This window comes from Nitrospinota bacterium, assembly GCA_016235255.1.
In the GTDB taxonomy this organism is placed as follows: domain Bacteria; phylum Nitrospinota_A; class UBA7883; order UBA7883; family JACRLM01; genus JACRLM01.
Genome location: JACRLM010000085.1, coordinates 56,724 through 114,394 on the forward strand (window position 1 = coordinate 56,724; position 57,671 = coordinate 114,394).

Consider the following 57,671-nt stretch of genomic DNA (forward strand, 5'->3'; position numbering starts at 1 on the left):
TCACCGCCTCGCCGTTAAACCGGGTGGCAAGCTCCACGGCCCGCTCGTATGTGCGGTTGGACACCAGCACCGTCTCCACCCCCTGCGCCACAAGGTGCTTGCAGGCAAGCTCTATCATCTCCCCGGCGCCGATGAGAAGCGCCGTCTTGTTGGAAAGCCCCCCGAATATCTTGCGCGCCAGTTCCACCGCCGCGTACGACACCGACACCGCGTTCTCCGCGATGGCCGTCTCCGTGCGCACGCGCTTGGCCACAGAGAAGCTGCGCTCGAACAGGTTGTTCAAAATCGTCCCTGTGGCGGAAATATCCCTGGCCGCCTTGTACGCGCTTTTCACCTGGCCGAGTATCTGCGGCTCCCCCACCACCATCGAGTCCAGCGACGAGGCCACCTTGAAAAGATGCTCCACCGCCTCTTCGAGCACGAAAAGGTATGTGGACCGGTCCAGTTCGTCCGGAGAAATCTCGTGATAGTCGCTCAAGAACTTTTTAAGCGACGCCACCCCTTTTTTGATGTCCGACACCCGGGCGTATATCTCCACCCGGTTGCAGGTGGAAAGCACCACACCCTCCAGCACGTCCGGGGTGCGGTCTTTTATAAGCTGGATGTTCTCGGCCAGCTTGTGGTCGGGAATGGACAGCTTCTCCCGCACCTCCACAGGCGCCGTGTTGTGGTTTAATCCCAGTACGATAAGGTTCATCTGCTTCCTATGTGTATCAAAAGCGAGGTGACCACCACGCAGTAGCCCGCCACGCCTATAAGCGCCGCCCGCCGCCCGCGCCAGCCCATCGCCACCCTGCCCGCCAGCAGGGCGCCGTAAACGCCCCAGCCTGTAATCAATAGAATGGTGGACATGTTTATCACCATGTGGCCATAGCTCTGGTCGGCCCATACCCACGCCGCCAGCACGCCAACGGTCACCACGGGAAATCCGAACACTATGCCGATCCTGTTCGCGTCGTCCAGGGAATTGAGGGCTGGAAGGCGGTGATACCACCCGCCGAACTTCTTGTTCTTAAGCTGGCGCTCCTGGATAAGGTACATTATACCCGCCGCGAACACCAGCGAGAACGCCCCGAACGCAAGGAACGAAAGAGCCCTGTGCATTGTCAGCCAGTAAGCCTTCACCGGAAACGCCGACTGGCTTTCCGGCGAGAATGAAAATGATATGAGCATCAGGAAAAACCCGATGGGCGCCATGAACGCCCCCAGCGGCGCCATCCGGAAATACCCTTCCGCCACAAGGAACGCCGCGAACACCGTCCACGCCAGAAAAAGGCAATACTCGAACGCGTTGGTGTATGGCCCATGCCCCGTCGCCATGGAGCGCTGGATCAATCCGGCGGTCTCCACCGCGAAGCCGAGCGCAATCATGACCGTGGCCATTATGAAAAGCGCCCTGTTGCGCAATCCCAGGTGCAGAAGGTATTTGACCATCCCCAGGAAATAAAGGAACGTGGCCAGCACGAAAAGCGCCGTCATGGAATGATCTCCTCCACAAGCTTCTCCGCCCCCGCAATGTCCCCGCTTTTTATTTTTTCCAGAAGGTCCGAATCGGCCAGCTTGTTGAACAATGCCTCGCGGCCCGCCTGGTCCGGCACTTTTTCCAGAAGGGCCGCACGGGCCTTGCCCATCATCTCAAGATATACGGCCCATTCCTCGCCAAATTCCTTTTCAAGGGCCATCCGCACCCTTTTGGCCACAGCCGGGCTTTTGCCGGAGGTGGAGGTGGCGATCAAAAGGTCCCCGCGTTTGACCAGCGACGGCACTATGAACGTGCAAAGCTCCGGCTGGTCCACAACGTTCACCGGGATGTTGCGTTTTTTAGACTCCTCGTAAACGGAGCGGTTCACCGCCGCGTCGTCCGTGGCGGCGATCACCAGCGCCGCGCCTTCAAGATACTTCGGCTCGAACGCTCCGGGTATATGCTCAACATTGCCGGATTTCACCATCTCCTCCGTCCAGCCGAAAACTTTCGGCGACACCATCCGCACCTTCGCCCCGCATTCGAGCAGCGACTTGGCCTTGCGCCCGGCCACGCTCCCACCCCCGACGAGCAGGCATGTCCTGCCTTCAAGGTCGAGAAACACAGGGTAATAGCGGCTCATTTTCCGTTCTTTATAAGGTGGTTTAGCTCCTCGACGAACTGCCTTATGTCCCGAAACTCCCTGTACACCGACGCGAAGCGGACATACGCCACATCGTCGAGCTTTTGCAGTCCTTTCATCACCGCCTCGCCTATGAAACTGGCCGGTAATTCCTTTTCTCCGGAGGCCAGCGCCGCCCGCGCCACCTCTTCGACAAGCTCCTCCCTGTCCTCCGCGGCCACGGGGCGTTTGTGGCAGGCCTTTTCTATCCCGCGTAATATTTTCTCGCGGGAGAACGGCTGCCTGGCTCCGTTCTTTTTCACCACCAGCGGCAGGGTCTCCTCTATCCGCTCGTATGTGGTGAACCGCCGCTCGCACGCCACGCACTCCCGCCGCCTGCGGATCATGTCCCCCTCCTTGGTCAGGCGGGAGTCTATCACCTTGTTCTCCAGGTCTCCGCAGGAGGGGCATTTCATGGCGCCACCTTGTCAGTGACGGTTCTTGTAAAGCGGAAACCTCTCGCAAAGCTGGCGGACCCGCCCTTTTATGGCGGCAAGCCTGGCCTCGTCCTCAAGGTTGTCCAACGCTTCCACTATCCAGTCTCCGACAAGATCCATCTCCGTCTCTTTCAGGCCGCGTGTGGTGATGGCGGGGGTGCCGATCCGCACCCCGGATGTCACCATCGGCTTTTCCGGGTCGAACGGGATGGCGTTCTTGTTGACGGTGATGCCTGCCTTCTCAAGCCCCACTTCCGCCGCCTTGCCGGTCACCTTTTTGTTCCGAAGGTCCACGAGCATCAGGTGATTGTCCGACCCGCCGGAGACGAGCCGCAGCCCCCCGGCGATAAGCTTTTCGGCCAGCCGTTTGCAATTTTTCACTATCTGGCGCTGGTAATCCTTGAATTCGTCCTCCATCGCCTCTTTTAACGCCACGGCCTTGGCGGCGATCACGTGCATAAGCGGCCCCCCCTGGATTCCGGGGAACACAGACCTGTTCAGGTCCGCCGCCCACTTCTCCTTGCACAGCACCATCCCCGAACGCGGCCCGCGAAGGGTCTTGTGGGTGGTGGTGGTGACAAAATCGGCGTATGGCACCGGCGATGGATGCACTCCGGCGGCGACAAGGCCTGCGATATGCGCCATGTCCACCATGAACACCGCCCCCACCTCGTCGCATATCTGGCGGAACGGCTCCCACGGTATCTCGCGCGGATAGGCCGAGGCGCCCGCGATGATAAGTTTGGGCTTGTTGGCTTTGGCCAGAGCGCGCAGTTCGTCGAAATCTATCGTCTCCGTGTCCTTGCGCACGTTGTACGGCACCACTTTGAACCACTTTCCCGAAATCGAAAGAGGGTGCCCGTGGGTGAGATGCCCCCCGTGGGCCAGGTTTAATCCCATGATCGTGTCGCCGGGATTCAACACCGCGAAAAACACCGACTGGTTGGCCTGGGATCCGGAATGGGGCTGCACGTTGGCGTGATCGGCGCCGAAAAGCGACTTGGCCCGGTCTATGGCCAGTTGCTCCACCAGGTCCACTTTCCCGCATCCGCCGTAATAGCGCTTGCCGGGGTAGCCTTCGGCGTATTTATTGGTCATCACGGACCCTTGCGCCTCGAGCACCGCCTCGCTGACGAAGTTTTCCGATGCGATCAGTTCGAGCGTATAAAACTCCCTGTCCTCCTCGCCGTGGACGGCGTCCCACACTTCTGGGTCCTGGGTCTTCAGGGCGGACTCGCGGGTATCAGTGGTCATTTTTCTTTCTCCCGGTTGTTCTGTTCAAGTTCGGTGATCTTCTGGAGCCTGCGCTCGTGCCTTCCTCCCTCGTAAGGGGTGGTAAGCCAGGTCTCCACAATGTCAAAGGCGGTGGAAAGCCCCGTGGTGCGCCCGCCGATCACCAGTATGTTGGAGTTGTTGTGCAGCCTGCTCATCCGGGCGGTGTAGTTGTCATACACTAAAGACGCCCGCACACCGGGGAACTTGTTGGCGGTGATGGACATGCCTATGCCCGTGCCGCACAGGAGTATCCCCCGGTCAAACTCCCCGCCGCTCACGGCGCCGGCCACCTTCATACCGTAGTCCGGGTAGTCCACGGAGGTGGCGTCGTGCACCCCCACGTCCACCGGCTCGTAGCCGAGCTGTTTTAGATGGGCCACGATGTCCCGTTTGAGGTCGAACGCGGCGTGGTCGGACGCAATGACGATTTTCTTTGCCTTATCTTCCAATGTTTCACCGGAAATAATGTTAATTCAATCGAATTTACTATTATATTAAAGCTTTGGCGCGGGTGTCAAAAAGAGCGTGTGCGTCCCAGGGTGCGCGAGGCCCTACCAGATCACTTTGGCCCCATATTCCCGGAACATAGGATCGCTGGTGACCACGGGGCAATTGGTAATGATGGATTGCGCGATCAACATGCGGTCAAATGGATCGCGATGCGGGCCTGGCAATGCGCCTGCCGCAACGCCGTGCTCGACGGTGACGCCAAGTTCTAAAAAGCGGGCCTGGCGCAGGTAATACGATAGTTTTTGCGGCACGTCGCCTGCCTCGGGCAGTTTGCCCAGCCGGGCTTTGGTGGAGATTTCCCACGCCGAAGCGGCGCTCACCCAGATCACATGATCGGGATCGGCAATGGCGCCATGGGCTTTTTTTGAGAGCCGCTCGTCGCCGAACAGCCACCAGAGCAGGGCATGAGTGTCGAGTATAAGTCCGTTCACCGCTCCCAAGCCTTCAACTCCTTCTCCGGGAGCGGTTCGAAGAATTTGCCCGTGACCCTTCCTTTCGCCAGGCCGGACCGGCGCGGCTCGGGTTTTTCCAGAGGCGTCAGGCGCGCCACCGGCTTGCCCGACCTTGCGATAATGATCTCTTCTCCCGCCGAAGCGGCGTTCACCAGCTTTGAAAGATGAGTCTTGGCTTCGTGCAGATTCACCGACCGCATGACGATTCTCCCCCGTTAAACCAACTTGATGGACTTAGTTTACTATATGGGATGTTTTCCGTAAAGAAGGGCTCTCCTCCTGGCCGCTGTGTGATGGGGCGTTTGTTGAAAGCCGCTTACCCTCCATCCGGTCTTGCGCCCGCCAGGCCCAGTTGGACTTGCACCGCCCGCTCCACGCCGAGCATCCCGTCCGTGTCCAGCCGTCCTATACGGGTCTTTAACCGTGCTTTGCTAACGGTGGCTATCTGGTCACCCATAGCTTTGCGAGTTTCGCCGTTGAGGGTCACATACGCCTCGCATGGATAAAGGCGGTCTGTCTTGCTGGTAAGGGGGATCACCTGGACACGGTTCAACGCTTTGTTTGAAGCGTCGTTGCTGATGATGACGGCGGGGCGGGTCTTGCGGATCTCCCCGCCAATGGATGGATCAAAGTCCACCCACCAGACCTCACCGCGTTTCATCTTTCACATCTTCGACAAGCCCCTCGCTCCATTCCAGCGCCTCTTTTTCGCGCTCTTCGTCGGCGGCCATGCGGCGATACGCCGCGTCGAGATTTTCGCGGACAACGTGCGGGCGGGCCAAATCCTCCAGAAACCGGCTGACCCGGCGGTGGCCGATTACCTTATGCAGCCCCTCGTAAACCTTTTCGTCCACGGTGATGGTAAGTTTTTTTCTCATGACTCAGACCTTCCTGTACGTATTCTACACGTATTGAATAAACTTGCGCATAAAACAATATTGTCCCCCCTTTGACTTACCACTCCCCCAGTCCATACAATACCGGAAACTGACAAGGGGCTTTATAAAGCGCATGTCCACCCGGCCCGCTCTGACGATATATCCCACCCGGCGCAAGCTGGAGGAGGCGGTGGCGCGCCTTGTGGACGGGCCGGGTAACAGGGCGGCGGCCGGTTTCGGCATGATGACCCTGGGGGCGTTCGAGCAAAGGTTGTCCGCCCAGCTTCCCGGCCCGGTGGAGAGCGCCTCCCCTTTCGCCCAATCACTGATACTTGCAAAAGCGATGGACGCCCATTGCAGCGCCAGTCCGGGATGCGCCCTGGCCCGCGCCCGGGGGTTCAAGGGTTTCACCGGGGTGACCCTGTCGTTCTTCAACGAGCTGGCGGCGGGGCTTGTCACGCCGGAGGTCCTTGAACAAATCACAGGATACGCCCCCGAAAGCGAGCGGGACATCGCCGCAGTATATTCCCTTTTTCACAAGTCCCTGGCCGATCACCGCCTCTCCGCCTCCGGGCCTGAAAAAACGGCGGTAATCGCCGCGCTGGGCCGGGACGAGGCGTTCGATATCCCCATTCTAAGCCAGTACGGCGCAATAGTTTTGCGGGACATATATCAGTTCACCCCCTTCCGGTTCGAGCTTTTCAGGATAATCGCCCTAAGGATGCCGGTGCAGATCGTCGCCCCCGCCCCGGATGAGCGGCGCAAGGCCTTTGGATATATTGTTTCCAACATCGAGAAATTCGAAAACCTCGGCGAATTGGCCGGGGAGCTTGAAATCGCTTATGAAGAACCGGGCAAAGGGGCGCTCCAGCCGTTGCTGGCAAAACTGTTCGACATGGGCCGCCCCGGGCCATCGGAAGTGGACGGCGGGCTTTTGGAAAACGTGAAAATTCTGAAATGCGCCAGCCGGTACCGCGAAGTGGAGGAAATCGGCCTTTCCATATTGCGCATAAGGGAGAGGACCGGGCTCGATTGGAGCGAATTTGGCGTGGTCTTCCGCGACATAAATCCATACGCCGCCATCATCGAGGACGTTTTCGGCAGGTATGGTGTGCCGTTCTATTTCCGGCTCGGCTTAAAATTGTCCGTCAATCCGCTGGTCAAGGCTGTCCTGTCCATCTTCACCGCCATAGAGACCGGATTTGAGCGCAACGCGGTGATGCCGGTGATCTCCTCCGGCTATTTCGGCAGGTTTGCGGGGCTTGATCACGGCCTGGCGCGCAAGCTTTTCATAGTGTCCAAAATCATAGACGGGCCGGCCTCCGCCTGGAGGGCGAAGCTCGGCCGTGGCGTGGAGCAATTGACAAAAGATGAACGGGGCGCGGCTAAAATAATCGCCCGCGAAACATTGGCCCTGCTAAACCAGTTGGAGAAATTCGCCGGGCAGGCGCATCCGGAAAGTTTCTTCGAATCCTTCTCCGCGATTCTGGAGAGCTTGGCGATCAGCGCAGATCCGCCCGGAAAGCCCGCGATGCCACGGGCGCAAAAGGTCCGGTTCCGCGACAACAGCGCGCACGTCCAGCTGCTGGAGACCGTCGCCGAGGCGCGGGAGGCCGCGGAAAAGCTGCGGCTGGGGCGGTTTAACATGGGGTTTGACGCGCTGCGCGCCCTTTTCACAAGCCACCTGGACAACCGTTACATCCCCGAGCCGGGGACGGCGGACACGAACACGGTGGCGGCCATCGGGGCGCACGACGCGGCGGGGCTGTCGTTCGCGCATCTATGCGTGGGGGGGCTTGTGGAAGGGGAATTCCCGAAATTTCCAGAGGCAGGCTCCATATTGAACGAGCAGGAACGCGGCGAGTTCAACCGGTTGCATGGCGCCCACGTCCGCGCTAAAGCTCCCCACCTGTGCAAGGGATTGCGGGTGTTTGACAGGTGGACGGAGAAATGGCAGGAAGAGTCGCTCCTTTTTTTCCAGACGGTCAAGGCGGCGCGGGAAAGCGTCGTCCTCACTTATCCGGAGAAGGAGCTGGACGGCAGGCCCCTTATGCGGTCGCAGTTCGTGGACGACACGCTGGACGTGATCCTGCCCGGGGCGGCAGCGGCCCAGCGCGAGGAGCTTCTGGAAAAAGAGGCTCCGCCTCCTATCATCACCGAGCGGGCCATGGACGAACTTGCCGATGGCGACGAGAAAATGACCCGCGTGATAAAGGACATTTTCCGGGGGAATGCGCCCCAAAAGGGGGAAGCCGAAGCGGCGGCGTCTGAATTTGCCGGGCGCAAGTTGAAGTTCACCCGGCTATTGGACCTTTCGGCCATGGCCCGCAGGCGGGACAATTATTTTTTCGAGCAAGACCCCCATGCCAAGCTCGCCATGCTCGATTCCCACAGCGGGCTTGCCTCCGATGGACGTCAAAGGCTGCGCCAGACCTTCGCCAAACATCACAAAGGGAGCTACAGCCCCACAGGGCTGGAAAAGTACGGCCAGTGCCCTTTCAGCTTTTTCGCCGCCCGCGCGCTGGCCCTTGAGGAGGTGGAGGAGCCGGAACTTGAGATGGACGCAAAAGGGATGGGGACGCTTCTCCACGATATCGTGGAGAGGTTTTACAGGCGGATGATCGAAAATAACGGGCTCCCATTGAGCGGCGGCCCAGCGGAGGAGACCGCGCTTTTCGAGGCGGCGGAGAATTCTTTCGCGGCCATTGAAGCGATGGGGGGACAGGGGGACCCATCGGTTTTCCGGGTGGAGAAAAAAAGGATTCTGGGCCAGTTGAAGCTGTGGCTTTCGGTGGAGGCGGAAGAACAGGCGAAAAGCGGCTTTGTGCCGTGCGCGGTGGAAACTGCGTTCGGCCTTGGTCCGAAGGCCGAGCCCCCCATATCGGTGAATATTCCGGAGCTTGGCGAAAGGTTCCTGGGCGGCAAGATAGACAGGACAGACGTGGACCCGGGGAAACGGGCCGCGCGCATAGTGGACTACAAGAACAGCTCCTCGGCGCAAAAATACCGGGAGATGGTGAAGCGGGAAAACATGGGGCGGACCTCCTTCCAGCCCCCCATTTACATGATGCTCGCCCGGCGTTATGTGATGGACAAGGGCATCCTGCGCGAACCCGGCGCCCTGCGCGGCGGCTACCGGCTGCTCAAGGCCCGCAAGCCTTCGGATGCGTACATCATGACCGATTCAGGGAAAGGGGCGCAGACGCATGTGGACGACGGGGTGTTCCTTTCCATCGGACCACAAGCCGGCGGAGAGCGGTTTTTGGACAAGCTTGCCGCCACGGTGATCAATATAGAAAACGGCCTTTTCCCTGTGGAGCCGGTCAATTGCGATTACTGCTCCTTTTCCGCCCTGTGCGGCCATATAGAAACTTTCACGCCGTCAGGCGAGGCGGAATCATGAGCATGGACGCGGTGAAGATGATCCTGGAGGCCGATGGGAGCGTTGTGGCGCGGGCTGGGGCGGGATCGGGCAAGACCTATTCGCTCGTAGAAAAGTTCATCGATGAACTCAAGACTGAGACGGACAAAGGCTATGTGAAGGTGGACGAACTTGCCGCAATAACCTTCACGGATAAGGCGGCGGCGGAGATGAAGGAGCGTGTCCGCGAGAAGCTGACGGCGCAGCTTGAGGCCATGCGGGGACTGTTCCCTGTCTCCGGCTCGTCGGCGAACCTGGACGAAGGGGATGGCAAACCAGGGGGGAACGAGAAGCTTTATTATCACCTCGTCCGGCAACGCCAGTCCCTGGGGGGCGCCTATATCTCCACCATACACTCGTTCTGCGCAAGGCTTTTAAAAGAGAACCCGCTTTCCGCCGGGGTTGATCCGGCATTCGGCGTGATGGACGAGACGCAGGCGGCCACCGGACTGGAGGACGCGGCGCGGCGCGTGCTCCTTTCAAAACTGCGCGCCGGGGACAAGGAGGCCGAACGGCTGACGTTCATATTCGGCTTCGCCGCCAAAGCCGCCATGGGCGCGGGGCTCACCGACACCATCACACGTATGATCCCGCTTTTGCGCGCGGCGGACAAGCCGCCCAGCGCCCTCATAAACCTGTACAGGGAAAAGGCCGGGCCATATATCGCCGATGACGGCGCCATGATTGACAGGTTGATGGCCGTTGTCCCTCAGCTTGATGCCACGTCAAAGCTTCCGACCCTTAAGAAAGCGGCCGAGTGGATCGCCCGGAACGCCGGGGAACTATGCGGCGCCAAACCGTCCATCACTGCGGCGGTGGAAGGCATGGAGTGGGCAAAGAAGATGGAAGAGTCCGTGAACGAAAGCAAGTCCGCGATGCCGCAAACAGTTGAAACCGGCCATATGGCCGCAACGTTATTGCGCAAAGCCGCCGGAGCGGTGATCGAACGGGCCACCATGGGGGACATGGAGGCGTTTTTAAAGCTCTCCGGCGCCGTGATGGACGAATATGTGCGGGAGAAGGAGAGAAAATCGCTACTCGATTACGACGACCTGCAGGAGAAGGCCCTGGCCCTGCTCCGTTCGCGCGAATCAGTGGCGAGCCGCTACGCCGAAAAGTTCCGCAGGGTGATGGTGGACGAATTCCAGGACACCAACGAGCTTCAGCGCGAAATAATCACCACCATCGCCGATCCGGCGGACGGAAAGCTTTTCATCGTGGGCGATTTCAAGCAGTCCATCTACGGATTCCGGGGGGCCGATCCGGCCGTGTTCGAAAGCACCGCCGGGCGTATCGTGGAAACAGGCGGCCGGTCGGCGCCACTTACCGTGAACAGACGGAGCGTGGAGGAGCTTATAACCTTCACCAACGCCCTTTTCACCGAGCTTATGAACGGCGGAGAGGACGGGAGCGGACGGCGGTTTGATCCGGCGGAGGACGCGTTGACGGCCCATCGCGGGGCCTGCGGCCAGACGGCTGTGCGCAGGCTTTTCATTCCGGATGGAAACGGGGCGCGGGAAGCGAGGATGACAGAGGCGCGGGCCATAGCCGGGCTTGTGCGCAAGGAAGTGGAATCGGGCCAGACTATCATCGAATTGGACGGCAAACGGCGGCCGCTGAAGTTTGGCGGCGTGGCGCTGCTTATGCGCCGGTTCACCAACGTTTCGATGTATGAGAACGCATTCCGGCTTGCCGGAGTCCCATTCCAGGTGGTGCACGGCAAGGGATTTTACGGCGCGGGCGAAGTGGCCGGCCTTGTGAACCTGCTTTCGTGGCTGGACTGGCCGGACGACGCGCTGGCGCTGGCTGGAACGTTACGGTCGCCTTTTGTGGGGGTGAGCGACGTGACGCTGCTCCTGCTCCACCGGGACGAAAACGGCGCCCCGCGCCACACTCCCGGATTTTTCAGCGGAAATCCAAAACCGTTCCCAAAGGATATTTCCCGGGAAGACACCGTCAGGCTCAAACGGTTCGCCGCCGTCTCCGCAAGGTGGCGCGCCGGGAAAGGCCGCCTTGCCATCGCCGAGCTTTTGGAGACGATCCTTTCGGACACAGGTTATGGCGCGGTGATGATGAGCCGCTTCCACGGCGAACAGAAACTTGCGAACATTCTAAAGCTCATCGAACGGGCCAGGCTTTTCGACGCCGGTAACGGAGGCTTTTCCGCGTTCGTGCGGGACCTTCGGCTACGGAGCGATGAAGGGGCGGACAAGGAGGCGCAGGCGGACGTGGCCGGGGCGGACGCCGTGTCCATAATGACGGTGCACCAGAGCAAGGGGCTGGAGTTTCCCATGGTGATAATCGGGGACATGGGGGCGGCCTCGAACACGAACCTGGGGCGCGCTGTCTTCCATCCCCGCATGGGGGCGGCCATCAGCCATTGCGTGGCGGACGGCATGGAATGGGTGAAAGGCCCGGTGCGCCTTGCGGTGGAAGAGGAGTTGAAACGGGGCGCGCGCGAGGAGAGCAAACGCCTGCTGTATGTGGCCATGACACGGGCGCGGGACAGGCTTGTGTTAAGCGGCCCGCCGGGAAAGTCCGGGAAGGACACCTGGAGCGCGTGGGTGGACGGCATCGTGGAACGGGCCGGGCTTGCGGTGGAACCTGTGGACGCGGCGGGACTGGCCGCGCCGGTGGAAGGCCTGGAGCGGGAGGACGACAGGGAAATCGTGCGCCGGGTGAAAACACTTTTAGACCAGCCCGGCGCCGGGGAGATTGCGAAGAAGAAAACGGCTCCCGAAGCAAGGCCTGTGATAAACGTCACCGTGACGGCCCTTGCCGCCATGAACGCCTGCCCGAGGCTGTATTATCACCGCCATGTGATGGAGTTGGAAGAAAACCGCGCGGCGCCGCAAGGAAAAGATGTACGGACGCAATCATCCAGCGCGGACATGGGAAGCAGGGTCCACGCGCTTCTCGAAAAGCTCCTCTTCACGCAAGATGGTTTCGAAAAACGTCTTTCAAGCGCGGTGAACGCGGATTTCGCGGACCAGACGGATGCCACGCGCAAAATAATACATGGCGCCATCGCGCGAGCCTTTGGCGCGGCCCCGCTTGCCGGACTGTTGACGGCCACGCCGGGCGAGGCGAAAAGGGAAGTTCCGCTGGTCTATAAACTTGAGGGGGATGATGTGACGCTCATCGTCCGGGGGGCGGCGGACGTGGTGTGGGAGCATGAAGGGAATATTTTCGTGGCCGATTATAAATATTCGAAGCGCCCCGCCGGCGAAAGCGTTTATCTGTTCCAGTTGAAACTATACGCGGCGGCGCTGATGAACGCCATGGAAGTGGACCGTATGGAAAGCTGCGTCGTCTATCTTTCGGAACCTGAAAAACCGGTCACCAGCGTTACCCTTGATCCAACCGGCGCGCGGAACATCGAGCAAGAAGCCCTGGCCGCCGCGGCGGCGATAGCAAAGCTTGAGACCCGCCCGGAAAACCACTGGCCCCGCGCCAATGAGGAATATTGCAAAGCGGCGGGATGCGGGTTTTGCGGTTCCGGTGAATCCTGACTTCACAATCAGAACTGATTCGGCTTCTTTCGGCCTCGCCCGTGCGATAATATGAATCACACAATCTGTCTGAACGGGGGGGGGGACCGTGGATTTCAAGGTTGGGGACCGCATCGGCGGGCGTTACGAGGTGCACCGGATTTGCGGCGGGGCCGGCAGATCGGGCATGGGGATCGTTTATGTCTGTTTCGACCACAAGGGGGGCGGGGCTGTGGCCCTGAAGACCTACCAGCAAGGCTTTTTCCACGACAAGGCCCTTTTCGAAAGTTTCAAGCGCGGCGCCCTTGCGTGGATACATCTGGACCGCCATCCGTACATCGTGCAGGCCATGGGGGTATTCAACATCGCCGACAGGCTTTACATCGGCCTCGAATACATCGCGCCCGATTCCGAGGGGAGGAACACGCTGACCCATCATCTCAAAGGGCGCATCCCGCCCGAGAAGATTTTACGCTGGGGCGTGCAGTTCTGCGACGGCATGGAGCACGCGCGCCTGAAGCAGATCACCCCCCATCGCGACATCAAGCCTGACAACCTGATGATAACCTCCGCCGGAAACCTGAAGGTAAGCGATTTTGACCTGGCCGGGCTTGGCTCCCTTTCCGCCCAACCCTTCCCCGCCGGGAATGTTTCATCGTCCGCCCCGGGGCTTTCTTTTATCAAGGCGGGGGAGGGAAAATTCGTTGTCGGCACTCCGCCGTGGATGGCGCCCGAGCAGTTCGATGGGGAGACGGACGCGCGAAGCGACATATACAGCTTCGGCGTGACGCTATACCAGATGTCCGCCCAGGGGCGGCTTCCGGTGACTGCGGTGGACGGGGACTGGGCGAAGGCCCATCGCGATCAGTCCCCGGAGAGGCTTAAGACATTGCTTTGGCCGCTGATAGAAAGATGCCTGGCCAAGGACCCGGCGCAAAGATTCGGCGGCCGGGAGCCTGAGAAGGGGTTCATCGAACTGCGTCTGGCGTTCGCGGACATGTGGGAGCGTGAAATGCGGAACATGCCTGTCCCCAGCCCTCCGGAGGGGCGCGTTTTTCAGGCCGGCGACCATAGCGACAAAGGGGTGTCCCTGGCCCAGATGGGGATGCACGACCATGCCCTGCGAGAATACAAAAAGGCGCTGGAGCTCGACCCCAACTGTGTGCTTGCGTACCTTAACGCCGGGATTTCGCTGTGGCGCAAGAAGAACTACACCGAAGCTGCCAAGGCGTATATCAAGGCCGTCAAGCTCGACCCCAACCTGGCGGAAGGATACTGCAATTACGGCCAGGCGCTCAAAAGCATGGGGAACGCGGTGGAGGCGGAGAAGGCGTTCCGCAAGGCGATAAAGCTCAAACCGGGGCTCTCCTCCGCATACGAGGGGCTTGGGATCATTCTGTCCGAAAGCGGCAGGGGGCCCGAGGCGGTGGCCCTGCTGGCCCAGGCTCTTGAAAAAGATACATCCAATCCCAGCCACCATTACAACCTGGGAGTGTGCCATGAAAGGGCCGGGCGGTTTGACGAGGCGTTAAAACTGTTTGAAAAAGCGGTGGAGCTAAGCCCGGACAACGCCGGTTACCTTTACGGCCTGGGCAACGGCTACAGATTCAAAGGCGACATGGCAAGGGCGGTGGAGATGTGGCTGCGCGCAGCCGAAATAGACCCCAAACACGCGCTTGTGCGCTACAACCTTGGCATCGCGTATGAGCGGGCGGGGAACATCGAGGCGGGCTTCCAGTGGTACCGGCAGGCCATCGCCCTTGATCCGCAATTCGCCGACCCCTATTACAACTATGCGCTGATACTTGCCAACCAGAACCTGTACGGCGACTCTGCCGGCGCTTTCGAAAACTTCGCGAAATACGCCCTTCCCGCCATGGCGGAACATGTGGAGAAAGCCAGGGGCTACATTCCCCAGCTTAAAAAAAGCGAGGCCGATTACCTGGAATTGATGAAGACCGGGCCGGGAGCCCTGTACAACCGGGGGATCGCCTATATGAACCTGGGGCTTCTTGTCCCGGCCCGCGAGCATATAGACAAGGCCTTGAAGATGCGCCCGGGATACCCGAACGCCCTTTGCGGGCTCGGGATACTTCATGAAAGGAACGGCGATTACAACGCCGCAGCCGACTGCTATTGGCAATCGCTGACCAGCGATCCGTCATACGTGATCGCCTGGAACAACTACGGCTGGGCCAACTATAACCTTGGAGCCCTGAAAAAGGCGCGCGAGGCGTATGAACGGTATATAAAGTCCGCCCCCGCCGAACAGGCGGAATGGATTGCCGCCGCGAAGGCTGTGCTGGCGGAGATAGAACAGAAAATGGGGGGCGGCCCGGCGCCTTCAGGCGGCGACTTCGTGGACCAGTTCAACAAGGGGATGGCGTTCATCAAGGCGATGGAGTACGGCAAAGCGGCGGAAGCTTTCTGGAAGGCGCACAGGCTAAAACCGTCCGACTCGGGCACAAGGTTCAACCTGGGGCATGTGCTTTTGATGGACGGCCAGTACGCCGAGGCGCTCAATGTGTTCGGCGCGCTTGCGGCCGAAATGCCGGGCGACGTGGAGGTGCGCTACAAGGTCGGCATGGCGAAAATGAAGCTGAACATGCTCGAAGAAGCGGTGGTGGAGTTCCGCGGCGCCATCAAGATAGACCCGAAGTTCGGCTCAACGTACTACTCCCTGGGCTGGACCCTGGACACCCTTGGCAGGGCAAGGGAGGCGTGCGAGGCGTACAGGGTGTTTCTCGCCAACGCCGGCCCGAACGACGCAAGAAACGTTGAGCCTGTTCGCCAGAGGCTCGAATATCTGGAAAAGGGGCTTAAATAGTGAAAAAATCCCCTTATTCTCCCGGCCTGCTGGCCGCATGGCGGATATCGGCGGGCGAAACTGTTGCGGGGAAAATTCCCAAAATCGGCGTCATCCAGTTTCTTTGCGGGCTTTTAAAACTTAAGGACGCGATCCCGTATATAGAAAGCAGCGTAAGTTTTTCATTGGCCGACATGACCATCATGAAGGAGGAAGCGCGCGTCCTGGAAGATATCTTCAGCCGGGTAGGGCTTGATCCCGCCGCCACCCGGCGCGGACTGCGCGAAGCGGTGGGGATCGGGGGTTACGAATGGAAAGACGACGCGCCGGTGCACAGGAGCTCTTCGCTGAAAGCCGTTTTCGAGCGCGCGGCTTATATCTCCAACGGATTTAACTCCGATTGGGTGAAGGCGCCGCATATGCTCGAGGCCATTTTCGAGGATCCGCCGCCGCAGGTCAAAGAGCTTCTGTCCGGACGCAAAATCAAAACGCAGGAGGTGGAACGGCTGGCAGAGCAGGCCAACGCGGCGGCGCATGCCCCATCCCCGGCCACCGCTGGCGCGCAAATCCCTTCGCAAAAAAATACGGCTCCGGAATTTTCCGTTGACGCACTCTCAGGATCGCTAACGCAGTTCGGGCGGGACCTGACGGCGCTGGCGGCGCAGGGGAAATTGGGACCGGTCATCGGCAGGCGCGATGAAATGCTCCGGCTGGCCCGGGTGCTTTGCCGGAAGACAAAGTCCAATCCGGCGTTAGTGGGCGAGGCTGGCGTGGGGAAGACCGCGATTGTGGAGGGGCTTGCGGCGCGGATCGCTCAAAAAAAAGTGGCGGAAGAATTGTGGGGCCACCGGATAGTCGAAATCCGGATGGGGCAGCTTGTGGCGGGGACGAAATACCGGGGGGATTTCGAGGAGCGGTTAAACCGGATCGTGGCGGAAGCGGAGGCGGACCCAAAGCTCATATTGTTCCTTGACGAACTGCACACCCTTGTCGGGGCTGGTGATGGCGGAAGTGGCGGACTGGACGCTGGAGCGATCTTAAAACCGGCCCTGGCGCGTGGGACGATCCGCTGCATCGGCGCCACCACCTTCGACGAATACCAAAAACACATCGCCGCCGACAAGGCGCTGGCCCGCAGGTTCATCCCCGTGCGCGTCGAAGAGCCTTCCGAGGCGGAAACGCTCGAATTGCTGCGCGGGCTGAAGGCCAGCTTTGAACAACATCACGGCGCGGTGATAGAGGAGGGGGCGCTGGATGCGGCGGTGCGGCTTTCCATGCGGTACATACGGGACAGACGGTTGCCGGACAAGGCGATAGACCTGATAGACGAAGCGTGCGCGCTGGTGAAGGTGGATACGCTCAGCCACCATCCCGGCTCCCCGTCCGGCGCAACGGGGGGCAAAAAGGCGTTCGAACATGTGACGGCGGAGATTGTGGCCCAAGCCGTTCGCGAACTTACCGGAATCGAGCCCGCCGAACTGGCCGGGGCCGGCCCGGCCCAGCTCTATTTGCGGCTTGCGGACAAATTGCGCGAAAAGATCGCCGGGCAGGATCGCGCTATCGCAAAGGTGACACAACGGCTGCGGATGGGGGCGGCGGGGCTGCGCGACGAGAACAGGCCTGTGGCGGTGTTCCTTTTTCCCGGCCCCACTGGTGTGGGCAAGACGTGCATGGCTAAACTTATATCCGAGGAGGTGTTCGGCGATACCGGCGGCATGATCCGGCTGGACATGTCCGAGTTTGGCGAGAAGCACAATGTTGCGCGGCTTATCGGGGCTCCCCCGGGATACCTGGGGCACGGCCAGGAGGGGCAATTGACCGGCGCGTTGAAAAAACGCCCTTATTCACTGGTGCTGCTCGACGAAATTGAAAAGGCGCATCCGGACGTGTGGGACATATTCCTGCAACTGTTCGACGCCGGGCGGCTGACGGACGGGAACGGGGAGACGGTGGACGCCACCCACGCAATCTTCGTGATGACCTCCAACATCGGGGCGGAACGTTTGAAAGAACGGGCCGTCGGTTTCGGCGCGGACAAAATACGGGACGAGGCCGGGGAGTATTTGAAGGCGCTGGAATCGGCCTTCCGGCCCGAGTTTTTGAACCGGATAGACGAAGTGGTGGTCTTTGAGCCTTTGAACAGGGAACGCGCGCGGATTATCGCAAAAATGGCGCTGGACGAAATATCGGAAAAACTCGCCAAACGTTCCCTCTCCCTTCAAATCGGCGAAGGGGTGGTGGACAAGCTTGTCACCGAAGGATTCAGCGAAGCCTATGGCGCCAGGAACATGCGCCGGACGGTGGAAAATCTCGTGGCCAAACCGCTTGGCGATATGCTTCTGGCGGGCGCCTCCGGGGGCAAAACAATCACCCTGGCCATAGAGGGGGACCGGCTGAAGATCGTGAGATAAAAACGCGCTGAATGCAAACCAGAGATGATTATTGAAAAGAGCCGGGATGCCGTTTTCACGAAAATTGCCTTTAAAAATAAATCACGCCAGGAACCTTTTCACACGCGGGATCAGATCCTCCGGAGTGAGCGGCTTGTTCACGAAATCATCGGCTCCAAGCCTGAAAGCGGTCTCGCGTTTTTTCGTGTCGGTGTCCGCGGTGATCATTATCACCGGGATATCTTTGAGATGTGGCATGCCCTTAATCCGCTTTAGCATCTCAAATCCGTCCATTCCCGGCATCATCACGTCGAATATCAAAAGATGGACCTGTTCTTTTTCCAATATGGACAAGGCCTGATTTGCGTTTTCCGCTTCCATGGTGTCCACATATATCCTGCTTAATAGAAGCCTGAGCACCATGCGGATCGCCGCCTCGTCGTCCACGATAAGCACCCTCGGCCTTACCATTGGCAGGTCCGCGTAAAACACGCTCCCTTTCCCTTCTTCTGATTCCGCTGTCAGGCTGCCGCCCAGCGCTTTCATTATGTCGTGGCTTAAAGGCAAGCCGAATCCGGTGCCCATTTCCCCATCCGTCCCCGGTGTGGAGGTCTTCTCGTCGTGGCGGAACAAGACCGGCAGCATGGCTTTATTAATCCCGGTTCCATTGTCGGCCACGGCGATGGAGCACTCCCGCCCTTCCGGCGTGAAAATCCTGACCGTGTCCCCTTTGCGGGAAAACTTCACGGCGTTGGTGACAAGGTTCTGTATGACCTCGCCGAAAAGCTCAAAATCCGTGTAAAGCCTCATCCCCGGCGGGACTTCGTTCATGATCTTGACCCCTTTTCCCTCCGCCAGCGATCCTACCTTGCCAAGGACATAGGACACTTCCACGTTCGCGTCGATGAACTTTCGCTCCGGCTTTATCTTGCCGGTCTGGAGCCTGCTGATGTCGAGAAGCTCACTGATCATTTTCACCATCCTGCCGCCGCTGCTGTTCACATGGCGGAGTATTTCAGCGTCCTTCCCGGAAAGCTTGCTCGCCTCATCCCTCCCCAAAAGACCCAGAAGGCCGATTATACTAGCCAGCGGGGATTTGAGATCATGGGCCACCAGCGACACGAACTTGTCCTTCAGCCGGGTGGCGGCTTCGGCCTCGTCCTTGGCGGCGCGCAGCTCCTTTTCGGCCAGCTTGATCTCCGTTATATCCTGCGCCACCCCGGATATCCTGCCGCCGCCCCGGATATCCTGCCGCCGCCCCGGAAAATCTTGACGTAAGAGCGGACGTGCCTTACCGCTCCATCGGGACGGACAAGCCTGAAATCAATGTCGAAATTATTGAATTCGGAAATCGCCAGGTCCAGCGCAAGGGCGACCTTGCTCTTGTCTTCCGGGTGGATATGCCTCAAATAGACGGCGAAAAGCCAGGCCAGCGCCCCCTCCCCCATTTCGGAATCCACATCGAAGATCATGCGCATCTCCTCGGACAGTGAAAGCCTGTTTTTCATTATGTCCAGGTTCCAACTGCCGATGCGGGCTATTTTCTGGGCCTCCATCAGGTTGCGCTCCACTTCCACAAGGCGTTCCTCGGCTTTCTTGCGCTCGGTTATGTCGCGGTTGCTTGCGCGGCGGCCAAGCCAGCCCCCCTGTTCATCATAAACGTTCATGCAACAGTGGTGTATCCAGCGTTCCTCGCCGCTTTTTGTTATTATGCGGTATTCCAGTTCGCTGGTTTCTGAAAGATTGCGCATGACGCGGAAATGTTTGTTGATGGCCATCCTGTCGTCCGGATGGGCTATCTCCACTTCCAGCAAAGGATCTGCGGCGAACTCCTCGCTGGAATAGCCTGAAATGCGCTGGCACGAAGGGGACACATAAATCATTTTTCCGTCCGGGCCGCGCCAGTTTTCCCAGTCGAAGGTGTAATTCGCCACGGTCCTGTAACGTTTCTCGCTTTCCTTGAGAGCAAGTTCCGCCGCTTTGCGTTCCGTTATGTCCCGCGCCACCCCGATTGCTTTCCATCCTTCGGCCATTTTCAGGGAAGCGATGGAAAGCTCCAGGGGAAACTCCTCCCCATTTTTACGGAGGCCCGTGATCTCGATTGTCTTGCCGATGACCGGCCCATCCCCTTTCTCACTGAAAGCCGCAAGCCCGTTCAGGTGGGCGCTCCGGAACTTTTCCGGGATTATAATCGTGCTCAGGCAAACTCCAAGCGTCTCCCGCTGCGTGTAGCCGAACATTTTCTCCGCCGCCGGATTCCAGAAATCCACTTTGCCGCTGGCGTCTATCATTATTATCGCGTCGCTGGCCGCGGAGGTGACCACGCGGAGCCGTTCCTCGCTCCTCTTTATCGCCTCTTCAGCCAGTTTCCTGTCCGTAAGGTCCCTTAACACAGTGATGCGCGCGGGAAGGCCCTTGAAATAAGCTGCCTTGCCGCGAACCTCCACAGGAAAGGTGGACCCGTCTTTGCGGAGCCCAAGAATCTCGTATGGCCTGTCAAAACCGGAAGCGATGTTGGCCACGACTGTGGCCCTGTATTCCGGGGCCGTAAGCTCCAACACGGTCATCGCCTGCAATTCCTCCCGTGAGTACCCGAACATCGAGGTGAACATGGTATTTACATCCAGGAACTTCCTTTCTCTGGATATCACTATCCCCTCAAAAGACGCTTCGGCTATGCGCCGGAACCGGGCTTCGCTTTCAATGGCCGCTTCCTCCGCGCGCTTGCGCTCGTTGACTTCCTCCATGAGCCCCTGGTTTAGGCTGTTGGCGGTTTTCTTTTCGGCGATGAGCGCCGCGATAAGGTCGTTTTTTTCAAAACGGAGGGCCAGGGTGTCGGTGAATGTTCTATTTATCCTTGTGGCAAGTCCCCACATGATCGCCACGAATACCACGATCAGAAGCCCGGCGGCCACATGCACCTCGTCGCCGAATGTGAACAGTTTGATCGCGGCAGGTATGATAAGCGGGACGACGTACAGGCTGTAGATTTCCATCACTATGGAAAGATATACCACCGCTCCGGCCGCCATACCGCCAAGCACGAACACTGTGAACCACTGGTGGGACACCATTTCTCCGGTCATGAAAAGGACGCCAGTCACCCCCCAAAGGAGGCCGGAAACGAACGTTTCGGCGGCGAATCTGTTTTTCCAGAGCGCTGCGTTGGACTCGTTTATATCCTGTTTGCGGAAAGCGAGCACAGTCCCCCACCGGTAAAGAGTCACAAACCACAAAGCCGCCGCCCATGACACCAGGATTTCATGCGCCACAGCATCCCATTGGACATACATTACAATCACGGGATTGACTAAATTGGCTATGAGCGCGACTTTTGCCTGGCCGTAAAGCAGTCTCACCCGCTCGACGAGCATTTTGACGTCAGGTGCGCCAATATTGGTGGGAGCTCCGCCTTCCGGATGGTTCATATATTTAAGAAACCAGCGAAAAAAAAGGAAAAGCTTTCAGGAACCACTTAATTGAAAAACAGGCATTACGGTTATTAGTTTACCAGTTAGCTGGCAAAAAACGAAGGGTTTTATTAAGTTTACCTATGTAAACAAAGGTGCGCCACCACACTTATTTTGTATTGAAACGTACAATTACCACTCCCGGCTGGAGATGATTGATTGATTTTGGAGAGCGGTATTTGATAGCTGGATTGAAAACAGTGGCGGGGGATGGCCGTGATTCCGGCCACCCCCCACATACGCCACTACGCTGAAACGCTCAATGAACCGGCTGGATTCTTCTCCTTGCCGGATACATAGGCGGAATCAATCTTTGAGGACTTTTCCTGCGGCGTGGCGCCGGAGGATGAGCCGCTTTCAAACGCCTCCTCGGCGCTGGCTTTGGAATCTCCCGCCCCTTCCTCGGCAGACGCGGAGTCCTGCGAAGTGGAGCCGAAAATCGGGATTTCGGAAAATCCTTTGCTCTCCTCCCCTCCCATCACCGATGGCTGGGACATGGAATCTATCTTCTCCTGCCCCATCACCGAGGGCTGGGCCGGGGACTGCGCCTGCTCCTCCCCCATCACCGGCTGCCGGGATTGATCGCCTTCACCGGAAGTCTCCTGCGATTTGTCCGGCTGCGCGGCTCCCGTGCCTGTCAAAAGGTATTGGTCGAAATGCTCGTGCATCTTCGCCATGTTGGCCTGGAAATCCACCTGGCTTGTGATGGAGACGAATTTTGTGGCGGCGAAATCGTAAGGCTCGCGCGAGAAGCCTATCCGGGGCCTTCCGTATGCGTCGTATTGCTGGCTGAAATGTATCTGCCGGTTGTTCACCTGCCGACCCTCTTCCTGGGTGGGGATCGGGTCGCTGAGCCCGTCTTTCATCTTGCCCGGATTCCGGTTGATCACCATTTCAACCTGGCCTCCGGCGGAGCCTCCGCCCCACGCGGACTTGCCGAATCTGGCTGTGACGCCGTTTGCGCCCAATTCTCCGGCGGAGATGTTCTCCCCCTTGGGCCCAATTCCCGAACCGGGAAGTGGAATGGACTCGGGCGCACTCTTCCCGCCCATCAGCGGAACTTCGCCCTGCCCCGCCTGTTTCCCGCCTCCCATGACAAGCTTGAAGTCCACCCTGTCATGCGGTTTCGGGATGAAAATAGCCTTTTCGGCTATGGATGGAGCGACCTTATACTGCCGCGAAGCCAGCCCCAGCCGCTGCATTGGCTGACCCGTACCGAATTTTGCGTTCGGCAATCCCATACTCATGGCTTATTCCTCCAACGTCCTTGTTGTAATATTCATTCCGCCATCTTGGAATGAAATTCCCGGGCCCAAATCCTTATGGGCCTTACTTCCATATACAGTCCTGACATCATCTGGCGTCTTCGTTTGACCAGCATGCTTAATTTACGGCTGATTGGCCGGAAATCTTTAGCCAATTCGCCGCGGATTATTACAAAAAAAGAGCCCGGAAGGGCCTAACTGGTTGATTTGAATAGAAAACCCCCGCTTTTAACATAACGCTAAAAGGGGGGCGTTATCTGTGAGATGACGGACTAACCGTCGCTGTCGCCGTCTCCCTCGCCCTTTTCACCACGCTCGGCATGGCCGGCCATGGCGCGGGCCTGGGCGCTGATCTTCACCGCGTCCGATTTCGGGGCCGGGGCGGCCTGGGGCGCCTGGGCTTTTACTGCTGTTTTGGCGGCGGCGGCGCCTTTAATGGCGGCAACTCCCTGGGAAGCTCCAACTGGTGTGGGCATGATAACTTCTCCTTTATTTTTTAAAACGGGGCCAGGCGCTTTTGCGTCAGTTAATCCCTAGTCGTCTTTATCGGCCGTTTCTTTTATAACTTTAGACCTTTTTAAGGGATTTTCCATAAAAATCGCCCCGCACGAAATAAAAGCGAAATCCTGCCCCCTTCAGGCCCCGGTTTTCCCTTCCACTTTCACATGTATCTTGATATCGCCGTCCGCTTCCGCTTTCTTCTTGAGGTTGGAGACGAACTCGGCGTACACCCTTTCCCGCTTTTTCGCCAAAAGGCTCTTCTGCAGCTCCGGCAACTTGGCGGCCATCTCCTTTTCGTCCACGGCATGGCGCGAGGCCACCTTGAGCACCGCATAGCCCCCCTGCACCTGGACGTTGCGGGCCTCCCCGTCTCCCAGTTCGAAGGCTTCCATCATCACCCCGTCCCCCTTGACGGTAGCGGAGGAGACGTTGGCCCTGGAGTAAGGCTGGGTCCTCCCCACAATCTGGCCGAACGATTTTGCCGCATCGGCCAGCGGCTTGCCTTCATTGACCATCTTTTCGATCTTCGCGGCTGTGTCTTCCGCTTCCTTTATCCCTTTTTCGGCCTTATACCTGGCCGTCACCGCGGTCCCTATCGCTTCCAGCGCAGGGACATATGATGGATGGACAGCGTCCACCATGGCCACAAGGAAGCCCTCAGGCAGTTCCACCACGTCCGACACCGTCTTTTCCTTCAGCCCGAACACCACTTCCGTGACTTTCGTGGAATCGGAGAATCCGGGCAGGCGCCGTCCTTTGGGGGTGGTATAGCTGTTTATCTTCACTTCAGGATGTTTGTCGGTGACCGAGGCGAAGTTTTCCGGCCTGATCTCCATCACAAGCGCTTTTAGAGCCGCCTGGGCCGCAGGCCTGGCCTTCGCCCCGCGCACCTTGCGCTCCACATCGCCTTTCACCTCGGCGAGCGGCGGTATCCGCCCGATCGTCCTGGAAAGCGACTGGACAACGTGGAAACCGAACTGCGTCCGGAAAGGCTTTGAAATGTCCCCTTTGTCCATGGCGAACGCCACTTTCTCAAACTCCGGGACCATCATCCCTTTTTTGAACGAGCCCAGGTCCCCGCCGTTCTTCCCGGCCGGATCCTCGGACATCTCCCTGGCGACGGCGGCGAAATCCTCGCCCCCCGCCACCCGCTCATGGGCGCGCTTGATCTTTTTCTCCGCCTTCTCCACATCCGCGGCAGGCGCGTTGGCCGGCGCGGACACCAGGATATGCCTTGCGTGGACCTCGTCCGGGGTCTCAAACTCCGCCGTGTGGGCGGTGTAATATCCGGAAATCTCGTCCTCGGTCACCGTCACCTTGGAGGTGAATGCTGACGGCTCCATCATAAGCGCCCTGAAAGAGCGGCTCTCCGGCAGGCGGAACTCCTCTTTTTTCCCTTCAAACCACTTCTTCAGGTCCTCCACGGTGAACTTGAGGTTGCGCTCCATGTCCGTCGCGTTGATTTTCACAAAGTCCACGGCCACCGGCTGGTTTTCGAACATATAATGGTTGCGCGCCTCCAGGCTGGACACTCGCACACTCCTCTCCACCATGGCGGCAAGCTTGGCCACCATAAGGTCGGTCTTGAACCCTTCCTCAAATATCGCCGGGGAAACGCCGGTCCTGTTCAGGTAATTCGTGTAGCGCTGCCTGTCGAACACCCCGTTGACCTTGAAGTCCGGTATGCTCTGTATGACCGTGGCAAGCTCCTCGTCGGAAATGATGATCCCCGCCTCCCTGGCGGCGCGCACCTGCAAGGCCCGGCCCACAAGGGAATTTAGCGCCACGGACTCCACGTTGAGCGCCTTTAGCGTTGCGGCGTCCAGTTGGCCGCCGAACTGACGGCGCAACCCCTCTTCCATCTGCTTTACGCTTTCGCTGAACTGGCGCCGGGTTATCACCTCCCCCGCCACGGTGGCGGCCACGCCCCCGTCCTGCGTTTCGCGCATGCTCCACACCAGGAACGCGGACGCCACGAACGTGAGCGCCACGAACCATATGACCACCTTGCTTATCCAGGTCTTGGACCCTTCACGGAAAAAATTCAGCATTTTCTAAAACCCCAATGTTTCTTGCCGGTCAAAAAGCGTAAGCAGAGTCACTGCCCCGCCGGTTTTAACATTTTCAGCAGTTCCGCCGCCGGAGCGGCCTCGCCGGAAGACGGATACTTTTCGAGCACCGCCGCAAGCTTTTGCGCGGCCATATCCCCCTTCTTCATTTCCAGGTACGCGTGGGCGCCCTTTAAAAGCGCCGCCGGAGCTTTTGCGCTGGACGGATATTTATCGGCCATCGCCGAAAGGGCCTCGGCCGCCTTCGGATAGTCCTTCATCGCATAGTAAGACTCGCCGGTCCAGTAAGCCGCCCCGTCCGCAAGTCCGGACGAAGGATAGTTCTTCATGAACGCCGAAAAACCGTTCACAGCCGCGCCATAGTCCCCCTGCAAATAAAGCAGGTAGGCCCGCTGGTATGTCTCCACGGTCTTTTCGGCCTCTGCCGCCGCCGGTTGCCTCTGCTCCCCGGAGGGTTGCGCCGGAGCGGCCGCCGCCGGGCGGGCCTCCACCACGTCCCGCGAAAGAGCCTCCACGGCCTTCTGGTGGCTTTTCCTGGAAATCCCGCTCTTATCCTCCATAAGCTGGATGAACGCCCTCAGTTCGGCGTGCAGGGTTTTCACGTCCCGCCTGGTCTCCTGCGCCACGGCTGTGGCGGCGGCGGTCCTCTCCACCACCTCCCCCTGATACTCGTTGGTCATCAGCGAGAAACTTTTCTCCAGCCGGTCCATCCTCTCGGTAAGCATGGCCGACCGGCCGTTGAATTCCTCCATCTGGCCGGTCATCACCGTGACGGCGCGGTTTAGCTGATCCAAGTTCGCGGCCAGGTCCGCCTGGGCCACCATGGTCTTGCTTATCTGGCCGACGCGGTCGTCTATCCTGGTCATCTGCCCCTGCATGACGTTCTTCTCCTGTTTGGAGCGCGATGTTTCGCATGCCGTCAACGCGGCAAGCCCAAACGCCACGACGGCGACAAACGCCAGCCGGAAGGCTCCGTCAATCAGTTTAATGACCGTTTCTCCGAACGTAAGACAGGGGCACAGCGCGCCGTGCCCCTGCCATGTCCATCCACCGGACGCCGGACGGGCCGGCGATCCATAAGTTATCCCTATTTTGTCACCAGGAAATGCGCCCTGCGGTTCTTGGCCCAGGCTTCTTCGGAGTGGCCCGGATCAATGGGAAGCTCCTTGCCGTAGCTTATGGTGTAAAGCCTGTCGGCCTCCACGCCAAGCGACGTTAAGTAGTTCTTCGCGGCGGTGGCCCTTCGCTCGCCAAGGGCAAGGTTATACTCGGCTGTGCCGCGCTCGTCGCAGTGCCCTTCGATCTGCACCTTCACCCCGGCGTGGGACTTCATCCATTCGCCGTTTTTCTTCAACAGTTCCCTGTCCTCCGCGGACAGGTCCGATTTGTCGAACTCAAAATGGATGTCCACAAGCAGGGACTCCTCCACATAAGTGGCGCGTGATTCCTGCTGCTTGCGTTCCTCGGCGGACATGGCGCCATCCTGGCCGGCCGTGCCTGCCTTGTCACCGGCGCCAGGGAGGGTCTCCTTCGATTTTGTGGAGCAAGCGCCCACGGACAACGCGACAGCGAAAGCCAACATCGCGATTGAGGCCAGTGAAATCCTCTTTGACATGCTTTTCATGATTACCCTCTCCCTAATACGGCACAATGTTTATATTCCAAACAGGCCTGCCTGTTCCGTCATGGCTTGCTTTCAAAGCCCGTCCCGCCCTGAATAATCAAAGTCCAAATTTAGCAAACAGCCAGCCCCTTTTCAAGTTAATACGCCAACTTTACCGGAAGCGTTCACCCTCGCCCGTTTATTTCCTCTCTATGGCCGGAGCCGTTCCCCACGACGGGGAATAGGCGCCGCCTGCCATGTTGGTCACCTGCAGGACGTTGGAGCCGTCCGGATTAATTATGTATATCTGCTTGGAGCCGCTTCTGCTGGAGGAAAAGGCGATGTTCCTGCCGTTGGGCGACCATGAGGGGCTTTCGTCCGACCCGGCGCCGCTGGTGATTATCCTCGCGTCCCTGCTCTCGTTGACGTTGACAAGCCCAATCTTGAAATTCGGGCCCGTCAGCGACGAATAGGCGATATAGTCCCCCTTGGGCGACCATTCAGCCTCGTCGTTATAACTGCCCGACCAGGTTATCCGCCGTTCCTCGCCTCCCCCGGTATTCATCACGTATATCTGCGGCGCGCCGGTCTTGTCCGAGGTGAAGGCGATGCGGCCCCCGTCGGGGGAGAACGACGGCGAAGTGGCGATGGCGTTGGCGGAGGTCAACTGTTTGAGCCCGCTGCCGTCGGCGTTGCATATAAATATGTTCGAATGCCCAGCCTTGGAAATGGAGAACACGATTTTCCCGCCGTCCGGTGACCATTCACCGGCGGAATTGAGCCCCAGCCTGCGGGATATGGGTATGCGGGCTCCGTTCTTTATGTCCACCGCGTAAAGGTCCGGGTTGCGGAACTTGTATGTGGTGAACAGGATTATGTCCCGCTTCGGGTTCCAGTGGGGGAAAAGCACCAGCGACTTGTCGTAGGTTATCTGCGTGGGCGCCGCCCCGTCGTAGTCCATCACGAAAAGCTCCTTGCGCCCGCCGGCCTTGGACAAAATCGCCATGCGGGTCTTGGCCACTCCCTGCTCGCCGGTGAGCCGGGATAGCATGTCGTCGGAGAACTGGTGGACCATCTGCCGGAACAGGTTCTTCGTGGCGGTGTAGATCACCGAGAAATAAAGCTTCTTCGTCTGCACGTCGTACACCCTGGTGTCCAGGAACATGGCGCCGCCCGGCTTATACCCGATGTTCCCTTTCACCACGAAATTGGAGGCCAGCGTGCGCCACTCGTCAAAGGCGATGCCGTTGGCCGCCTTCAGGTCCTTTTCCAGCGCCTGCTTCATCAGCTGCTGGTTGTCCACCATCTTGAAATAACCGGTGGCCTTAAGGTCGAAGTTGACGATCCTGGCCGCCTCTTTGCCGAGCCCTTCCTTGTCGTCGCCCGCCGCCTGCATGTCCGGCACGGCAACTTCGATGGCCTGGGAACCGGTCCGGGACACGCCAAGCCACACGCTCTCCTGTGCCGAGGCGGGGTCTTGGAGGAACAGTCCGGCGAAAAACGCGACTGCCGCAATGACCGTGCCCGCCCGCGTCATAAAACTTTTTTTTCTCATCTTCTGGTCAGTCCCGTACTTCATAAATGAAAGTGAAATGCACCGTCAACGAGTCTCCGGCATATCCCGGCGGAAGCTGGGGGAACGGCCCCGCGCGGCTCACCGCCGCCACGGCGCTCTCGTCCATCTGGGTGTTGCCGGAGGAACGTTCCAGCATCACTCCGCTGATTGCGCCGTCCTTTAATATCGTGAACTTCACCGTTGGATTCACCCTTTTGCCGGTTATGGTGATGCCGTGGGTGAGCCAGTTTTCGTTTATCTTGCGCTCCACCACGCCGCCATACCAGGCGTATGGGAATTGTCCGCCGCCGCCGGGAGCTTCAAAACTCATGCTGCCAGGCTTCCCTCCGGGCACACCCCCCGGCACGCCTCCGGGGACTCCTTCCTTGCTTCCCTTTATTTTCTGCGGCGGAGCGGATGCGGCCTTTTCCTCTTTCTCCGTTTCTTTCTTCTCTTTCTTGTCGTCCTTCTTCTCTTCTTTTTTAGGCTTGTCTTCCTGCTTGGGGACGATCTTTTTGGCTGTCATGGCCTTCTTGGTCTTCACCTCCGGCTCGGACACCACCTCCTTCTTGGCGGTGGTGGCCTTTTTCACCGGAGTCTGGGCGGCCGGTTCTTCCGCCTTTTCCGCCTGTGGCGGAGGGGGTGGCGGCGGGCCGGGTGACGTTCCGGCGGAGGGTATGGACACCAGGTTCACCGAATAGCCCGCCATGTACGTTTTCGGCTTGAACACAAGCGCCGGGGCGATGGTGACGATCAAAAACAACGCCACGTGCGCCAGCGCGGAAAAGCCCATCGAGGCGGCAAGCTGGCCCGGGGTGTTCAAGTCCCGGTCCCTTAAAGATACCTGCTGTTCCCGGCTCATGCTCCATTCGCCGCCCCGCAAAGCCGCCGGTCTCCGTCCCGCCGGGATTCATCGCGCCTGGACCTTATCATTTTTTCTTTCCGGCGTCCTCTTCCGGGGATATCTCGGTGACCATGCCAAGCTTTTCCACCCCCGCTTTTTTCACCAATCCCATCACGCTGACAACCCGGCCGTACTCTATGTCCTTGTCCGCCCTCAAATAGACCTCCGGCTGGGCTCCCCCGGCCACCACGCTCTTCAGTTTTTCGGAAAGGTCCTTGGGCGTCACCCTTTTTTCGTTGAAGAACAGCGCCCCGTCCTTGCGCAGCGACACCATGTTCTCCTCCTTCACCTCGATGATCCCGCTGGGCTCCGCCTCTTTTGGCAGGTTTATGTCTATCCCGCTCTGCATCATGGGGGCGGTGACCATGAATATCACCAGCAGCACCAGCATCACGTCCACAAAGGGGGTGATGTTGATCTCGGTCATCAGGGTGGACTGTTTCCGGCGGAACCGTTTGCCGCCGCTATCCTGCATCATGGTCAGGATCTTCTGATATAGATGCGGTCGATCAGCGAAAGCATGTCCAGCGAGAAGTTGTCCATCTCCGTGGCCTTTATCTTCACCCGGTAAAGGAAATAGTTGTAGCCCATGACGGCGGGGATGGCTGTGAAAAGCCCGGCTGCGGTGGCTATCAGCGCCTCCGCTATCCCCGGCGCCACCACGGCAAGGCTGGCCGACTGCTTGGCGCCTATGCCCGAAAAGGCGCTCATCACCCCCCACACCGTGCCGAACAGCCCGATGAATGGGGTGACAGACCCGGTTGTCCCCAAAAATATCAGCCAGCGCTCCAGCTTGGTCACCTCCTGCGCCGTGGCCCGCTCCAAAGACCGGCCGATGGAATCCAGCTTCTCCAAAAGGAAACCGTCCTCCGGATTGGCCTGCTCGCTTTGCGTGATGCGGAACTGCGTTGCAAGCTCGATATACCCGGCCAGGAAAACCCTGGCCATGGAGCAGTTCCGAAGTTTCTTGGCGTATGCGTATATCTGGTCGAGCTGGGCTTTCTTGGCGAAATACTCCTTGAAAAGCTCCGTTTCCGCCCTGATCGTTTTGTACAGCCTCAACTTGTGGATCATGATCCCCCACGACACCAGCGAGAAAAGAAAAAGGGTGGCAAGCACCCCCTTGCTGACAAGACCGGCGCTTGTGACCATGTCCGAAATGCTCAGCTCCCCCACCGGGGCCGCCTGGACAATCAGGTTTTGGACAAAATTAAGGTATGACGACATGGCTATATAGAACTCACGTTATGAGGCTTAAACATCTTTACATGGCTCCCAAACACTAAAACAGTTTAATTTCAGTTGGAATAGATGTCAATGTACATATTTGTACGGACAGGGGTCAGAGGATTTGGCGCTGAGTTGTATAGAAAAACGCTTTTAGAAGGAAAATGACCGCCTGAACGAAAGCCTACTCCGGCTTTTCCCTCACCGTGAGCGTCAGCCCTTTCTGGCCGGTGACTTCCACCCGGGCGCCCTTTGTGATGTGGCCGGACTGGGGAAGTGCGCTCCACAACTCCCCGCTGACGAAAATTTCGCCCCCGGTCTCCGGGACTATGTCCGTCTGCGCCTCGCCGATCGCCCCGGCCATCCCTTCCGCCCCTGTAGTCACCCGGCGGTACTGGGCGCACACACCGGATCCGACGAGGAAAAAGAAGAACGCCGCCGTGAACAGCGTCATGGAAATTATCACCGACAGGCTGATCCGCATATACTCGTCCGGCGAGTCTATGAGCATAAGCGACCCTATCACAAGCGCGATCACCCCTCCCATGGTCAACGTGCCGTAACTTGGCACCCATATCTCCAGCAGGAAAAGGATGATGGCCAGGATTATCAGAAGCGCCCCGGCGTAGTTGACCGGCAGGGTCTGCAATGAATAAAACGCCAGTATCAGGCATATTGCGCCGATGATCCCCGGCAGCACCGCCCCCGGGTTGGACAGCTCGAAGAACAGACCGTAAAACCCGAGCATCATCAGTATATACGCCACGTTCGGGTTGGCCAGCGCGTCGAATATCCGCTCCCGCCAGTTCATCTCCAGCCGTTTGATCTCAAGCCCGGCGGTGGCCAATGTCTTGTCCCCCGCGCCGGTCTTCACAGTCCTGCCGTTTATGGCGGCAAGCAGCGAAGGCAAATCTTCCGCCACAAGGTCGGCCACTTTTTCGCGCACCGCCTCCGTCTCCGAAAGGGAGGCTCCGGCGCGCACCATCTCCTCCCCGATATCCGCGTTGCGCCCGCGCTGCTCGGCGATGGAGCGGATATAAGCGGCCGCGTCGTTGGTCACCTTGCGTTTCATGGTCTTGTCCATCCCCTCCCCCCCCATGTTCACCGGGGAGGCGGCGCCGATGTTTGTGCCGGGGGCCATGGCGGCCACGTGGGCGGCCATGGTGATGAACGCCCCTGCCGAGGCCGCGCGCGACCCGCTTGGCGCCACATACACCACCACAGGCTTTGGCGAGCGCTGAATCTCTTTTATGATCTGGCGCATGGAAGTGTCCAGCCCGCCGGGGGTGTCCATCTCTATAATGAGCGTCTCAACGGCGGGATCCGCCTCGGCGGCCTGTATGCCTTTAACGATATATTCGGCGGAGACCGGGCTTATCGGCCCGTTGACGGTGATCACCAGCGCCGACTTTCCACCGGCGGAGGACGAAGCGGCCAGCGAAAACAGGCCCGCCAGCGCAAAGGAAAGGCTGAAAGCCGCACGGACAAAGCGTTTGACGTTCATATGGAAAACATGACCTGCAAGGTGCGGCATACCATACCCGCCTTTTCGCCCGGAATGGAGCCAAGTTTCTTTATAAGCCGATCCCTGTCCACGGTCCTGATCTGGTCAAGGGCGATCCGCCCTCTTTTCCCCCTGAACACAAGCGGCACTCTGGTGGGCCAATCGCTCCCCCTGGTAGTCATCGGCGCCACGATCACGGTATTTATATTCTGGTTCATCTCATCGGGGGAAATGACGACACAGGGCCTCGTTTTCCTGATTTCGCTTCCCCTGGACGGATTCAAGGCCACCAGCCACACTTCAAACCTGGCGAGCCCGCCTACCACTCCCATTCATCATCATCCCATTTGGCCCGCGGGATGTTTCCTTCGTCGAGCAATCCATCCTCGCCCCGGCCCCCCTTTTTCCTGAAGGCCTCGGCCCACCCCTTGCGGGAGGGAGCGGGCGAGATCACGATTTTTCCGCTCACCACTTCCAGTTCCGCGCTGTCGCCAAGCCCCACTTGTTCGATCACGGTCTTCGGGATTCTCACCCCCCTGGAATTCCCGATGCGTGTCACCGCAAGCTTCATCGTCCGCCCTTTTCCGGCTGCACATTATTACATTGTAATTACCACATTCCGGCGGGTGAATCAAGGCCGGCGTTAAGAAACGGCGTGGCCCCGCCGGCAATTGCCGCCAAGATGGCGGCGCTGCAAAGGAACCCTGGGGTGAGGGCTATGGCGAACAACAGAGCGATTGCCACAGGGGCGGCGCGACGGCTATCGCCTATTAATAATACGCCCGGCCGGCCGCTATCCCACTCCCCTCTCCACCACCTTCTCCGTCACGCTTTGCGCCCGGAACCGGTCTTTCACAATCTCCTTTATCACATCCGTCTTCAGCTTTTCGCCGCAAGAAAATATGTCCAGCGACGCGATCCCGAATTCCGGCCAGGTGTGAACGGCCACGTGGGACTCGGCTATCACAACAACCCCGCTGACACCGTGTGGACTAAAATCGTGAAAAACGTCGGCCACGATGGCGCCGTCCGCCTGGGCCACCGCCTCCAGCAATATCTCCCGCACAGAAGACTTCGCGTTTATGACCGCGCCGTCGCATCCGAAAAGCTCCACCAGATGGTGCCGGCCCAATGGTTGTTTCACGCCGCCATCTCCGCGAATGGTTTACCGATGCTCCGCATGGCGTCCTGCGCCCCCTTCACCCCGCGATATTGCGCCTCTTCGAATATGGAAATCCCGCTCATGTCCGAATGGGCGAAGAATATCCCGCCGACAGGTTTTAGCGCTTCCCTTCTGGTTTCTCCCCATATGAATCCGGGCACGGGCCGTATCATCCCGTGCCCCCACAGCCACACTTCGATGTTCTCAATCTCCCGCTCCACCCCTTTGTGCATCAGCGAAAGCTCTTTGACAACGTGGCCGGCCCAATCGCCATAAGTTTTGCCCATCGCCGATCGCCGCATATCCGCCGGGCGGCCTGCGCTCAAAGCGTCGTAGAACGTTATCACCGTCTTCCCCTCCCGCGCGCGCAGGCTTTGATGCGTGGCCACCACATAGCCCAGCGAGGTATTGTGAAAACTTACGTTGTCCCACGCCAACGGCGCTCCGTTCCCTGCCGGGGCGCTCTTTAAGCTCACGTTTGCCACAAGCCACGGGGCGTATGTGAAGCCTGGCAGATACTCCGGGGGATTTTGCCGCAACTGTTTTATGACCTTGCCCGCCGTGAAACGCGGCGCGGCGTAGATCACGGCGCGCGCCAAAAACCTGCGGCTTTTCCCGCTTGCCGGATCGTAATGGTCCACCGCGATCCGTTCCCCTTCCCTTTCGATGTTATACACCAGCGCCCCCGAAGTAATACGGGGCCGCGCTTTTTTTATCATGTGGCCGGTCAAAAATCCGTTCCCCTCCGGCCATGTGAGCACGTCGTGAGAATCGGCGTTGGCCCCTTTTCCCCTGCGCGAGGCGAAATAATGCGCGCCGGCCCAGGCGGAGACCTCTTCCAACCCGCTCCCGTAATCGTCCCTCATGCAGTAATTGACGTACCACAAAAGGTACTTGGAGTCCCACCCGTTGCGCCGCATGTATTCGGCCATGGTGATCTTATCAAGCGCCGTGTATTTTGGGTCGCGCGACGAAAGTTCCATCGGTATGGCGAACGCTGGCCGCCCGTCGTTCCCCTTGGCGTTCTTCAAAATGTCCATCGCCGCGAAAAACTCGCGGTATTGCCGGGAGTCCGCCTCGTTTGTCCCTATTTGCGGGAATAGCCCTTCCTGCCACCTTCCATGGATGAACAGCCGTTCCTGCGGATCGGAGCAAAGGTGGTATTCGTTGAACACCGGCAGCCCATTGTCATATCCCTCTATGATCCCCGCCTCCTCGAAAAGGGTCCGCACAAGTTTAGACTCCATGTTCGGGACCGGGACATAATATGCCCCGCGAGGATAAGCGGTGACGGCGTTGCGCCCAAAACCGGCGTTCCCACCCGGCGCCTGTTCAAGCTCCAGCGCCGCGTAATCGTCAAACCCGTTGCGCGACAGGGCCCACGCGGCGGACACACCGGCCACTCCGCAGCCAACGATTGCGACGCCCACCTCCATTGTCTCCGCAGGCTCCGGAAACGCAAATCCGTTTAGAAGATGCCCGGCGCCCCTCCCCGCCCCTGCTATGGAACCGGGTATTTCCTTTTTTTTGAACGCGAACGCCCCGCCGCATCCGGCCACCCCGGCGGCCGCCACCCCCGCCGCCATGGCCCTAAGGGCGCTCCGCCGCGTCATGCTCACTGGTTCACCCTGGAGTATTTCGCCCACTCATCCTCGAAATACCGCACCAACACCTGGTTATTGAGCCTGTTGACCTCCGTCTCCACCGCCTCCATGTCGCGCGGGAACTCCAGCATCCCCTTCACCGTCTCCACGCTCACATACTTCAAACCGGCCGGATATTTTAGCGGCGGGGTGAAGGGCCTTTTGCTTGCCAGCACGTATCCCCAGTCGCCGAAAGCGGGAACATAAGCATGGTATGGCGTGGTGTGGAACCCGGCCGCGGCGAGGGTGTTGTTCACGCACCAGAACGATTTTCGCGCAACGTATGGCGAAGTGCTTTGTATCACCGCCGCGCCGGTGTCCTTTAGCGCCTTGAATAAAAGTTTGTCGAACGACGCCGAGTAAAGCTTGCCGATGGAGAAATTGGAGGGGTCGGGGAAGTCCACGGCGATAAAATCATACGTCCCCTTGTCCTCCCGCAGCCACACGAAGGCGTCCGCGTTGACTATTTTCAATTTCGGCGAGGCGAGGGAGTTTTCGTTAAGTTTTACCAGAATTTCGTTTCCCGCGAAAAGCTTTGTCACTTCCGGGTCCAGGTCCACAAGCGTTATGGAGCGGACGGAGGGGTATTTTAAAATCTCCCGCGCCGCCAGCCCGTCGCCGCCGCCGAGGATTAGGATGTCTTTCGGCCCGTCCATCGAGCCCATCGCCGGATGCACCAGCGCCTCGTGATAGCGGTATTCGTCCGCCGAGGAAAACTGGAGGTTGCCGTTGAGGAACAGCCGGATGTCGTATGGCGAACGGGTGAGCACTATCCGCTGGTATCGCGACGATTTTGCGTATATCACGCTGTCCGGATAGGTGGAGGCCTCCGCCATCCCCATGATGGAGCCCGAATATACAAACCCCGCCAGCAGCAACGCCAGCGCCCCCGCCCCTTCCGCCGCCAAAACCCTGGACATCCTTATCTCGTCGCGGAAAAGGGCCAGCGCCCACATGGCCACGCAGGCGTTTATCATCCCGAACATGAAAGCGGAACGCACAAGCCCAAGGTGTGGCGCCAGCGCCAGCGGGAACAGGATCGAGGCGATGAGCGCCCCCACATAATCGAAAGTGAACACCTTTGAGACCAGGTCCTTGAACTCGAAATGGGCCTTGAGTATGCGCATCAGAAGCGGGATTTCAAGCCCCACCAGTGTCCCAGTGAGCGACACCAGCGAATACAGGATCACGCGGAACGATGAGACGTATTCGAACACCATGAAAAGCAGCGCCGCCGAGCAGCCCCCCACCACCGCGATGAGGATTTCCACCCGGATGAACACCGCCGGAAGGTCCTTTGATATATACCGGGAGAAGAACGAGCCGATCCCCATGGAAAAAAGGTACACCCCGATGACGGTGGAGAACTGGAGCACCGAATCGCCGAGCAGATAGCTTGCCAGCGCGCCGGAGATAAGCTCGTACACCAGCCCGCAGGTGGAGATGACGAATACGGAGAACAGCAGGGCGTACGCCATTTTAAGCGCTTTCCCGCCCCTAGCCGTGGATCGCCAGGCCGATGATTATCGCCATGGCGATTGAGATCGAGCCCACCACTATCGCCGCCGCCATGTTCTGCTTTTCCAAAATCTCCTGCCACAGGTTGCCCGGGGTGAGCTTGTCGAACATATAGAATGTCACCCCCAGTATCACCACCCCGAGGAACGAGAACACCAGCGAATTCACAACGAACTTCATGTTTATCAACGGCTCCATTTCATCGCCTCCATTTTGTTACTTGTGATACATGCCGTGGACGGGGGTGGAAGGGGTCCACCTGCCCGTCGAAAGCGCGCTGACCCAGGACAGCCCACGGCTGTTTGCGTACATCATCATGCCGCACACCAGCAGGCCGTACACGAAATAAGCTTTTGCCATGATCCCTCCCTAATCGTCGTCCTCGGACACGTAAGGCGAATAATCGCTGTTTGCCCAGCGCGCCACCTCGAAACTGTGCTTGCGGTAACTGGCGAAAAAATAAAAGGCCAGCAACGCCGCCGCGGAAAGGAAGAAATTGGCCCAGTTGGGCGTGTCCCGCACCACGGTGACGTTGTATTGCTGTCCGTTCATCTTCGGGTCCCCTTCCGCCTCCAGGTTCAGGTGGTACGCTCCCCCCTTCACCCATGGCAGGTCGTAATAATTGTCCCGCCCCCCCTCGCTCCAGTCCCCGTCGCTGTCGCGCCCGTGGTAATACTCCACCCCGACGCCAAACTCGTTGGTCTCCAGGGTAAGCTCGTCCACCAGGTCGAAGCTTGTGTGCACCCAGCTGTTGTCCACCGGCGCGGCCACCCGCACCTCCAGGTTGGACACGCCTCCCGGCACGTTGAACGAATCGGTCACCTTCACCTTCAGCGGGTCGTTGGGCGCGAAGGTGTATTGCTTGAAGAACACCACCTCCGACCGGGCGAAGATCAGCGTGGCCAGCTGTATAAGTACGACAGCCCCCAGAAAAGCGCCGAGGTATTTTGTCACCTTGCCGAACGTATCAATGTGCGGATTGGGCTGGACCGTCCCTTTTCCCTTCCTCCACGGCAGTTTCACCTCCGGCCCGAACGCCGCCGCAATGTCCGCAGGCTCCTCATGAACCCCCTTGGACCAAATGATTTCCTCGTCGTTTTTCTCGCGGCAGATTATCTCCGGTGGCGCGATATAGTCCTCCACCCTGGCCGTCTCCCCCACGGACACCCGCCAGTAGAATTCGCCCAGCACGAACACCGCCTTCGCCTCGCCCTTGTTGAAAAGCGAGTATTCCCTGCCGCCGCTTGTGGCCTTTTGGGGCCCGGTCACTTTCGGGTTCTGGCGGATCATCTCCAGGAATATCCAGTGGCCGTTCTCCTCTGTAAGCCACCGGAACCCTTCCGCCGGATTGAACAGAAGGTATTCGTTCCAGAAATACACCCCCGTCTTGTCGCTGCGGCGCATGAAGCCGATCACTTCCCACTCGGCTCCGGAAAGCTTTCCCCGGCTTCCCAGGGGGATGGCAGGCTCCACCTTGATTTTCGACCGGGCCTCTTCAAGTATCCTGAGGTTCTCGTCCTTCGCGTCTAGTATGGAGCCGCAGTATTGGCATGCCACCGAAAGGCTCTGCCCCGGCGCCCGCAGCGCCACCGATCCTCCGCAGGAGGGGCATTTGAACATTTTTGCGGCCGCTTTGCTCTTGTTGAGCGCGCTTATCCCGCCCTCGCCAACGTCCCGCAGGTTGTCGAATTTCAGGGTGGAAAAATCAACGTATTCGCCGGCGTAAAGCGACACCTCGCCGTCCTCTCCATAGTCCACGCAGGCGTACGCGCCGCTGCCGCCGGAAAAGTCCACGCTAAGGCTTTTACGCCCGGTTTCGCCGCTGAAAGGAAGCTCCCCCTCGCAGGCCAGATACTCCGCCTTCTTGATGTCGTCAACCTTGAATGGCCGCCCGTCCGCCAGTTCCACCTCAAAGCCGGGCGCGATGTCCTTCACCAGCGGCACGGGCGGAGCGCCGTGGATGATGAAGCTTACGGTGTAAAAGCCCTGCGCCTCCCCGAACCAGCCCCCGGAACCGTCCTCGAAGAGCATGTACCATTCGTTCCATGCCCCGTCTTTCCAGCCGACCCTGATGCGCCCCACAAGCTCGAAACGATTCCCCTTGTATTTTCCCCGGGAGCCGATCTGCAAAGGCGAAAGGTCCTCCGGCATGGAGGCGGTCTTGCCGAGCGCCTCCAGGTCCATTCCCCGGCGCACGGACATGGTCTTGCAGTGCTGGCACACGGCGAACACGGAAACGCTGGACTTGAACCGGATCGGGGCTCCGCAGGACGGGCAGGCGGCTGTCATATCATAAATTCCGTCAGCTAAGTTATCGGCGAACCCTGGATTTCCATTCCCCCGTTTGCCTCCGCAGGTTTTGCGGCCGCAAGGCTATATGGTAGAGAGCTTGATCCGGCCCCGTCAAACGAATTGTGCGGCCCGGCGCGGAGGTCACATAACGCGCTTCTCCGAGGCCGCCTCTATCAGCGCTTCCCCGTGGTCGCTGACCACGGATTCCTAAAGCGAGGAACCGGGGCGACCCCGGCGAAGCGGTGTTTTCAATGGATTGCGGCATTGCCGCAAGCAGACGGCCATATTTCCCGCTGTCCGGGGTGTTCTTCACCCCGGATTCCTTGGCGCACAGTTCAGGACACCGGGGTGACGCGCTTTGCGCTCAAACACCCCGGTGAGCAGGAATTATAGACCTGACCCCTTTCTTGCCGTGACTTTTTCGCGGAATGAATTATAATCTCACGATTTAGAAATCAACGCCGGACTTTTGCCACAAGTGAAGCCACAGGTGCTTGCCGTCATTCCCGCCCGCTACGGCTCCACCCGCCTCCCTGCAAAGGCGCTAAAACTCATCGGCGGCGTCCCCATGATCCAAAGGGTGCATGAGCGGGTAAAACTGATGAAGACCGCAGGGCGCGTTATCGTGGCCACGGACGACGAAAGAATAGCCAAAGTGATCCGCGACGCGGGGGGCGAGGCGATGCTCACTTCGCCAGACCATCCATCGGGCACGGACCGGGTGGCGGAAGTGGCGGAGAAAGTCCCGGCGGACATCATCGTCAACGTCCAGGGGGACGAGCCTTTTATAGACCCGGCTGCGGTGGACATGGCGGTGGAGGCGCTGTTAGGCGACCCTTCGCTGGACGTTTCCACCCTTTGCGTGGCCATCGGGGCCAGGGAAGCGGCGGACCTGAACGTCACCTGCGTCGTGCGCGACCTTAAGGGGCATGCGCTCTATTTCTCCAAGCTCCCCATCCCCCATGACCGGGACGGGAACGCAAAGTCAAGGCCTCTTTTCAAGCATCTTGGAACGTATGTATTCCGCCGCGATTTTTTACTATACTACGCAAAGCTCGGGCCCACGCCCCTTGAAAAGTGCGAAAAGCTCGAGCAGTTGCGTATACTGGAACATGGGCACAGGATAATGTGCGTTGAGACGAAGAGCGACTCGCTGGGTGTCGATTCGCCGGAAGACCTGTCCAGAGCCGAAACAATAGCCAAACACGGATCGGGGAGTTGATGAACGGAGCCAAATATGTATTTGTCACGGGGGGGGTGCTTTCGTCCCTCGGCAAAGGGATAACCGCCGCGTCGCTGGGGACCCTGCTGGAAGCCAGGGGGTATAAAGTGACCATAATGAAGCTGGATCCGTACATAAACGTGGATCCCGGCACCATGAGCCCGTTCCAGCACGGCGAAGTTTTCGTCACCGACGACGGGGCGGAGACGGACCTGGACCTGGGCCATTACGAGCGCTTCATCACCACCCCCATGAGCAAGCTGAACAACGTGACCACCGGGTGGATATACAACAACGTGATCCAGAAAGAGCGCCGGGGGGACTATCTTGGCGCCACGGTACAGGTCATACCGCATATCACCGACGAGATAAAGGGGCGCCTTTCCGCCGTGGGCCACGGATTTGACGTGGTGATCTGCGAGATCGGCGGCACGGTTGGCGATATCGAGTCTTTGCCGTTCCTGGAGGCGATGCGCCAGTACCGGTTCGACATCGGCAAGGAGAACTGCTGCTACGTCCATGTGACCCTTGTGCCGTACATAAAGACCGCCCACGAGCTTAAGACCAAGCCGACCCAGCACTCCGTCCGGGAGCTTTTGCAGATCGGGGTGCAGGCGGATGTGCTGGTGTGCCGTTCCGAGGAGCCGCTGGACGACAGCGTCAAGCGCAAGATCGCGCTTTTCTCGAACATGGACACGCGCCACGTCATCTCCGCCATAGACGTAAAATCCATATACGAGGTTCCGCTGACCATCCATGAAGAGGGGCTGGACGCGCGGGTTGTCGAATTGCTGGGGCTGGACAAAAAAGAGAGCGACCTTTCGGAATGGAAGGCGCTGGTGGCGAACATCAAAAGGTCCAAACCGAAGGTGACCATCGGGGTCACCGGCAAGTACGTAAAACTCACCGAGTCTTACAAAAGCCTGGCGGAGGCCATCACCCACGGGGGGCTTGCCAGCGGGGTGGACATTGATTTTCAGTGGATAGACTCGGAATTCATCACCGAGGAGAGCGTCGAGAAGACCCTGCGGGACGTGCACGGGATACTGGCCCCGGGGGGATTCGGCGAGCGGGGGATCGAGGGGAAGATACTTTCGATAAAGTACGCACGGGAGAAGAAGATACCGTTTTTCGGCATATGCCTTGGGATGCAGTGCGCGGCCATAGAGTTCGCCCGCGATGTCTGCGGGATGGAGGGCGCCAACAGCACGGAATTCAACCCGAAAAGCCCCCATCCGGTGATAGACATCATGGCGGACCAACTGATCACCTCGCAGAAGGGGGGGACGATGCGCTTAGGCTCGTTCCCCTGCCACATACGCAGCGGAAGCCGGGCCCATGAAGCGTATGGCTCGCGGGAGATTACCGAGCGCCACAGGCACCGTTTCGAGTTCAACAACAAGTACCGGATGCGGCTGGAAGAGGCGGGACTTATGTTCTCCGGCCAGTCGCCGGACGGGCGGCTCGTGGAGATAATCGAGTTGCCGGACCATCCATGGTTCGTGGCGGGTCAGTTCCATCCGGAATTCAAGTCCAGCCCCATGAAACCACACCCGCTCTTCACGGCGTTCGTCAAGGCGGCGATGAAGAACGGGCTTTTGATATGAAAGAGCGCTGTTTGGTAATATAATGGGAAATAATAGTTCATATCGGTGTCAAAATGGTCTTGGCTAAAAAACGCTCCAGTACCGCACCCACGGGCGCATTTATCAGGCGGTTCGCTGAAACAGGCCGTTTTATGCCATCTCCGTCAATAGAACCTGGCGTAGAAAGAAAACGCTCGATTGAAAAAAAATCGAAAAAACCTTTTTCCGGGGCCTCGCTTGTCGCCGGTCTTAAGGCAAGTGGATTTATCGGTATGTGGGAAGACAGAAAAGACATCAAATCGAGCTCAGCGTACGCGCGAAAGCTTCGCGACAAGGCGGAACGGCGGCATAAAATAAACTGATGCTTCTTCTGGACGCTGATGTTTTGATTGATGTCTCAAGGAATGTAAAACCAGCGGTCGCTTGGCTTTACTCCCTTGACGAAAAGCCCGCTTTGCCCGGCCTTGTGGTAATGGAGTTGATGAAAGGTAGCCGCGATTCTTCTGAAATGAGGGCCGCTGTTAACCTTGTAAATTATTTCGACTTCCACTGGCCGACTGAAAAGGATTGCCGCAAAGCATTGGAAATACTTTTTTACGCCAGCTTGAGCCATAACATGGGAGTTATTGACACGTTAATAGCCGCCATAGCCATTGGATTGAACGCGGATTTATGCACTTTTAACGAAAAACATTTCAAGGCTGTACCTGAATTGCGGATCATAAAGCCTTATCTTGGACATGGATAGCAAGTTTTGACATGAACGTCTCCTTACCCTCTTTCAACGTCACCTTCGGCGCGGACCTCCCTTTCGTGTTCATCGGGGGGCCGTGCGTCATCGAAAGCGAGGACCACGCGCTTGCAACGGCGCAGACGCTGAAAAATATCACCTCGCGGCTGTCCATACCGTTCGTTTACAAGTCGTCCTACGACAAGGCGAACCGTTCATCGGGAAACTCCTTCCGTGGGGTGGGGATGGCCGAGGGGCTGCGGATACTGGAAAAAGTGCGGGCGGAGATCAATGTCCCTGTGTTGTCGGACATTCATTCTCCGGTCGAAGCGATCATGCTTGGGGATGTGCTGGACATTTTGCAGATACCTGCGTTTTTGTGCCGCCAGACAGACCTTTTGATCGCCGCCGGGGAGACCGGCAAGGTGGTGAACATCAAAAAGGGGCAGTTCCTGGCCCCGTGGGACATGGTCAACAACATCGAAAAAGTGAAGTCCACCGGCAACGACAAGGTTCTGGTGACGGAACGTGGGACGACTTTCGGCTATAACACGCTGGTGACGGACATGGGCTCTCTGCACGAGATGTCCAAGTTCGGCGCCCCCGTGATATTCGACGCTGGGCATTCGGTGCAACGTCCCGGCGGGCTTGGCGCATCCACCGGCGGCAACCGCGAACTTATCCCCGTTCTTGCCCGGGCCGCCATCGGCGCCCGCGTGGCCGGGGTTTTTCTGGAGACCCATCCCGATCCGGCAAACGCCCCCTGCGACGGGCCGAACATGTGGCCCATGGGCGAACTGGAAGGATTGCTGGTACAGTTAAAAAGGATAGACGAGGTTGTGAAGAGTTTGTAAAGGCTTGGATTGGCGTGGCCAATACTTAATTTGGTTTATTCAATTTTTTTAATCAAATAGCCAAACCCAAACCGATAAAATTCTCAGTTTAAACAGCTGATATCACCTCTTTTTGCCCTTCATTCACTCCTTTCTTCCGTAAGTCTTGACAAATTAATCAATTATTTAGTATACTTACACCCGGTCTTACCGTTTTTCCAGTGGTGGAATGTTTCATGGCGGAAAAAGATTGTTCTCCGCGTCATGCCGCAGGTTTCGGCGATTTTGAGGAGTGGTTCGCCAACCTGGGTATCCCCGCAAGTCTCAACACCAGCAAAAAAGATGGCAGGGCGTCTGTAATCGCCATATCAGGCTCCTGCGGCGGCGCGGGCAAATCATTGGTGGCAGTAAACCTTGCCTCGGCATACGCCTCCACCGGGCTTAAGGCGGCGCTGGTGGACCTGTCGTTCGGCTCCATCCCGCTAAGTTCGACTCTCGGGGTGACGGAGGTTAAGTCCTCCCTCCGGGATTTCATCAGCGGCAAGGCGGCTTCCATATCGAAAATACTCACCCAGACCTCTGCCGAGCGGCTTTTTTTCGTTGATAACGGCATCGGGCGGCTAAATTTCACCGACAAGGGGCTCCGGCTGAAAAAAAACCTCATCAAAAGGCTTTCCCGGCTGGAAGTTGACGTGGTTATCCTGGACCTGGGCCAGCTTGCAGACCACATATCGTTTGATTATTTCCATCTTGCCGATCATTCGCTGCTTGTGGTGGAGCCATCCCCCGGCGGCGAAGAAATGGCGGTAAAACTGGCCGCCGACCTTTACCTGCGTTCGGTGGAGGCGGAATTCCGCGGCAGCGCCCAGGCGAAAAAGGCGGTGGCGGCGATGCGGGGACGTTCAAACAAGGATAACGGCCCCTTGGCAGCCGCCATGGAAAAGGCGATGGGGGCCAACAGCGACGTTTTGGAAAGACTTCGGGCAATCAAGGCTGGCACGGCGCTCAAATTCTTCGTCAACAAGGCGCGGGACAGGGAAGACATCGAGTTCGGGCTGCGGTTGAGGGACAATATCGCCTCCCGCACCGGAGTCGAGGCGGTGTACGCCGGCGCCGCCGCGCTGGACGAATCGTTGCGGCGCTTCCCGCCGGAACCTTCCGATAGTTCAATCCGCTCCTCCCGCGACTCTTTCATGATTTGCTCCGCGCATCTGGCCTCTGGCAAGGGGATATCGGCGGAAAGCCCGGCGATGGACCGTCTGGCCGGAATATTGGAAACGGCCAGGGACAATAATGGCGGCGCGCCGGAGCCGGATGGCCAGGCATCCTTGCGCGGGAAGGTGGCCCAGAGCCTGGAGGAGCATTTCGAGCGGAAAAAGTCCGAGCTTATCCAGCGCGTGGAAGCGGAAGTGAACGCCGTCCGGGCAAAGCTGAAAAAAGACCTGGAGAGCGAGAAAAGGAACGGCTCGGACAAGATGTCCAAGGACATGGCGGACGTTTACGGCCGAAGGCTTGCCATGCTCGAAGGGGCGATACTCTCGGAGAAAGACCGCCGCATGTCCGCGGTGGCGGAGGAAATCGCGGCGGAGCGGGCGCGCAGGCTGGCTGGAATAGACGGCGAGATAGAAGAAACCAAGCGGCTCAGGCTGACTTCGTTCGAGAAGGAAATGGCCTCCATGCGCCTGAATGCCGCCGCCGAGGTGGAGCGTTACAAGGACCTGCAAAGGGTGGCCTCCGAAAAGGAGATAGACGACCTGGCCGGAAGGCTGCGCAAGGAGGCCCATACCAACGCGCGCCGGGAGGTGGACAAGGTCCGCGAGGTGGTGTGGCAGGAGCTTGAGGAGGAGCGCAACCGCAAGATACTCTCCATCAAGGACGAAGCGCGCCGCCTTTACGAGGCGGAGCGGGACAACGCCATCGCCGAGGCGGCCGGGCTGAAAAACAGGCTCAAGGAGGAGGCGGGGGCTGAGGCAGCCGAGCTTCACCGGGAGATGGTGGAGGAAGCGCACCACGAGATCATGCGCCTTTCGGCTTTTTTTGACACGGAACAGGCCCGCACCGCCGCAGAGGCGTCCGGAAGGCTCGGTCGCAAGCTTTCCATCGAGCGGGACCGGCTTTATAACAAGCTGCAGAACGAGCTGGCTGCGTTGCGCCAGGCCGGATCGCAGGAAATGCTGAAACAGATCGGGCAGGAACGGTCCGCCAGGCTCGAGGAGATCGGGCGGGAGATAGAGGACATCCGCGACAAGGCTCGGGTGGAGGCCGGGGCGGCCGCCAGGGCCGAGGCCCAGACCGTGCGGGACAACCTCGCCCGCGCCATCGCCGCCAGGGAAGAAGATATCAAGCGGGAAATCGAACTCAAACGCGGTTCGATGACGCTGGACATGGAAAAAGAGGTGATGGAGTTCCGCGCAAGGCGGTTTGACGAAGTGCGCGGCGAAGTTGAGGAGCTTTACGAAAGGCTGACAAGCGAGCTTGGCGCGCGGCTCAAGGCCGAGGAAAGGGAAAAACTGGCCATAGTCGAGCAGACCCTCGATTCGATCAAACGTGAACGGGAAGCGGCCATGGAAAGCCTGTTCGCGGAGGAACGCAAGCTTAGGATGGAGGAACTTTCAAGGGAGACCGCGCGGCTGCGGCGCGAATCGGAGGAGAAGCTAAGCCAGGAGCTTTACGACATCAGGCGCGACTGGGCGGAGAAGACCGAGGCGGAGCTTTCATCCGCGCGGGCGTCTGGGCTGAAGATGGTGGAGCGCGAGGTGGCGGCGGAACGGGAACGCCGCATTTCCGAACTTTCCGGAATACTGCGCGAGGACGAGCGCGCGCTCAAGGAGGCCTTCGCCGTGAGGATGGCGGAAGAGGAAAAAGCGGCCAGGGAACGGCTTGTAAACCAGCTTGAGATGGAGCGGAGGCAGGTGGCGGCGGAGCTGGCGGCGGAAATGCGCCCCCGCATGATGCGCACGGAGATGGAATTCAAGGACAGGATCGAGGAGCGCAAGACCCAGGCGCTTGAGACCTTGAGGCGCGACATGGAGAACATCCGCGCCCGCCACGTGGAAAAGATCATAAAGTGGGAGCGCGAAGAGAAAGGGCGCAGGCTGGCCTTCATCGAGGCGAGGATACTCGAAGAGGAGACCGTGGCCAGGGAGATGATGAAAAACCGGCTCGCCGCCGAATACGAGACGGCGGCCGGAAGGATGAAGTCCACGCTGGAGCGGCGCAGGAAGTCTTCGCTGGAGACGCTTTCCGGGGAGCTTGAAAGGCGCAAAGAAGAGATCGCCGCGCGGGTCCGGCGGGAGCTTGAAACGGAGCGGGAGAAGCTCCGCGCCGCGATGACCGGGGATATTTCCGGGGCCAGGGAGCGCGGGATAAAGTCCCTAAGCCTGGAATTGGCCGAGGAACGGGACAGGATGCGCAAGGAAATGCAGATGGGCATGGACCATGAGCGCATCGAGCTTCGGCGCGAGATGTCCACGCAGATGGCCGAGGAGAAGGCCGGCAGGATGGATGCTCTGGAAAACGAGATCGGCGTGGCTGGCAAGGCGTTTGAAAAGCGTCTGGAGGAGCGCGGCAAGCGCGAATGGCGCAAGAAGGAGGAATGGCTCCGGTACGAGGCGAGCAGGCTCAAGCTTGAGCTTAAGGAAAAGATGGGGGCGGAGCTTGAGGCGGAGCGGTCGTCCCGCAGGAGGTCTTTCGAGGAAAAACTTTCCAAGGAGGCGGACGACACACTGCGGCGCGCCCGGCTGGAGGCCGAATTCGAGAAAGGGCGGCTTGAGCAGCGTTACCGGTCGGAGTTCGACTTGAAGCGGGCGAAGGCCCAGAAAATCCTGGACGCGGAATATGGCGCCAGGATGGAAGATATGGAAGCGAGGCTTAAATCGGGCATGGAAGCGGAAAGGAAAGCCCGGATCGAAAAGCTGGAGACCGAACTTGAGGACGTGCGGCGCGAAAAGGCGCTGCGCCTTGAAAAGCAGATGGCGCTGGAAAAGGCCAAGCTTCTGGACATCCTTGGCATGGAGATAAAGACCGAGGAGTACAAGCGCCGCCAGGAGCTTATCGCCGGGATAATGCAGAAGAAGGCGGAGCTGGACATCTCGTTCCAGAAAGAAAAGGAAAGCTATTTCGAACGGCTCAAGGACGAACTATGGCGCGACGCCCAATTGAACCGGGAGAGGTTCGACGAGGAGATCGGCAGGATAGCCAAGAGCCTGCGGCTCAACTGACCTGAAAATCTTTATATCCCATGGCTTGTTGGCAGGCTGAGCATCCGGCCGGCCTCCACAAACCGTTTGTCCAGGCTGTAAACTGTCTTGACCTTGTTGTTCGAACAGACCGCAAGATGGAGTGCGTCCCCCGCCCGGAGGCCACTTGCATATTTCTGGACAAAACTGCGCGCCAGCCTGAAATCACGGCCGTCCACAGGAAGGATTACAAACGACGCCCCTATCAAGGAGATAAATTCATTGTCGATCCTGGCGGCAGCTCCGCTTTCCAGACCGCCCATCCGGACCTCACGGGCCAGCAGGGAAGAGAATTCGACGAGCGTCCATTGGCTGACCGCCAATTCTCCAGCCTTAAGACGGGCGAAAAACCGCTCCACCTTCACGCTTGTTTCCTCTTGCATAAGAAGCGGGGCGACAAAGCTGGTGTCAAAATAGAGCATTAAAGACCTTCATCGCGCATTTGCCGGAGCAGTTTGACGCTTGCCTTGCTCCAGGCCGGCGCACGCTTCCGGAATTCCGCCAAAGAGGGCGGTTTTTTTTTGGGAGCCTCCACTGCCGAAAGCCGGGCGACCGGCTTGCCATGCCTGGTTATCACAACTTCCTCGCCCGACTCCGCCCGTTCAAGCAGGCCGCTCAATCCCGCCTTCGCCTTTGCGACGCTTATAGTGACCATGACGCTCAAAATAGAACCAATATTATGGTCAAATTATATACCATCTCCAGCGCGGCGCGGAGCTTTTCCATCAACCGGGACATCCGCGGACAAATAAAAAAAGGCCGCGCTTGACGCGCGGCCTTAAGGGCCTTTATACGGCTGATCGGCTATTTCGCGCCGAGCACGGCGTCCTTGCACGCCTTGGCCACGCGGAACTTCACCACTTTCTTGGCCGGGATCTTGATCACTTCGCCGGTGCGCGGGTTGCGCCCCTTGCGGGCCTTGCGGTTGACGAGCACAAGCTTGCCCAGGCCCGGCAGCGTGAAGCCGTTCTTGGCCTCCTTGTGGGCCAGCGCGGCCAGGTCATCAATGATCTGCGCGGCGAGCTTTTTTGTAAGTCCGGCCTTGGCGGCGACTGCGTCGGCGATCTGGGCCTTGGTCATCGGTTTTTTTCCAGCCATATAAACGGTCTCCTCTATTTCGTTGTGGCCATACGGAAATTTAAAGTTAGTGATTTTTATCAGAGTTTCCCTGACGATTCAACATAAAATTTGCGCCCCCCGCCCTCCCGCCGCGCCCTTCACCGGCTTTGCGCGAGGAAAAAATCTTCCCGCGCACCGCGGACGCGGTTTGGGATATAATAAATAACCCTGCGGTTTCATGAAGCGGGGGACGATTCACAGCCCATCATTCCAGGAGGAAAACGAGACATGACCGAGCCTGTCCAGGCCGCCGCGGCGGTCCAGGGTTTTTCCAAAGCCGACATCGAATCCCTCCGGGAATACCTGGCCGAAGCGGCCAAGGAACGAAAAAGCCTGCAGCTTCTGGTGGAATACGTCAGCAAGAACCAGGAGTCGCTGGAGAACAAGGCGGCCGCGTTCCGGGCGGTGGAGGAAAAGCTTGGCGCCGTAGAGTCCGTCTCCAGGGAGATGGACCGCAGGCTGGCCGAATTCCGCTCCGCCGAGTCCGCCATTTTCGACACCCGCGAAAAGGCCGGCGACGTGATGGAGCTTCTCGTGCGCAACAAGAAGGACATCGAGTCGGTAAACAAGCTCGTCGAGCATATCAACTCCAAGATAAAGTCCCTTTCGCTCCAGCGGGTGGTGGTGGAGCGGGCCAACGAGGAGGCGGGCAAGCTCAACGTTCTGTTCTGGGACATGGAGGCGAAGATCAAGCGGCTTTCGGAGGAGAACAAGCTGGTCCGCAAGTCCGAGAAGAACATAGTGCGCCTTGAGAACATGCTGGAGGCCATCTCCGGGCGGATGGAGAGCGTGGAAAAATTCAAGGAGCTGATCGTCCAGGCGGACGAGCGCACAGGCTCGATGAAAAAGCTCATCGGCGACGTGGACGGGAAGATGGAGCTGATGAACGCCCACCGCCAGTCCGTGGAGAACTTCACATCGGAGATCAGGAGCGGCAAAGAGGCCGTGGAAGGGATGCACGGGGCGCTGGACGACCTTGCGCGCCAGCGTGTGCTCGTCGGCGAGACGCAAAGGGAGGTGGCCAGCCTGCTGCACGACATGAACAGCCTGCGGGTGGAGATGCGCAACGTGCTGGCCAGGGAGGAGCAGGTGGCCAAGGTCACCGCCAGGCTATCGGAGCTGGACACGGCCGCCGCCGGCGTGGAGGCCAACCTTTCAAGGATAAAGGACGAGAAAAAGCGGGCCGAGGAGACGGAGGCCAAGGTGGTGGAGCTAAACGGCATCCTGCGCGACTCGGTGGAGGAGAAGATAAAGACCACGCTGGAGCAGGCGCGCCTTGTGGAGGCGATGCAAAAGGACATGGACAGGTTCTACGCATCCGCCGAGCAGATGGAAGGCAAGCTTGGCAAGTTCCGGGAGGACGTGAAGATCGCCGGGGACATCGAGGCGGGGCTGGCCAAATTCGAGGACATGTTCGATTCGGTGAACAGGCGGATGGAGGAGCTTTCGCAGCGGCGCAACATGGTGGAGCAGGTGGAGAACAAGATCAACTCGCTCAACGACATGGTGCTAAACCTGGACGTGAAGATGGAAAACCAGCTGGAGCGGCGCGGGCTCGTGGAAAAGCTGGAGAAAAAGCTGGAAGGGCTGGACTTCTTCATCGAGGACGCCAATTTCAAGATAGACAAGGTGTCCAAGAAGGTGGAGTTCGTGGAGACGCTGGACAGGAAAATCGAGTCGTTCCGGGAGATGACCTCGTCGCTGGAGGACAGGATATTGAACCTGGCCAAGGAAAAGGCGGCGGTGGACGCGGCGGAGGCCAGGCTCAAGTCGCTGTACGGACGGCTTGCGGAGACGGAAGGGCAGATCGGGCGCAAGCTGGAGGAAATAGACACCGGCGCCCTCAAGCTTGCGGAAGTGGAGAGCGTCACAAGCCGGGTGGAGCCTGCGATCGTAAAAGCGCAGAACCAGCTGGACGAGGCGGCGGCGATAGTGCGCCAGAGCCAGACGGTGCGGGAGAACGTGGAAGGGATGGCCGGAAAACTTATGGACGTGGAAGGCCGGCTCAAGGTGGTGAGCGCCCAGGAGGAGAAGATAGTGGAGCTGGAAAAGAAGCTTTCCTACCTGAACTCCATCCACGAGACCATCGAGGAGAGGATAACCGGGCTGCAAGCCTCCGAAGAGCGGGTGAAAATGACCTCCGAGCAGGTGGCGGGGCTTTCGACCATGCTAAAGGACATCCAGACGCAGCGCGACACGCTGGACAGGGACAAGGAGAGCCTCAAGAGCGTATCGTCGAAGATATCGTCGATAAACGAGCTGATGGCCGAGGAAGAGTCGAAGATGGACAGGCTCACCTCCAGGCTTTCCATCATGGGAAGGATGGAGCAGCGCCTCAACGACCTGAACATACTGTCGGAGGACGTGAAGGCCAAGGTGTCGGCGCTGATGGACGAGGAGCGCACCATAGAGAAGGCCGGCCAGCAGATCGTGGAGCTCAAGTTCCTGCTCGGAGAAATAGAAAAGAAGCTAAACGACTATTTCAACCTCAAAGGCCAGGGGTGACACAGGTTGTTCCCGGGGCCGCATAGCGTTTCGCCATGATAAAGATCGTCACCGCAGCCCAGATGCGGGAAATCGACCGGCGCGCCATCGGGGAAACGGGAGTGCCCGGCTCCACTCTGATGGAAAACGCCGGGCTGGCGGTGGTGAAGACGATACGGGACAGGATCCCGGACCTTCGCAAAGTCCGGGTGAACATCTTCGCGGGCAAAGGGAACAACGGCGGGGACGGCTTTGTGACCGCCCGCCACCTTCTGAACATGGGGGCGGAGCCCACGGTGTTCCTCGCCACGCATAAAGACGAGGTCAAGGGGGACGCGAAGCTTAACTTGGACGCCTTCGCGGCCATGGGGGGCCGGGTGAAAGAGTTCACCTCCGAAAAGCACATCCACAACTTTAAACTCAAGTTCATGCACACCACCGTGGTGGTGGACGCTTTATTCGGGACCGGGCTGACATCGGCCGTCACCGGTTTTTTCACCGAAATACTGGACGTGATGAACGGCCAGGGGAAACTTAAGGTGGCGGTGGACATCCCGTCGGGGGTGAACGCGGACAGCGGGGTGATCCCCGGCGCCCATTTTACGGCGGACGTGACGGTGACTTTCGGCCTGCCGAAAATCGGGCTTGTCACCTACCCTGCCCGAGCCGCCGCGGGAGAACTTGTCATCGCGGACATCTCGATCCCGCGCAAGGTGCTCGAGGAATCGCCATTCGCCGCGCTATTGCCGGAAATCGCGGACATAAAGCGTATGCTGCCCAAAAGAGCGATGGACGGCCACAAGGGGACTTTCGGGCATTTATTGATAGGCGCAGGGTCCACCGGGATGGGGGGGGCGGCGGCCTTATGCTCGCTTGCCGCGTTGCGCATGGGGACCGGGCTTGTGACAGCGGCGCTCCCCTCAGGCCTTGTGGGGCCGTTTGAGACCGGCGTGATGGAGGTGATCGCAAGACCGCTTGCGCAGACCGAAAGCGGCTCCATCGCCTCGGATGCGGCGGACATTTTCATACAGGCCGCTGGCGCCATGCAGGCCGTTATATTAGGCCCGGGTCTTTCCACACATCCCTCCACCGCAGCGTTCGCAAAGCGGGCCGTGGCGGAAATCGAGGCGCCGATGGTGGTGGACGCGGACGGATTAAACTGCCTCGGGCATGGGGCGGACATCATAAAAAACCGGACGGCTCCGACGGTCATCACCCCCCATCCCGGGGAGATGGCCCGGCTCACCGGGGCCGGCGTTGATGAAATACAATCGGACAGGATCGGCGCGGCATTGGCCCTTGCCGGGCAAAGCGGGGCGGTGGTGGTCCTTAAAGGGGCCGGGACGGTGATCGCCACGCCGGACGGAAAAGCTTATGTGAACCCAACAGGAAACCACGGCCTGGCCTGCGCCGGGACCGGGGACGTGCTCGCCGGCATGATAGGGGGGCTACTGGCGCAAGGAGTCAATGCGGAGAACGCCGCCGTGGCGGGGGTTTACCTGCACGGGCTTGCCGCGGACATTTTCGCAAAGGAGCATGGCGATCCCCGGGGCCTCATCGCCTCCGACCTTATAAAACTTCTTCCAGACGTATTTGGGAGGTTGTAATCCGCGCGAAGCTGGATTAGCATAATGGACACGATAATCGGGAAAAACAGAGGCGGCTCCCATCCGCCGGAAAACACCATGGCCGGAAAATATTTCAGATGAGCACGCAACAGGAAATCCTGCTGGAAAGCGGAACAAACGAATTCGAGATAGTCGAGTTCGTCATCGCAAACCAAAGCTACGGGGTGAACGTGGCCAAGGTGCGGGAGATCATCCAGTATGACGCCAAGGCGGTGACCCAACTGCCGGAAAACCACCCTTCCATGCTGGGGCTTTACTTCCTGCGGGGAGACACTTTCCCGCTGATAGACCTTAGCGTCACCCTCAAGGTGGACAAGGAAAAGCAGCCGGCGCGGCAGGTGATTTTGGTGTGCGAGTTCAACGCACTTGTGAACGGATTCCTGGTGGACGGGGTGCGGCAGATCCGCCGCTGCTCCTGGGAGGACGTAAAGCCGGTGACCACCTTCCAGAGCCAGTACCGGCCGATGGTCACAAGCACCGTGCATATAGAGGACCGGCAGATACTGATCCTGGACCTGGAGCACATAATATCGGTGATATACCCGGACACGGGGGTAACATTTGACGAGGAGAAGCTTCCACCAAAGGAGATCAGCCGTGGCGAGGCGCGGCTTGTGATCGCGGAGGACTCGCCGCTGATACGGGAGGCGATAATCAAGATACTGCGCAAGGTGGGCTACGCGAACGCGCAGGTGTTCACCAACGGCAAGGACGCTTTCGACGAGGTGACCCGTGTCAAACGCAGCGCCGACGAGGCGGGGGTGGACATCAGCGAGATGCTCAACGGGGTGATAACCGACATCGAGATGCCCCAGATGGACGGGCTGACTTTTTGCAAAAGGGTGCGCACGGAGCTTAACCTGCCCAACCTGCCGGTTATAATGTTCTCCTCGATGATAAACGAGCAGATGGCCGCCAAGTGCCGGGACGTGGGGGCCAACGCATTCACCACCAAGCCGCAGACCAGCCACCTTGTGGAAATAATAGACTACTACTGCCTGAAGAAGTGAGGCCGGGAGGCTCCGGAACGGCGCATCATCGAGGTCATCTCTCTTGTCAGCCCCAGCAAACAAAAAAACCGCCGATCCGAAAAGACCGGCGGCCAAAAAGTCTTTAGCGCAAGACCCTACACTTTAAGCTGGGCCACCGATTTCTTCACAGCGTCCGCCGAGCGGCGCAATTCCGCCTGTTCCTCGACGGTGAGTTTCAGGTCTATGATCTTCTCGATCCCGTTCCAGTTGAGCTTCACCGGGACGCCCATGAATATGCCGTCCAGGCCGTATTCCCCTTCAAGGTACGCGGCGGCGGCCACAATCCTGTTCTTCTCCAGGATGATGGACTCCACCATGTTCACAACCGACGACGCCGGGGCGTAAAAGGCCGATCCGGTCTTGAGCAGCTTTACTATCTCGCCGCCTCCCTGCCTGGTGCGTTCCACCATGGCGTCTATCTTGGCTTTTGACAAAAGCTCCGTGATCGGTATCCCCGCCACCGACGAAAGCCGGGGCATGGGCACCATGTCCTCCCCGTGAAGGCCGAGCACCGTTGCGTGCACGTCCTCGTTGGAGACGCCAAGCTCCATGGCGATAAAAGAGCGGAACCGGGTGGAGTCCAGCACCCCGGCCATACCCACGATCCTGTGCTTGGGCAGCCCGGAATATTTCATGGCCACCCAGGCCATGGTGTCCAGCGGGTTTGTGACCACGATCATAAAGCAGTTGGGGGAGTATTTTTTCACCTGTTCGGCGCAGCTTTTCACGATCCCGGCGTTGATGTCGCGCAGGTCTTCCCGGGTCATCCCCGGTTTTCGCGCCACGCCGGCGGTCATCACCACCACGTCGGAGTTGGCCGTCTCCTCATAGGAGTTTGTGCCCACGATGTTGCAGTCGAAATTCTCCAGCGGCGCGGACTCCATAAGGTCGAGCCCCTTCCCCTGCGGCACCCCCTCCACAACGTCCACAAGGCAGACGTTGCCGAGTTTCTTGTACGCCAGAAGCTGGGCCGTTGTGGCGCCCACGTTGCCAGCCCCGATCACCGTTATCTTTTTCTTCGACATCGGATCATCCTTGCAAGTTGTCAATAACCGCGCCGCCCGCATCGCCCCGGACGGCGGAAAAAACGGCCCCTCTTACCCGTTGGAGGCCCGGGACGCGGCCCAGGTGAGCAACCCGCCAGCCTTTATCACCTCCAGGTCCCGCCCACCCATCGAGTGCTTCACCGGAATCTGTATCCCCTTGGTCTTGTTGACCACCGTAAGGTTGTCCAGGTTCGCGGTGTTTATCGAAAGCTCGTCCCCCTGGTCTATCTTGCCGTAGTCCGCCTCGGTGACGAACACAAGCGGCAGGATGCCGAAGTTGATAAGGTTTGCCATGTGTATCCGGGCGAAGGACTTCACGATCACCGCCTTCACCCCCAGGTATTTGGGGGCGATGGCCGCATGCTCGCGCGAGGAGCCCTGCCCGTAGTTGGTCCCCCCCACCACGAATCCGCCGGCCGCTTCCCTGGCGCGCTTGGGAAAGGTCTTGTCCACCTTCTCGAAAACGAATTCGGATATGGCGGGGATGTTCGAGCGCAGCGGCAGCACCTTGGCGCCGGCCGGCATGATGTCGTCGGTCGTGATGTTGTCCGCCGTCTTTAGCAGCACAGGGCCGCTCAGGGACTCCGCCAGCCTGTCAAACCTTGGCAGCGGGGCGATGTTCGGGCCGCGGACGATGTCCACCTTTGCCGCCTTGGCGGGAGCAAGGGGGAACACCACCATGTTGTCGTTCACTTCGTATTTTTTCGGCAGGGCCGCAGCCTTGAACTTGCCAAGCTTGCGCGGATCGGCTATCTCCCCCTTGATGGCGCAGGCGGCCGCCGTCTCCGGGCTGACAAGGTACACCCCCGCGTCGTCCGTGCCGGAGCGCCCCTTGAAGTTGCGGTTGAACGTGCGGATGGAGACCCCCGCGCTGTTGGGCGCGGCGCCCATGCCTATGCATGGCCCACAGGCGGACTCCAGCACCCTGGCCCCGGCGGAAATCATCGTGGCCAGCGCCCCGTTGTCGCTTATCATCTTGAACACCTGCTTGCTCCCCGGCGATATGAGCAGCGAACAGTTCGGATGCACCGTCCTCCCCTTAAGCGCCGTGGCCACGGCCATAAGGTCGCGGTATGAAGAGTTGGTGCAGGAGCCTATCGCCACTTGGGTCACCTTCACCCCCTTGAGCTTTTTCACCGCCGTTACGTTGTCCGGGCTGTGGGGCTGGGCCACCATGGGCTCCAGCTTGTCCAGGTTTATCACTATCTCCTCGTCATACACTGCGTCCTTGTCCGGCCCAAGCTCTTTCCACGACTTCTCGCGTTTCTGGGCCTTCATAAACTCCAGCGTCTTCGCGTCGGACGGGAATATGGAGGTGGTGGCGCCAAGCTCTGCGCCCATGTTGGTAACCGTCGCCCTGTCCGGCACGCTCAGGGACTTCACCCCCGGCCCGGTGTATTCGACTATCTTGCCCACGCCCCCCTTGACGGTGAGCTGGCGCAAAACTTCAAGGATGATGTCCTTTGCGGACACCCACGCCGAAAGCTTCCCTTCCAGCCTCACCGCAAGCACCTTCGGGCATGCAAGCTCGAAAGGCTGCCCGGCCATGGCCATGGCCACGTCCAGCCCGCCCGCGCCGATGGCTATCATGCCAAGGCCGCCCTGGGTGGGGGTGTGGCTGTCCGATCCTAAAAGGGTCTGGCCCGGCACGCCGAACCGCTCCAGATGCACCTGGTGGCAGATGCCGTTGCCCGGGCGGGAGAAATGGATGCCGTATTTCGCCGCCACCGACTGCAAGTAAAGGTGGTCGTCCGCGTTTTTAAAATCTGTCTGCAGCGTGTTGTGGTCCACATAGGAGACCGACAGCTTGGTCTTCACCCGTGGGATACCCATCGCCTCGAACTGGAGGTACGCCATCGTCCCGGTGGCGTCCTGCGTGAGGGTCTGGTCCATGCGGATGGCGATTTTTTCGCCCGGTTTGAGTTCGCCTTCGGCAAGATGGCTTTTAAGGATTTTCTGCGCAAGATTGAGTCCCATTCCCAGTCTCTCCAACCTTTAAGAATTATAAGTTCGTTTGTTAGTTTCACGGCCCTGGGGCGCACATACCCCTGCCGGGATTTGACCGTTTAAGACACTCCCCACCAGACAGATGATGTCACAGATCGGGTTTTAAATTGTGGAATTTTCCCATTTTATTGTCAAGGGAAAAGGAGGGGAAGGCGCCCCTTCCCGTGCCTTGTCAGCCCGCCGGGAAATAAGGATGGCGGCGGGCGGCCCACCCCCGGCGGAAGGGGTATAATATCCCGCAAATCTCAAGGGATCGTAAAAATGTCCGGAACTCTCCACCGCGTGGCCGCCATCATCCAGGCAAGGTGCGGCTCCACGAGGCTTCACAACAAGATATTCGAGCCCATCGGCCCAAAGCCGCTCCTGTGGTGGGTGGTGAAACGGCTGAAGAACACACCCCTTGTGGATTCGGTCATCATCGCCACGTCCACCCTGGAGCCGGACGCGGCGGTGGAGGCTTTCGCGGCAAGCGAGGGGTTGCCATGCGTGCGCGGATCGGAAGACGACGTGCTCGACAGGTATATGGCCGCCATCCGGGCGTATCCGGCGCAAACAGTCGTCCGCGCCACAGGGGACAATCCGCTGGTGGACCCGGCCACCCTGAACAACATGATCAAAGCGCATCTTGCCTCCGGCGCCGATTACACGGGCCTTTCCGGCTCCGCCCCGTTGGGTTCGACGGCGGAGGTTTTCTCGGCGGAGGCGCTGGAGCGGACATGGCGGGAGGCCCAAACGCCGCAATACCGGGAGCATGTCACCGCCTACATGTACACAAACCCGGACAAATTCCGCATCAACCGCGTCCCCGCCGCAAACGGCGTCACCGGAAGGAGATACAGGCTCACCGTGGACACCGCAAAGGACATGGAGCTTGTGAAAACGATCTACGCGAAGCTCGATGAGCATGGCGAACCCTTCGATTGCGTCCACGCGGTGAAGTTGCTGGAGGCCCATCCGGAGATGGCGGCGATAAACGCGGGCGTGGAGCAGAAGGACTGGCGGGAGACGAAATAGAATCCCCTTTAGAGCGCGGGGTCTGGCCTTCACCTCGCCCTTGAGGGGAGAGGTCGGCGCTTTAGCGCCGGGTGAGGGTGCTAATTCATATCTCCACCTCCAGCCCGTCGTATGCAAGCTTCACGTTGTCCGGCAGACTGCGCGACAATTCCTTGTGCCCGATGTTGTGGTTCAAGTGCGTAAGATATGCCCGGCGGGGGGCCAGCTTCTTTATCG

50 protein-coding genes (2 of these 50 cut by a window edge) are annotated in these 57,671 nt (G+C 59.1%); 14 read left to right on the forward strand and 36 right to left on the reverse strand.

All coding sequences use genetic code 11. The features are described 5' to 3' along the window. The 10 genes from HZB29_11550 to HZB29_11595 form a co-directional block, all read right to left on the reverse strand. On the reverse strand, window positions 1–697 hold the 5' portion of the coding sequence (locus HZB29_11550) for a glutamyl-tRNA reductase (GenBank protein MBI5816230.1). 575 nt of this gene lie to the left of the window's left edge; only the first 697 of its 1,272 coding nucleotides appear in the window; the start codon lies at window positions 695–697; its stop codon lies beyond the left edge, outside the window. Further along, the gene (ccsA, locus tag HZB29_11555) at window positions 694–1,479 is read right to left on the reverse strand and encodes a cytochrome c biogenesis protein CcsA (GenBank protein ID MBI5816231.1); all 786 of its coding nucleotides are present in this window, start codon (window positions 1,477–1,479) and stop codon (window positions 694–696) included. The genes HZB29_11550 and ccsA overlap by 4 nt, the downstream gene beginning before the upstream one ends. Then, window positions 1,476–2,105: a bifunctional precorrin-2 dehydrogenase/sirohydrochlorin ferrochelatase gene (locus tag HZB29_11560; GenBank protein MBI5816232.1), complete on the reverse strand. Its 630-nt coding sequence runs from the start codon at window positions 2,103–2,105 to the stop codon at window positions 1,476–1,478. Before HZB29_11560 ends, ccsA begins: the two co-directional genes overlap by 4 nt. Further along, the gene (gene nrdR, locus HZB29_11565) at window positions 2,102–2,560 is read right to left on the reverse strand and encodes a transcriptional repressor NrdR (GenBank protein ID MBI5816233.1); all 459 of its coding nucleotides are present in this window, start codon (window positions 2,558–2,560) and stop codon (window positions 2,102–2,104) included. The genes HZB29_11560 and nrdR overlap by 4 nt, the downstream gene beginning before the upstream one ends. A 12-nt stretch (window positions 2,561–2,572) precedes the next feature. After that, window positions 2,573–3,835, reverse strand: coding sequence for a serine hydroxymethyltransferase (locus HZB29_11570; GenBank protein MBI5816234.1), 1,263 nt, complete (start codon window positions 3,833–3,835; stop codon window positions 2,573–2,575). After that, the gene (gene rpiB / locus HZB29_11575; GenBank protein ID MBI5816235.1) at window positions 3,832–4,284 is read right to left on the reverse strand and encodes a ribose 5-phosphate isomerase B; all 453 of its coding nucleotides are present in this window, start codon (window positions 4,282–4,284) and stop codon (window positions 3,832–3,834) included. Before rpiB ends, HZB29_11570 begins: the two co-directional genes overlap by 4 nt. Before the next feature lie 123 nt (window positions 4,285–4,407). Continuing rightward, window positions 4,408–4,797, reverse strand: a complete 390-nt coding sequence (locus tag HZB29_11580) for a type II toxin-antitoxin system VapC family toxin (GenBank protein ID MBI5816236.1) — start codon at window positions 4,795–4,797, stop codon at window positions 4,408–4,410. Continuing rightward, on the reverse strand, window positions 4,794–5,018 hold the full coding sequence (locus HZB29_11585) for a type II toxin-antitoxin system Phd/YefM family antitoxin (protein MBI5816237.1): 225 nt from the start codon (window positions 5,016–5,018) through the stop codon (window positions 4,794–4,796). Before HZB29_11585 ends, HZB29_11580 begins: the two co-directional genes overlap by 4 nt. A 116-nt stretch (window positions 5,019–5,134) precedes the next feature. Then, window positions 5,135–5,479, reverse strand: coding sequence for a type II toxin-antitoxin system PemK/MazF family toxin (locus HZB29_11590; protein ID MBI5816238.1), 345 nt, complete (start codon window positions 5,477–5,479; stop codon window positions 5,135–5,137). Next, window positions 5,466–5,696, reverse strand: coding sequence for an addiction module antitoxin (locus HZB29_11595; protein MBI5816239.1), 231 nt, complete (start codon window positions 5,694–5,696; stop codon window positions 5,466–5,468). The genes HZB29_11590 and HZB29_11595 overlap by 14 nt, the downstream gene beginning before the upstream one ends. 133 nt (window positions 5,697–5,829) lie before the next feature. Between HZB29_11595 and HZB29_11600 the strand changes: the two genes are divergently transcribed. The 4 genes from HZB29_11600 to HZB29_11615 all read left to right on the forward strand — a co-directional run bounded on the left by HZB29_11600 (window position 5,830) and on the right by HZB29_11615 (window position 17,825). Then, window positions 5,830–9,099: a PD-(D/E)XK nuclease family protein gene (locus HZB29_11600; protein MBI5816240.1), complete on the forward strand. Its 3,270-nt coding sequence runs from the start codon at window positions 5,830–5,832 to the stop codon at window positions 9,097–9,099. Then, a complete protein-coding gene (locus HZB29_11605; protein ID MBI5816241.1) occupies window positions 9,096–12,629 on the forward strand; it encodes a UvrD-helicase domain-containing protein in 3,534 nt (1,177 codons plus the stop codon). Before HZB29_11600 ends, HZB29_11605 begins: the two co-directional genes overlap by 4 nt. An 88-nt stretch (window positions 12,630–12,717) precedes the next feature. After that, the gene (locus HZB29_11610; GenBank protein MBI5816242.1) at window positions 12,718–15,435 is read left to right on the forward strand and encodes a tetratricopeptide repeat protein; all 2,718 of its coding nucleotides are present in this window, start codon (window positions 12,718–12,720) and stop codon (window positions 15,433–15,435) included. Continuing rightward, window positions 15,435–17,825, forward strand: coding sequence for an ATP-dependent Clp protease ATP-binding subunit (locus HZB29_11615; protein ID MBI5816243.1), 2,391 nt, complete (start codon window positions 15,435–15,437; stop codon window positions 17,823–17,825). Before HZB29_11610 ends, HZB29_11615 begins: the two co-directional genes overlap by 1 nt. An 81-nt stretch (window positions 17,826–17,906) precedes the next feature. Here the strand turns inward: HZB29_11615 and HZB29_11620 are convergent, their stop codons facing one another. The 20 genes from HZB29_11620 to HZB29_11715 form a co-directional block, all read right to left on the reverse strand. Next, window positions 17,907–19,022, reverse strand: a complete 1,116-nt coding sequence (locus HZB29_11620) for a response regulator (GenBank protein MBI5816244.1) — start codon at window positions 19,020–19,022, stop codon at window positions 17,907–17,909. Further along, window positions 19,007–21,232, reverse strand: coding sequence for a PAS domain S-box protein (locus HZB29_11625; protein MBI5816245.1), 2,226 nt, complete (start codon window positions 21,230–21,232; stop codon window positions 19,007–19,009). The genes HZB29_11620 and HZB29_11625 overlap by 16 nt, the downstream gene beginning before the upstream one ends. Window positions 21,233–21,519: 287 nt before the next feature. Next, entirely contained in the window at window positions 21,520–22,521 is a 1,002-nt protein-coding gene (locus tag HZB29_11630; GenBank protein MBI5816246.1) for a hypothetical protein, read from the reverse strand. A 290-nt stretch (window positions 22,522–22,811) separates the two neighbouring features. Next, complete coding sequence (locus HZB29_11635; protein ID MBI5816247.1) at window positions 22,812–23,015, reverse strand: hypothetical protein; 204 nt, start codon at window positions 23,013–23,015, stop codon at window positions 22,812–22,814. Window positions 23,016–23,174: 159 nt separating this feature from the next. Next, window positions 23,175–25,091 (reverse strand): SurA N-terminal domain-containing protein, encoded by a 1,917-nt coding sequence (locus HZB29_11640; GenBank protein ID MBI5816248.1) that lies wholly within the window; start codon window positions 25,089–25,091, stop codon window positions 23,175–23,177. 47 nt (window positions 25,092–25,138) lie between these two features. Further along, window positions 25,139–26,053 carry a tol-pal system protein YbgF gene (gene ybgF, locus HZB29_11645; GenBank protein ID MBI5816249.1) on the reverse strand — a complete coding sequence of 305 codons (915 nt, stop codon included), beginning with the start codon at window positions 26,051–26,053 and terminating at the stop codon, window positions 25,139–25,141. A 143-nt stretch (window positions 26,054–26,196) separates the two neighbouring features. After that, a complete protein-coding gene (gene pal / locus HZB29_11650) occupies window positions 26,197–26,733 on the reverse strand; it encodes a peptidoglycan-associated lipoprotein Pal (GenBank protein ID MBI5816250.1) in 537 nt (178 codons plus the stop codon). A gap of 178 nt (window positions 26,734–26,911) precedes the next feature. After that, entirely contained in the window at window positions 26,912–28,291 is a 1,380-nt protein-coding gene (gene tolB / locus HZB29_11655) for a Tol-Pal system beta propeller repeat protein TolB (GenBank protein ID MBI5816251.1), read from the reverse strand. Further along, window positions 28,275–29,129: a TonB C-terminal domain-containing protein gene (locus tag HZB29_11660; protein ID MBI5816252.1), complete on the reverse strand. Its 855-nt coding sequence runs from the start codon at window positions 29,127–29,129 to the stop codon at window positions 28,275–28,277. Before HZB29_11660 ends, tolB begins: the two co-directional genes overlap by 17 nt. Before the next feature lie 67 nt (window positions 29,130–29,196). Further along, window positions 29,197–29,646, reverse strand: a complete 450-nt coding sequence (locus HZB29_11665) for an ExbD/TolR family protein (protein ID MBI5816253.1) — start codon at window positions 29,644–29,646, stop codon at window positions 29,197–29,199. A gap of 5 nt (window positions 29,647–29,651) precedes the next feature. Further along, the gene (locus tag HZB29_11670; protein MBI5816254.1) at window positions 29,652–30,398 is read right to left on the reverse strand and encodes a MotA/TolQ/ExbB proton channel family protein; all 747 of its coding nucleotides are present in this window, start codon (window positions 30,396–30,398) and stop codon (window positions 29,652–29,654) included. A gap of 184 nt (window positions 30,399–30,582) precedes the next feature. Continuing rightward, window positions 30,583–31,902, reverse strand: a complete 1,320-nt coding sequence (locus tag HZB29_11675; protein MBI5816255.1) for a nodulation protein NfeD — start codon at window positions 31,900–31,902, stop codon at window positions 30,583–30,585. Next, complete coding sequence (locus HZB29_11680; GenBank protein ID MBI5816256.1) at window positions 31,899–32,234, reverse strand: type II toxin-antitoxin system PemK/MazF family toxin; 336 nt, start codon at window positions 32,232–32,234, stop codon at window positions 31,899–31,901. The genes HZB29_11675 and HZB29_11680 overlap by 4 nt, the downstream gene beginning before the upstream one ends. Next, window positions 32,222–32,473 (reverse strand): AbrB/MazE/SpoVT family DNA-binding domain-containing protein, encoded by a 252-nt coding sequence (locus HZB29_11685; protein ID MBI5816257.1) that lies wholly within the window; start codon window positions 32,471–32,473, stop codon window positions 32,222–32,224. Before HZB29_11685 ends, HZB29_11680 begins: the two co-directional genes overlap by 13 nt. 222 nt (window positions 32,474–32,695) lie before the next feature. After that, the gene (gene speD, locus HZB29_11690) at window positions 32,696–33,046 is read right to left on the reverse strand and encodes an adenosylmethionine decarboxylase (protein ID MBI5816258.1); all 351 of its coding nucleotides are present in this window, start codon (window positions 33,044–33,046) and stop codon (window positions 32,696–32,698) included. Continuing rightward, window positions 33,043–34,677: an FAD-binding oxidoreductase gene (locus tag HZB29_11695; protein ID MBI5816259.1), complete on the reverse strand. Its 1,635-nt coding sequence runs from the start codon at window positions 34,675–34,677 to the stop codon at window positions 33,043–33,045. The genes speD and HZB29_11695 overlap by 4 nt, the downstream gene beginning before the upstream one ends. Before the next feature lie 2 nt (window positions 34,678–34,679). Further along, window positions 34,680–36,185 (reverse strand): polyamine aminopropyltransferase, encoded by a 1,506-nt coding sequence (locus tag HZB29_11700; protein MBI5816260.1) that lies wholly within the window; start codon window positions 36,183–36,185, stop codon window positions 34,680–34,682. Window positions 36,186–36,204: 19 nt separating this feature from the next. After that, window positions 36,205–36,423, reverse strand: coding sequence for a DUF350 domain-containing protein (locus tag HZB29_11705; protein ID MBI5816261.1), 219 nt, complete (start codon window positions 36,421–36,423; stop codon window positions 36,205–36,207). Between the two features lie 18 nt (window positions 36,424–36,441). Next, window positions 36,442–36,585, reverse strand: a complete 144-nt coding sequence (locus HZB29_11710) for a hypothetical protein (protein MBI5816262.1) — start codon at window positions 36,583–36,585, stop codon at window positions 36,442–36,444. 9 nt (window positions 36,586–36,594) lie between these two features. Further along, a complete protein-coding gene (locus HZB29_11715; GenBank protein MBI5816263.1) occupies window positions 36,595–38,514 on the reverse strand; it encodes a DUF4178 domain-containing protein in 1,920 nt (639 codons plus the stop codon). A 481-nt stretch (window positions 38,515–38,995) separates the two neighbouring features. On the opposite strand from HZB29_11715, the gene kdsB reads away from it, so the two are divergent. The 6 genes from kdsB (at window position 38,996) to HZB29_11745 (ending at window position 47,108) form a co-directional block, all read left to right on the forward strand. Beyond that, window positions 38,996–39,739, forward strand: coding sequence for a 3-deoxy-manno-octulosonate cytidylyltransferase (kdsB, locus tag HZB29_11720; protein MBI5816264.1), 744 nt, complete (start codon window positions 38,996–38,998; stop codon window positions 39,737–39,739). Beyond that, on the forward strand, window positions 39,739–41,346 hold the full coding sequence (locus HZB29_11725) for a CTP synthase (protein MBI5816265.1): 1,608 nt from the start codon (window positions 39,739–39,741) through the stop codon (window positions 41,344–41,346). The genes kdsB and HZB29_11725 overlap by 1 nt, the downstream gene beginning before the upstream one ends. A 53-nt stretch (window positions 41,347–41,399) precedes the next feature. Then, window positions 41,400–41,687 carry a hypothetical protein gene (locus HZB29_11730; protein ID MBI5816266.1) on the forward strand — a complete coding sequence of 96 codons (288 nt, stop codon included), beginning with the start codon at window positions 41,400–41,402 and terminating at the stop codon, window positions 41,685–41,687. Further along, complete coding sequence (locus HZB29_11735; GenBank protein MBI5816267.1) at window positions 41,687–42,073, forward strand: PIN domain-containing protein; 387 nt, start codon at window positions 41,687–41,689, stop codon at window positions 42,071–42,073. The genes HZB29_11730 and HZB29_11735 overlap by 1 nt, the downstream gene beginning before the upstream one ends. An 11-nt stretch (window positions 42,074–42,084) precedes the next feature. After that, window positions 42,085–42,909: a 3-deoxy-8-phosphooctulonate synthase gene (gene kdsA, locus HZB29_11740; GenBank protein ID MBI5816268.1), complete on the forward strand. Its 825-nt coding sequence runs from the start codon at window positions 42,085–42,087 to the stop codon at window positions 42,907–42,909. A gap of 215 nt (window positions 42,910–43,124) precedes the next feature. Further along, window positions 43,125–47,108 (forward strand): hypothetical protein, encoded by a 3,984-nt coding sequence (locus HZB29_11745; protein ID MBI5816269.1) that lies wholly within the window; start codon window positions 43,125–43,127, stop codon window positions 47,106–47,108. Between the two features lie 11 nt (window positions 47,109–47,119). Here HZB29_11745 and HZB29_11750 read toward each other — a convergent pair whose 3' ends face one another. The 3 genes from HZB29_11750 to HZB29_11760 all read right to left on the reverse strand — a co-directional run bounded on the left by HZB29_11750 (window position 47,120) and on the right by HZB29_11760 (window position 48,224). Continuing rightward, window positions 47,120–47,548 carry a type II toxin-antitoxin system VapC family toxin gene (locus HZB29_11750; GenBank protein MBI5816270.1) on the reverse strand — a complete coding sequence of 143 codons (429 nt, stop codon included), beginning with the start codon at window positions 47,546–47,548 and terminating at the stop codon, window positions 47,120–47,122. After that, window positions 47,548–47,781 (reverse strand): type II toxin-antitoxin system prevent-host-death family antitoxin, encoded by a 234-nt coding sequence (locus HZB29_11755; GenBank protein MBI5816271.1) that lies wholly within the window; start codon window positions 47,779–47,781, stop codon window positions 47,548–47,550. The genes HZB29_11750 and HZB29_11755 overlap by 1 nt, the downstream gene beginning before the upstream one ends. Before the next feature lie 149 nt (window positions 47,782–47,930). Then, window positions 47,931–48,224, reverse strand: a complete 294-nt coding sequence (locus HZB29_11760) for an HU family DNA-binding protein (protein ID MBI5816272.1) — start codon at window positions 48,222–48,224, stop codon at window positions 47,931–47,933. 249 nt (window positions 48,225–48,473) lie between these two features. Here HZB29_11760 and HZB29_11765 point away from each other — a divergent pair, with 249 nt between their 5' ends. The 3 genes from HZB29_11765 to HZB29_11775 all read left to right on the forward strand — a co-directional run bounded on the left by HZB29_11765 (window position 48,474) and on the right by HZB29_11775 (window position 53,367). Next, window positions 48,474–50,750: a hypothetical protein gene (locus tag HZB29_11765; protein MBI5816273.1), complete on the forward strand. Its 2,277-nt coding sequence runs from the start codon at window positions 48,474–48,476 to the stop codon at window positions 50,748–50,750. Between the two features lie 35 nt (window positions 50,751–50,785). After that, window positions 50,786–52,336, forward strand: coding sequence for an NAD(P)H-hydrate dehydratase (locus tag HZB29_11770; GenBank protein ID MBI5816274.1), 1,551 nt, complete (start codon window positions 50,786–50,788; stop codon window positions 52,334–52,336). A 98-nt stretch (window positions 52,337–52,434) separates the two neighbouring features. Next, complete coding sequence (locus HZB29_11775) at window positions 52,435–53,367, forward strand: chemotaxis protein CheV (GenBank protein MBI5816275.1); 933 nt, start codon at window positions 52,435–52,437, stop codon at window positions 53,365–53,367. A 116-nt stretch (window positions 53,368–53,483) separates the two neighbouring features. On the opposite strand, the gene mdh is transcribed toward HZB29_11775, so the two are convergent. Together mdh and HZB29_11785 are read right to left on the reverse strand one after the other, a co-directional pair. Beyond that, window positions 53,484–54,413 carry a malate dehydrogenase gene (mdh, locus tag HZB29_11780; GenBank protein MBI5816276.1) on the reverse strand — a complete coding sequence of 310 codons (930 nt, stop codon included), beginning with the start codon at window positions 54,411–54,413 and terminating at the stop codon, window positions 53,484–53,486. A gap of 72 nt (window positions 54,414–54,485) precedes the next feature. Further along, window positions 54,486–56,411: an aconitate hydratase gene (locus tag HZB29_11785; protein MBI5816277.1), complete on the reverse strand. Its 1,926-nt coding sequence runs from the start codon at window positions 56,409–56,411 to the stop codon at window positions 54,486–54,488. A gap of 291 nt (window positions 56,412–56,702) precedes the next feature. Here HZB29_11785 and HZB29_11790 point away from each other — a divergent pair, with 291 nt between their 5' ends. Beyond that, window positions 56,703–57,455, forward strand: a complete 753-nt coding sequence (locus HZB29_11790; GenBank protein ID MBI5816278.1) for a glycosyltransferase family protein — start codon at window positions 56,703–56,705, stop codon at window positions 57,453–57,455. Window positions 57,456–57,540: 85 nt separating this feature from the next. Here HZB29_11790 and HZB29_11795 read toward each other — a convergent pair whose 3' ends face one another. Further along, a protein-coding gene (locus HZB29_11795; protein MBI5816279.1) for an MBL fold metallo-hydrolase crosses the window boundary here: on the reverse strand, window positions 57,541–57,671 show its final stretch. Its footprint extends 634 nt past the window's final position; only the last 131 of its 765 coding nucleotides appear in the window; its start codon lies beyond the right edge, outside the window; the stop codon is at window positions 57,541–57,543.

Bases quoted from the DNA above. Each gene is read 5' to 3' on its own strand.
- HZB29_11715 (MBI5816263.1), bottom strand. From the start codon at position 38,514: ATGACAGCCGCCTGCCCGTCCTGCGGAGCCCCGATCCGGTTCAAGTCC.
- HZB29_11730 (MBI5816266.1), top strand. From the start codon at position 41,400: ATGGTCTTGGCTAAAAAACGCTCCAGTACCGCACCCACGGGCGCATTT.
- HZB29_11705 (MBI5816261.1), bottom strand. From the start codon at position 36,423: ATGGAGCCGTTGATAAACATGAAGTTCGTTGTGAATTCGCTGGTGTTC.
- HZB29_11770 (MBI5816274.1), top strand. From the start codon at position 50,786: ATGATAAAGATCGTCACCGCAGCCCAGATGCGGGAAATCGACCGGCGC.
- HZB29_11790 (MBI5816278.1), top strand. From the start codon at position 56,703: ATGTCCGGAACTCTCCACCGCGTGGCCGCCATCATCCAGGCAAGGTGC.
- HZB29_11665 (MBI5816253.1), bottom strand. From the start codon at position 29,646: ATGCAGGATAGCGGCGGCAAACGGTTCCGCCGGAAACAGTCCACCCTG.
- HZB29_11695 (MBI5816259.1), bottom strand. From the start codon at position 34,677: ATGACGCGGCGGAGCGCCCTTAGGGCCATGGCGGCGGGGGTGGCGGCC.
- HZB29_11570 (MBI5816234.1), bottom strand. From the start codon at position 3,835: ATGACCACTGATACCCGCGAGTCCGCCCTGAAGACCCAGGACCCAGAA.
- mdh (MBI5816276.1), bottom strand. From the start codon at position 54,413: ATGTCGAAGAAAAAGATAACGGTGATCGGGGCTGGCAACGTGGGCGCC.
- HZB29_11560 (MBI5816232.1), bottom strand. From the start codon at position 2,105: ATGAGCCGCTATTACCCTGTGTTTCTCGACCTTGAAGGCAGGACATGC.
- nrdR (MBI5816233.1), bottom strand. From the start codon at position 2,560: ATGAAATGCCCCTCCTGCGGAGACCTGGAGAACAAGGTGATAGACTCC.
- HZB29_11750 (MBI5816270.1), bottom strand. From the start codon at position 47,548: ATGCTCTATTTTGACACCAGCTTTGTCGCCCCGCTTCTTATGCAAGAG.
- HZB29_11785 (MBI5816277.1), bottom strand. From the start codon at position 56,411: ATGGGACTCAATCTTGCGCAGAAAATCCTTAAAAGCCATCTTGCCGAA.
- tolB (MBI5816251.1), bottom strand. From the start codon at position 28,291: ATGAAGTACGGGACTGACCAGAAGATGAGAAAAAAAAGTTTTATGACG.
- HZB29_11595 (MBI5816239.1), bottom strand. From the start codon at position 5,696: ATGAGAAAAAAACTTACCATCACCGTGGACGAAAAGGTTTACGAGGGG.
- HZB29_11585 (MBI5816237.1), bottom strand. From the start codon at position 5,018: ATGCGGTCGGTGAATCTGCACGAAGCCAAGACTCATCTTTCAAAGCTG.
- HZB29_11640 (MBI5816248.1), bottom strand. From the start codon at position 25,091: ATGCTGAATTTTTTCCGTGAAGGGTCCAAGACCTGGATAAGCAAGGTG.
- HZB29_11670 (MBI5816254.1), bottom strand. From the start codon at position 30,398: ATGTCGTCATACCTTAATTTTGTCCAAAACCTGATTGTCCAGGCGGCC.
- HZB29_11735 (MBI5816267.1), top strand. From the start codon at position 41,687: ATGCTTCTTCTGGACGCTGATGTTTTGATTGATGTCTCAAGGAATGTA.
- HZB29_11755 (MBI5816271.1), bottom strand. From the start codon at position 47,781: ATGGTCACTATAAGCGTCGCAAAGGCGAAGGCGGGATTGAGCGGCCTG.
- HZB29_11685 (MBI5816257.1), bottom strand. From the start codon at position 32,473: ATGAAGCTTGCGGTGACACGCATCGGGAATTCCAGGGGGGTGAGAATC.
- HZB29_11605 (MBI5816241.1), top strand. From the start codon at position 9,096: ATGAGCATGGACGCGGTGAAGATGATCCTGGAGGCCGATGGGAGCGTT.
- kdsA (MBI5816268.1), top strand. From the start codon at position 42,085: ATGAACGTCTCCTTACCCTCTTTCAACGTCACCTTCGGCGCGGACCTC.
- HZB29_11600 (MBI5816240.1), top strand. From the start codon at position 5,830: ATGTCCACCCGGCCCGCTCTGACGATATATCCCACCCGGCGCAAGCTG.
- ccsA (MBI5816231.1), bottom strand. From the start codon at position 1,479: ATGACGGCGCTTTTCGTGCTGGCCACGTTCCTTTATTTCCTGGGGATG.
- HZB29_11745 (MBI5816269.1), top strand. From the start codon at position 43,125: ATGGCGGAAAAAGATTGTTCTCCGCGTCATGCCGCAGGTTTCGGCGAT.
- HZB29_11625 (MBI5816245.1), bottom strand. From the start codon at position 21,232: ATGAACCATCCGGAAGGCGGAGCTCCCACCAATATTGGCGCACCTGAC.
- HZB29_11725 (MBI5816265.1), top strand. From the start codon at position 39,739: ATGAACGGAGCCAAATATGTATTTGTCACGGGGGGGGTGCTTTCGTCC.
- HZB29_11635 (MBI5816247.1), bottom strand. From the start codon at position 23,015: ATGCCCACACCAGTTGGAGCTTCCCAGGGAGTTGCCGCCATTAAAGGC.
- HZB29_11675 (MBI5816255.1), bottom strand. From the start codon at position 31,902: ATGAACGTCAAACGCTTTGTCCGTGCGGCTTTCAGCCTTTCCTTTGCG.
- HZB29_11680 (MBI5816256.1), bottom strand. From the start codon at position 32,234: ATGGGAGTGGTAGGCGGGCTCGCCAGGTTTGAAGTGTGGCTGGTGGCC.
- HZB29_11660 (MBI5816252.1), bottom strand. From the start codon at position 29,129: ATGAGCCGGGAACAGCAGGTATCTTTAAGGGACCGGGACTTGAACACC.
- HZB29_11700 (MBI5816260.1), bottom strand. From the start codon at position 36,185: ATGGCGTACGCCCTGCTGTTCTCCGTATTCGTCATCTCCACCTGCGGG.
- HZB29_11710 (MBI5816262.1), bottom strand. From the start codon at position 36,585: ATGGCAAAAGCTTATTTCGTGTACGGCCTGCTGGTGTGCGGCATGATG.
- pal (MBI5816250.1), bottom strand. From the start codon at position 26,733: ATGAAAAGCATGTCAAAGAGGATTTCACTGGCCTCAATCGCGATGTTG.
- HZB29_11765 (MBI5816273.1), top strand. From the start codon at position 48,474: ATGACCGAGCCTGTCCAGGCCGCCGCGGCGGTCCAGGGTTTTTCCAAA.
- HZB29_11760 (MBI5816272.1), bottom strand. From the start codon at position 48,224: ATGGCTGGAAAAAAACCGATGACCAAGGCCCAGATCGCCGACGCAGTC.
- HZB29_11590 (MBI5816238.1), bottom strand. From the start codon at position 5,479: ATGAAACGCGGTGAGGTCTGGTGGGTGGACTTTGATCCATCCATTGGC.
- HZB29_11630 (MBI5816246.1), bottom strand. From the start codon at position 22,521: ATGAGTATGGGATTGCCGAACGCAAAATTCGGTACGGGTCAGCCAATG.
- HZB29_11775 (MBI5816275.1), top strand. From the start codon at position 52,435: ATGAGCACGCAACAGGAAATCCTGCTGGAAAGCGGAACAAACGAATTC.